Genomic DNA, 57,671 nt, shown 5'->3' with positions numbered 1-57,671 from the left:
GTACTTGTGATACCCACTCATGAGCACCCAATTTTAGCTTAAGCTGATCGCCTGCTTGCAACACACCAACGCCGCTTGGCGTGCCAGTCATAATCACATCACCTGCTTGCAAGCTAAAGGCGTGACTGATATTGACCAGTAATTCATAGACAGGGAATAGCATTGAGGCACTATCGCCATCTTGCGTTAATTTATCATTGATAGACAGCTGATACTGTACACTCTGCAGATTGCCAAACGCTTGCGGTTCGAGCCAATCAGCAAGGACGCAAGCTCCGTCAAAACACTTAGCACGCTCCCACGGATGACCTTTTTCTTTTAGCTTGCTTTGCAAATCACGCAAGGTCAGATCTAGCCCCAATGTCACGCCACCAATCGCTTGCTGAGCCTGCTCAATTGTCGCCATAGATAAGTCAGCTGATAACTGAATACATAGCTCGGCCTCGTAGTGAGTCTCGCCAAATAACTCTGGACTTGGACGAACCACATCACCACGGATAGAAACCACTGAAGACGCAGGTTTCATAAACAGTATCGGCGTGGTTGGTACTTCATTGCCCAACTCTGCAGCATGTGCCGCATAGTTGCGACCAACACAGACAACTTTACCAATAGAAGTACGCAATCTTTCATTATGATCGATAGCGCCCTGCTCGGCATTTACACCAGCTGCAATGGCGTTCGCTAATGACTCGTGTGGCGATTGGCTCATACTAAACTCTCCTTGTAAATGATGGCTATTTTATCAGCAGTCCATACTCTATTGTCTACAGTGACTTTGACGACTTTTAGTTGCTAACTGCTAACTGCTAACTGCTAACTGCTAACTGCTAACTATGGAATCGTATTGGTCACAACGTCTGGCGGTACATAACTGGCATGACGGTTCATACGCTTTTCGAACATTCTAAAGCTAAACAAGATAACCCACGACAGCAATAGATAGACGATACCAGCGGCAAAGAATAGCTCCATCAAGGTATAGGTACGCGCACTAATCGTACGAGCAACACCTGTGATATCCATCAATGCAATAGTCGACGCTAGCGCACTGCCCTTTAGCATAAAGATAACTTCGTTACTGTACGCTGGAATCACAATACCAAATGCGCGCGGCAGCGTAACCCGTGTTAGCTTTTGCCATTTTGACATGCCAAGCGCATCAGCAGCTTCAAGCTCTCCAATCGGAATCGTCTGAATCGCCCCGCGTATAATCTCGGCTAGATAAGCACTGGTATTCAGGGTAAAGGCGATGATGGCACACCAATATGCTTGGCTAAGTACCGGCTCCCATAAGAACGACTCGCGTACGGCCTCGAACTGACCCAGACCGTAATAAATTAGGAATATCTGTACCAGCAGCGGCGTACCACGGAAAAAGAAGATATACAGAAACGGTAGTATCTGTACCACCCAATTCTTAGACAGTCGTAACAACGCCAAAACCAAACCAAACAGCAATCCAATCACACCTGAAAACAAGACCAGCTGTACGGTCAATACCGCGCCGCCTAGTAAATCAGGGATATGGTCAAAGATGACCTGCCAATTCCAATCCATAGTATCTCTCCTCTACCCTATGGTCGATTGACTGTGAGTGGATTGACGGCTTATCTTTTTGGCATAGCGTGCCGCAGGATTGGCGCGCCACTCAAGCCACATCATAAAGCCAGTAATCAACATGGTCAGACCCAAATAAATAATCGCTGCTGCCATATAAAAGGTAAATGGCTGCTGTGTAGACTGTGCTGCACGCGATGACTGATACATGATGTCTTTGAGACCCACGACCGATACCAATGCGGTATCTTTGAGCAGTACCAGAAATAAATTACCCAAACCTGGTAAAGCAATCTGCCACACTTGCGGCAACGTGATGCGATAAAAAGTCTGAAAAGGACGCATACCAATCGCTTGCGCAGCCTCTCGCTGCCCTACTGGAATCTCTTGAATGGACATGCGAAAAATCTCAGTCGCATACGCACCAAAAGCAATAGACAGTGCCATGACACCACCCCAAAAAGCGCTAATTTCGACATAGTCGTTATAGCCTAACTTTTTGAGGATGCTCATCAATAAGATAGAGCCGCCATAATAAATAAAGAGCACCAATAGCAGCTCAGGAATACCGCGCATTGTCGCAGTATAGACAGTCGCAAGTTTACGCAGCAACCAGATATTGGACATCTTTGCGGTTGCGCCGAGCAAGCCTAAAGCCAGACCAATAATTAAACTGGTCACAGCTAGCTGTATGGTGACGGTAGCGCCGCTCAATAAAAGCGCGCCAAATCCTTGTAAGTCAAACACGATTATCCACTCAGTCTCTTTATATTAGCAATTAAGGCATGTCTTCAATTCAATCGATAGACATCTAAATGGTTTAAAAACGGCTAAATCTTGCCAAACGGCGTCAAATAGCTGACTAATATCTCGATATTATTTGCGCTATTTTCCTTGTTTGACTGCAATTTATCTCATTTTTATTACCATTTTTAAAATGAAGACACGCCCTAGCAAAATATGAGTTAAAAGAATCAGCATCAATAGCTGAACGCGGCGAAACACCGTATTTTATACCAAATCAATAGGGATGGTCGGCATCAAAAAATGACGTCAGAAGAATACGATTAACGCTGCGATAATTGACACAGTAGAAATGAGCGCTGATTTTATCATATTCACTCGCCGTGATGTTAATACTGACGCGTAAAAGCTGCGCCTAAACCGTACTTAAACAGACACTTGCCTCTAGATACATACAATCAGCCGACTAAATTTGAGCAAAATTGATAGGCGGCTATTATGTATATTCTTTGATATAACGACAAATAAAAAAGGACATCACCATGATGGCGATATCCTTTTATTGATCAAAACAATATTTTTTGACTGCTATATTTAACTACTGTTAGCTATTAACTAACGTTTATTGTCGCTGGTTGCTCGCTAATATCTGTATCTGTTTCCGCACCTGTATTTGCGCCTTCATCAACTGTACTCGTTGCAGACGCTGGTATCGCAAAGTACTTTTGATTGATCTTATCGTAAGTACCATTAGCTTTTATATTGGCAAGAGACTGATTGATCTTTGCTTGTAGCGGATCGCCTGCGCGTACTGCTATCGCAAAGTTATCATTGATATCAATTTCATCACCTTTTAGCGCATATTTGCTACCAGCATTTGAGCTCAGCCATTCTATAGCAGGCAACTTATCAGAAATCATCGCATCGACACGGTTTGAACCGAGATCCAAAAACGCATTGCTCAACGTATCATAAAGCTTCATATCGGCTTTTGGATACGTGTCTTCTAGCCACTGCGACGAGATAGTTGAACGCTGTGCAGCAATAGAATGCGAGTCGATATCGCTGTTGTTACTAGGGTCAAAGCTGCTGTCTTTTTTGGCCAAAAAGACCAAGGCATTGCTAAAGTACGGATCGGTAAAGCTTACCTGCTGCGAACGCTCTGGAGTAACGGACATCGCGGCCACGATTGCATCGTACTTACCTGCTTTTAGACCAGGGATAATACCGTCCCAGTCCTGCGCTATAATCTCACAGGTAACCTGCATATCCGCACAGAGTGCATTTGCTATCTCAACATCAAAACCACCAAGTGTCCCATCGGCATTGGTATAGTTAAAAGGAGCATAGGCCCCTTCTGTACCGATGCGTAATACATCACCTGTAGAAGCTGACGTTGCTTCGGTAGCCTCTGGATTGGTATCCGCGGCACTCTCTTGGCTATTGCTACAGCCAGCAACGGTAAAGGCCGTCGCTAGTGCAAACAATGACATAGACAGACGACTGGCTACAGTAACGTTAGATTTGCCAGTCGTGGCACAGATTGGGGCACAATGGTTGCTCATGATCATCCTTGGTTTTTTCTTGAGTAAACAACACGTCTTCAAACAACAGCGGTAAAACCGCTAAATATCGTATTAGTTAGCTGGTGCTTCTTCTTCAGCGACCACTACTTCTTCGACACTATCAGTTGTTGCTACCGCTTTTTGAGCTGCAGCCGTTGAGCTAGTACCAAAATAGCTACCCGTGATTTGATCATAGGTACCGTTGTCTTTTAGCTCAGCCAATGCTGCATTGAACTTAGCAACTAACGGATCGCCTTTACGGAAAGCAATACCCATTGCGTCATCATTGGTGCTGATTTCTTCACCTTTAACTTCGTAGCCTTTGCCTGCGTCTGTTTTTAACCAGTCGATACCTGTGACTTTATCAGACATCATACCGCGCACACGGCCTGAGGTCAGATCTAGATAAGCATTGTCTTGCGTATCATATAACTTGATATCAGCATCTGCATGCTCGTCTTGTAGGTATTGCGAGGCAACAGTTGAGCGCTGTGAGGCAATTGGTAGACCTGTTAGCGACTCAACGCTTAAGTCATCACCCTTTTTGCCGATCAAGATGATACCGCTATGGAAGTAAGGGTCGCTAAAATCAACCACTTCTTTACGCTCAGGCGTGATAGACATACCTGCGATAGCTGCATCAAATTTCTGTGCGTTAAGCCCTGGAATCAAACCATCCCAATCTTGAGAGATGACTTCACACTCAGCTTTCATCTGTGCACATAGTGCGTCAACCAGCTCAATCTCGTAACCAATCAGCTTGCCATCTGCATCGGTATAACTAAAAGGCTTATAGCTTGATTCTGTCGCAATTTTGATATTTAAAGGCGCTTCAGTAGCGGTATCAGTTTCAGCATTTTCTGCTGGTGCTGAGCTATTGTTACAACCTACCAGCATTAGCATTGCTGCGCTAAGCGGTGCTAGCCACAGTGCTTTTTTGCTCATTGATGATGTCATTGAAATTGTCATAAGTTTTATTCCTTAATATATTTACCAGCTGTATCGTCAATTACTGCTTGCTGATTTATGCTTATAAACACCGTTTATTTGAAATATGCTTGGTTTTAAGCATTACTCGCATCAAACGTTACTTGTTATAAGCATAAATCTTCAGTGAGTCATTATTGACCAAAGTTCATCTGCTCAAGACGTGCAAGCTCACCGTTACTACGGATTTCGCTCAATGCTTTGTCAAAATCTGCTTTGAGTGAGTCACCTTTACGTACAGCAATGGCAATATTGTCATCATTATCAATTTCATCACCAACGATACCGAAGCCCGCTGCGTTTTCTGCTAACCATGATTTGGCAGAAACTTTTTCAGCCAATATCGCATCGCTACGACCAGATTTTAGATCTAAATAGGCATTGTCATAGTTGTCATACAACTGAACTGTGTTGCCTTCTTTGCCTTCGTAGTTATCCTGTAGATAAGCACCTGGCGTAGTAGAACGTTGACCACCAAGCGTTGCATCTTTAATCGCCATAGGATCAAAACCACCATCCGTATTGGTTAGCCATACCATCGTATTGGCAAAGTACGGCTCGCTGAAATCTACCTTTTCTTGACGCTCAGCAGTGATAGACATACCTGCAATCACCGCATCATATTTTTGTGCCAATAGACCAGGGATGATACCGTCCCAGTCCTGTGCAACGATTTCACACTTGGCTTGCATTTGATCACACAAGGCATTGGCAACATCGATATCGAAACCTGCCAAGCTGCCGTCGGCGTTGGTGTAGTTGAATGGAGGGTAAGCGCCTTCGGTAGCGATACGAATGGTTTTACCAGTGGTTTCTGCTGCAGGGGCGTCAGCGTTGGTATCGGTAGTTTCATCGGCAGGTTGGCTACAAGCACTCAACATCAATGCAGCAGTAACGGTCATCGATGACCACAATAGGCGAGAATTCGACATCATACGTTCCTTAAATTCTGATGGGTTTTACATAAGTTTTTGACAGGATCTTCTGACTTAGGGTTCTGATATTTTGTTCTCTGACGTCCCTGCCAGACAAGCAATATAGATAGCAGAATAACAGACAGCCACGAGACGTGACGGCCTATAAACCTTTTGATAATACCTGAGTAAAATATCAAAAACAAACGTTTTGCATACTCATAGTTATCATTGGGCAATAAACAGTCAACAATGGTTACGTTACAGTGATTTTACGTTTGGCAGGGCAAATGGTGGCAAGCGTGTTGCCACCATCTGTATTAGACATGGTACTAGGCAAAAACTAATAACTAAGTAGGACGGTGAGATGCCATAAAGTCTTTAACGCGCTCAGAGGTAGGGTTATCAAAGACTTGCTCAGGTGTGCCAATTTCTTCGACCACACCTTGATGTAAAAAGACGACTTTGCTTGATACTTCACGGGCAAAGCGCATTTCGTGAGTAACGATAAGCATCGTACGTCCCTCTTCTGCTAGCTCGCGCATTACTGCAAGCACTTCGTTGACCAGTTCAGGATCTAGCGCAGAGGTTGGTTCGTCAAATAATAGGACTTGTGGCTGCATAGCAAGCGCACGGGCGATAGCAACACGCTGACGCTGACCACCAGATAAGTTGGCAGGATAAGCATCTTTCTTGTCGAGCAGGCCGACTTTATCAAGCAGTTTTTCCGCATCGCTAATCGCTTGGTCTTTTTTAATCTTTAAGACCTGCGTTGGCCCTTCGATGATGTTTTGTAGAATGGTTTTATGCGGCCATAGATTAAAGTTCTGAAAGACAAATCCCACACGAGCGCGCAAGCTTTCTAGCTGCTTTACGTCTGCTGCTTGTAGCTCACCTGATTTGGCAGGTTTTAGCATTAGCTCTTCATTACCGATCAAGATACGACCATGATTGGGGTTTTCAAGAAGATTAATACAACGCAGCAACGTCGACTTACCTGAGCCAGATGAGCCCAAAATAGAGATAACATCGCCATCATAGGCAGTCAGGGATACCCCTTTCAATACCTCTAATGAGCCGTAGCTTTTATGGATGTCTTGTAAGTCTAGGGCGATAGGCCGAGTCGGGTTTTTTGCAGTATCAAGCATGGTTCAGCAGACTTCCAATAAATATGAGTGAAAACACGAATAAAATAAGAGCTATATCTATATATAGTACAAGCATCTAGATGCATTATCGTAATATGCCTGATGAGGCAAAGAGAAAAATGCCATATTGTCTCTTATTACGCAGTAAAAAGGCAAATATTGTATTTAACCAACGGGTTAATCAGCTTCTAATAAACCGGAGTACAAAAAAGCCCAGACTGCATTTATCGCTCTGGGCTTTATTTTATCACTTTAGAATACGAGACGTTGTGTTATCTGATAACTGCCTATTTATAGTATGTGGTTAGTACATTTAATATGTCGCTAGTACATTCTATAGTATGCGATTAGTACGTCGATACATGTTCTGAGTCTTCAGTACCGTCTATCATATCCGCATCTTCTGCTGTCGCCACTGCCACATCATCGTTATTGGTAACGTCCATACCCTCATCATCGGCACTAGCCACGGCCACATCATCATTGTCGCTCGCTGTCGCACTTTCTTCTACAGAGGTTTGAGCATCTACAGTAGTATCAGCTTCAGTCTCCATCGGTGTGTCATCTTTTTTGCTACAAGCGCCTAATGCTAGAGCACCTGCTACCAAACCAACCGTTAACCAATTTTTATAAGTCGTATTTTTCGTAGCCATGTTCGTTCTCCATCACTCATCATAATAAGATTAAGTACTATCTACTGATAGCCTTGCTGTTTTAATGCTTACTATACTGAGGATATCTCGCAGCTACCTTAGTATTTACAGCGCAATTCTGTTAAAAACACGTAAAGATATAGTGTAGTACTGATAACGCGGTTATTCTAAATAAATACCGCTTAGCATGAGCAATATTACTTTGAATAAGCCCTTACAAGAGCGTTGCAAAGCGGATTCTGTTCACAAAATCATCTTTACTATCTTCCCAATCTGCTCTATGTTAAATAGCATAATGACCTACCGTTATCTAAGTAGGCATTCAAAACTTCTTTTTTTGCGACATTTTTCGCCTTTTTAGGTACTTTTACCTATATAAATTGGGCGCTTTTAGTTATAAAAAACCTGTATCACATAAGGAAAATAATTTATGAGTCAATCGAATACTACGGATATTACGACCTATATGCAGTCTGTCGGCAAGCAGGCACGAGCGGCTTCTCGCGCGCTGGCTGCTGCCAACACTGGCGATAAAAATTCAGCACTTTTGGCCATTCATGATGAGCTGGTCAATGCCAAACAAGACATCTTGGCTGCAAATAAAATCGATATGGACAACGGTCAAAAAAACAATCTTGATAGCGCACTCCTCGACCGCTTGGAGCTAAACGAAGCACGTTTTAACGGTATGCTACAAGGTCTTAAAGACGTCGCTGGCCTTCCTGACCCAATCGGTGAAGTCACTGACATGACCTATCAGCCATCAGGTATTCATTTGGGCAAAATGCGGGTGCCGCTTGGTGTGGTCGGTATGATTTATGAGTCGCGTCCTAACGTAACATTAGAGGCTGCATCACTGGCACTCAAATCAGGTAACGCCATTATCTTGCGCGGTGGTTCTGAAGCATTTGAGTCTAACCAAGCCATTGCCAAATGCATCATTAAAGGTCTTAGCCATACTGATCTATCGGAACATAGCGTGCAAGTGCTACAGACGACCGATCGTGCCGCCGTCGGTGAGCTGATTACTATGACTGAATATGTCGATGTCATCGTACCACGTGGCGGTAAAGGTCTGATTGCGCGTATCAGTAACGATGCAAAAGTCCCTGTGATCAAGCATTTAGACGGTAACTGCCATACCTTTATTGATAGTGACGCGGATCCTGAGATTGCGATTAAGGTCAGTGTCAATGCCAAAACGCATCGCTACGGCACTTGTAATACGATGGAAACGCTACTGGTCGATGAAGCAGTCGCTAATGAGCTATTACCTAAAATAGCAGAGGCCATCGTCGCGGCTGATGACGCAATGCAACTACGCCTTGATGACAAATCACAAGCTATCCTAAATGAAAACGCTAAGCTAGAAGGGCATCTATCCGCTGCCACGGCTGAAGATTGGGATACCGAATACCTTGCGCCTATCCTAGCGGTAAAAGTCGTCTCAGGTATTGACGAAGCCATTGAGCATATCAATACACACGGCAGCCATCATACCGATGTCATCATCACTGATAACTATACCAAGTCGCAACGCTTCATCCGTGAAGTAGATTCAGCGAGCGTGATGATTAATACCTCTAGCCGCTTTGCAGATGGCTTTGAATACGGGCTTGGTGCTGAGATTGGTATCTCGACTGATAAAATCCATGCACGCGGCCCTGTCGGACTCGAAGGCCTGACGTCGCAAAAATGGATCGTCTATGGTCATGGCGAAACTCGTGCTTAATCATACTAGCATCGACTATCGAAACGAGTAATCAGAAACGTCAGCAATTATGCTGGCGTTTCTTCGTTTGAAACATAAGTATTTTAGTTAAGGCATTTAAATTATAGGGAGCGGTACGACCATGCAAAGTGGCAAGATTAAGCACTGGAATGAAGATAAAGGCTATGGCTTTATCGATGTAGACAATCAAAGTGAAGATGTATTCTTTCATATTAGCAAAGCACGACTGGCGAAGCCTATAACAGTTGGTCAAAGTGTCTACTTTAACAGTGCCCGTAACGACAAAAATCAATTGAGAGCCACTGAAGTGACCTCGTTTTCATTGAGCCTTGACCAAGATACTGCATCAGATGTTCCAAGCTATACTCCTACTAATGCTAATAGAAATAGCAATCATAGTACTCGTAACTCAAATCGTAGCAGTCAAAACAGCAGACCCAATAAAAGAAGCTTAGGCTCTACACTATTTAGCCTTGTCGCTATCATTGCCGTCGCTTTCTATTTCTTTGGCGATTTAAATTCGACATTGTTTGCTGATAGCATCGAGTCGACAACGGTATCGCAGGACGTCACTAATAATACAAGCCAAGTCGCCCGTGCTGGTATAACGGGTGATGCACAGGTCGATAATACGATTGCACTTATTCAGCAAGGCGGCCCGTTTCCATATCCAAATAAAGATGGCACGACGTTTTATAATCGTGAAGGCAGACTACCCGCTCAGTCGCAAGGCTACTACCGCGAATATACCGTACCCACCCCTGGTGTCTCTCATCGCGGCGCACGACGTATCGTCACAGGTGGTAATCCGCCTACCGTCTATTACTTGACTGTCGACCATTATGATAGCTTCCAAAGACTACAGGTGCCTTAATATGAAAAAAGCTAATATGAATCGAGACAGTATGAACCAAGCAATCCACTACGTTAATCAAAGCCATGTTAATCAAGACCACATTAACCAAAACGGTACAGCACTTGGTACTAGCATTCCTGCGCAGGCTGTTACTATAGCCGTCGGTGACACGCTCGAAAAAACTGAGCTATTGACGAGTTTGGCCAAGGCCTGTGACTTCCCTAGTTATTTTTCACACAACTGGGACAGTGCATGGGATTGTCTAACAGACAGTGAAGCAATTCATTTAAGGCTGGATTTAACAGACGTCAAAAGGATAAACACTGAGGACTTCAATGTCTTTAAAAGCATCATTGAGGATGCCTTTAGAGAATTTGGCAAACCACAATTGTGGGTCATCGTGCCATCTGAGGATGAAGCTTATGCGTTAGAGATTTAGTCGTTGAAAGCCTATATTGCAAGCCCGACCGCCGATAGTCACCGATAATTATTCGTCATCATAGAAACCTGAATTCGAGATAAAGCCATATTTATCCCGAATTCAGGTTAATTTATTTTATAGAAAGGATTAACCTATGGAGATTACCTTAAACGGTTATTACACCCTGATATTGGCCACCTTAGTGCTGCTGCTTGGGCGGTTTTTGGTGCGGAGAGTCAAGTTTTTAGAAGACTTTAATATTCCAGAACCGGTTGCTGGTGGTTTGGTCGCGGCGATTGTTGTCTATGCTCTCAATATGGTTTGGGGATATAGTTTTAACTTTCATCAAGGGCTGCAGACCGCCACCATGTTGATGTTCTTTGCCTCCATCGGTCTGAGCGCTGATTTTAGTAGGCTAAAAGCAGGCGGCACACCATTATTGATTTTTACTATCGTTGTATCAGTGTTTATTGTATTGCAGGATGTCGTGGGTGTGGCCATGGCAAGTGCATTGGGACTTGATCCTTTGCTCGGTCTGGTGACAGGTTCTATCGCTCTAACAGGTGGTCATGGTACAGCAGGCGCTTGGGGCATTACGTTAGAACAAGACTATGGTGTGGTCGGTGCGACGACGCTTGGTATCGCGGTTGCTACTTATGGTTTGGTCGCGGGTGGTATCGTTGGCGGTCCTGTTGCTCGTCGCTTGATTAATCGACTTGGCCTAAAACCAACGCCAGCCAACCCTGATCCTAGCGATATCGAAAAAGTTGCTGGTGCACAATCGTTATATAGTACCAAACACGATGAGGAGTCTGCAGGTAGTAATAAGGATATCTTTGAAAGACCTGATAGCATGCGCTTTATCACCGCTTCTTCTACTATCGAAACCTTGGCACTATTCGCAGGTGCTTTGGCTTTTGCCGATGTGATGGCCATCGTTGCTGAAGGCACCTGGTTTGAGCTGCCGACGTTCGTATGGGCACTGGCAGGCGGTGTCATCATTCGCAATGTACTGACGATGGTCTTCAATTTTGATATGTTTGATCGCTCAATTGATGTACTTGGTAATGCTTCTTTAAGTCTATTTTTGGCAATGGCATTGTTGTCTTTAAAACTATGGCAATTGACCGATTTGGCAGGCCCTGTACTAATTATATTGGTTGTACAGACCATCATTATGATTATCTACGTTTACCTCATTACCTTTAAAATTATGGGTAAAGACTACGACGCGGCTGTATTATCAGCGGGGCATTGTGGTTTTGGTATGGGTGCAACACCGACTGCGATTGCGAACATGCAGGCAGTCACTGATCGCTATCTGCCTTCACCTAAAGCATTCCTAATCGTACCGATGGTAGGTGCGTTCTTTGTTGATATCGTTAATGCCACGATATTGCAGATATTTACGAAGTTGCCGTTTATGTAGGCTGATGCTGTTACAGATCAAAACTTAATAGCTATCTAGCAAATACTAGCCATCGAAAAGCCCGCCAAGACTCATCTTGGCGGGCTTTTTTAATTATCAAGCTATAATGGATTGTTCAATCAAACCCATTATTTATACTTTTTAATTTCACCACTTTTCACACGCGCTATGAAAGAATTAACTTCTCTTTTCACAATTGGCATCAAGAAGTATAGGCCGATGATGTTAAAGATAGCCATAGCGAACAGAGCCGCATCTAAGAAGTCGATAACGAAGCTAAACTGTACGATGGTACCGATAACAACGAAGATTAAGAAGATAAGTTTGTATATCATCTCGCCGCCTTTACCTTCACCAAAGAGGTAAGTCCAAGCTTTTAGACCATAATATGACCATGAAATCATCGTTGAGAAAGCAAACAACAATACCGCGACAGCTAGGAAATACTGGAAAATAGGCGCCGTTTCCATGAAGGTTGCACGGGTTAGATCCACACCAGTAAGCGCTTGAGTTTGTAAGTTTGCGGCAGTGTTCACCCCAGAGATAGTAATAACAAGCGCCATCATCGTACAGATAACAACCGTATCAATGAAAGGCTCTAATAGCGCTACTAGACCTTCAGTAGCAGGCCCTTTGGTTTTTACTGCTGAGTGAGCAATAGCGGCTGAACCAACACCCGCTTCGTTAGAGAAAATGGCACGTTTCAAACCTTGAATCAACGCACCAATAAAGCCACCAGCCACGCCAGCACCAGTGAAGGCACCCGAGAAAATCTCGCCAAATGCAGTGCCAATATGATTAAAGTTAGCAATCAGTACGATTACCGCCATAGTAATGTATAACAAAGCCATAAAAAGTACGACTTTTTCGGTAACGGTTGCGATGCGCGGCATACCACCAATGATAACCATACCGACTAAAAACGCTAAGCCAATACCAAAGAATACACTGTAATCCGTTGGAATGCTAAAAGTAGAGCTCATGACTGCAAAAGCTTGGTTACCCTGAAACATGTTACCAGCACCAAAGGTCGCCAATATACACATGAGTGCAAAACCAACAGCCAGGAACTTACCTAATCCGCCCATACCACGTTCAGCCATACCGCGGCTTAGGTAGTACATAGGGCCACCTGATACGACGCCAGATGGTAGTACCGTACGGTATTTGACACCTAGCGTACATTCTACAAACTTAGTCGCCATACCGAATAGGCCGACCATAATCATCCAAAAGGTAGCGCCAGGTCCACCAATAGCAAGCGCTGCACCAACGCCTGCGATGTTACCAAGACCAACGGTACCTGATAGAGCAGTAGCTAAGGCTTGAAAATGGCTGACCTCGCCTTCTTCTTTATTGGCGGGATTTGGATCGGTATATTTGCCTCTGACAATATCTAGAGACAGGCCTATTTGACAAAACTGAATAAATCCAAAGTAAAAAGTGAATACGAGTGCGGCAACTAATAACCAACCCACAATGAGGGGGAAGCTGACGTCTCCAAGAGGTACTGAAAAGAAAATAAGGTCGACGAACCAGCCAAATATATTGGCCATAAAGCCATCGAGACCTGCTCCAAATGCTGCTAAACCTGATTGTTCTGCTGCTTGCGCAAGAGTCGTGCTGAGTAATAGCATCGTTGCGACTAAAGATTATTTTTTCATGTAAATCCCTTTAGTGAAAATAACATTTATATAATTATTCAATCAATTACAGCGATACTAATACAAAGTGTAACTATTTATTATAATTTGTATTAGTATTATTACTAAATGTTCAATACTGACTATATACTAATAGTTTTGTATGAACAAAGAGATTTACATATTTTTCTTAATTAAACGTCAACTTAGCTCTTTAAAACTAATAGCGGAACTCAATCAAGCTCACTACACTTATCGAAAAATGTCGGTAGTAATTTTCAGGTTAAATAATGGACTTAAATATAATTAAAAGAGCTCAATGGCAATATCAACATAGGTTTGCGTTAAATGACATAATATTCATAGAGAGCAACAACAAAAAAACCGCTAAGCAAAAGCTTAGCGGTTTTTTTTATTACCTTTCTAAAGTTTACTGATTTTTAGCATAGACTGGTAATTCTGCACAAATCGCTTCTACTTTAGCGCGTACTTCAGTAGCAACCGCTTCATCGCCACGGCTGTCTAATACGTCGCAAATCCAACCTGCCAAATCACCCGCTTGCGCTTCGTTGAAACCGCGAGTGGTAATCGCTGGCGTACCGATACGGATACCAGACGTCACGAACGGCGATTTTGGATCGTTTGGTACAGCGTTTTTATTCACAGTGATATGCGCATCGCCAAGCCATTTGTCCGCTTCTTTACCGGTCATTTCTTGCTTGACTAGGCTGATAAGCATTAGATGGTTTTCAGTACCACCAGAGATAATTTCATAACCGCGCTCTTGGATAACTTTTGCCATTGCTTGGGCGTTTTTGACCACTTGCTGCTGATACGTTTTGAAGTTATCTTCTAACGCTTCTTTAAAGCAAACCGCTTTTGCCGCGATAACGTGCATCAACGGGCCGCCTTGGTTGCCGGGGAATACGGCAGAGTTAAGCTTTTTGGCAAGTACTTCATCACGAGCCAAGATCATACCTGAACGCGGGCCACGTAGGGTTTTGTGCGTCGTAGTTGTCACGACATCAGCGAACGGTACTGGACTCGGATAAACGCCACCAGCGATAAGACCAGCCACGTGTGCCATGTCTACGAGTAAATAAGCGCCGACTTCGTCCGCGATTTCACGGAAACGCGCCCAATCGACCACTTGTGAATACGCTGAAAAACCAGCAATAATCATCTTTGGCTTATGCTCTTTTGCCAAACGCTCAACTTCGTCATAATCGATAAGGCCAGTGCCTTCGACCAAACCGTACTGTACGGCGTTGTAGTTCAGGCCTGAGAAGTTGATATGGGCGCCATGAGTCAAGTGACCACCAGCGTCTAAGCTCATGCCTAGTACGGTGTCATTTGCTTCGAGTAAGGCTAAAAATACTGCAGAGTTTGCTTGGCTACCAGAATGTGGCTGGACGTTGACGTACTCAGCACCGAACAACTCTTTTGCGCGGTCAATGGCCAATTGCTCAACCACATCGACGTGCTCGCAACCACCGTAATAACGCTTACCAGGATAGCCTTCAGCGTATTTGTTGGTCAGGTCAGTGCCTTGTGCTTCCATCACTGCTTGCGAGCAATAGTTTTCTGAAGCGATAAGCTCGATGTGGTTTTCTTGACGAACGCTTTCAGCGGCCATGGCTTCAGCAAGTACTGGATCAAACTCTTTGATAGAAATATCTTTAAACATAGTGATGTCCTAGGTAGTGGCTATCGTTAATGGTAGTGTTTATGAAAAAGAAGCGAGTAGTAAAAGGAGGTAAAATAGGCAAGCAAAGGCAATTGGCCTTGTTATTAACTTGTCCATTATAGGCAATAAATTCGACATATAAATGCATCGATATCATCGCTAAAGATTAAGTGTAACATGAAAATTTGTACTGCGAGCGCAAAAAAACCTCACAGCAAGCTGAGCAATTTAAATGACGATATCACGCAGATAAATAGCCAATAAAATAAAGTATTTACTGGCGGCTCACCCATACGGTTAAAACAATATTTTTATTAATATCCTAACTTATATAGTAACGCGCGCTCATTTTAAAAATGAAGCTAAAAACGTTTCGCTAATCAGTAGCGTGCGCCCATACCAATCATAACGCGTTTGTCGTTGCCAGCCAGCATCGGTATGGCTGATAAAACGCTGACTGGGTAAAGTACGACGACGTTTAAATAACACATAGCCAATCGGTGTGCCCTTTAGCTGTTGCAGACGCCGCGCGTTGCCTTTGAGACTCGATAAAGGAAAGATACTTTGCGCTGCCACCCACGGCTGCTCATCATTACCATATAACTGTACTTCACGTATCCACGTCAGCATCGGACGATTTAGCGCTGAACCTTGCAGTCCTAATTGTCGTTTTTGTTGCAATGTTAGCGCTCGAAAGCCCTCAAAACTGCGTTCTACTCGTAATGGCTGCCCTGCTCTTTGTTCCAACATCACAGTCAGAGAGCCTTCGGCATTAAGCCAAGATACCAGCTCAGAGGGCGGGGTAAAAGTGGCAGGACTAGCAAAAAGATTACTGGGCATAGTTGACGGCTAATAGTGAGAATTTAAAAAGTAAACGGCTGCGAGTGTCTGTGAATAAAGCGACATTGATAAAAGCAGCTATTAATAATAGTCAATATTCGTAAAATCGAGCATTAACGATTGATATCAAAGTCTGGCATATTATCGGCGTTAAACGGTAATGCCTCAAATGCCTGCTGACGATATTGCGCCATATGCAAGCGATCTTTTGCACAAAAATCGCTAATCGCTGGCACAAAGCGCGCATCATAAATACGGTGGATAGAGTGAGTGGTCGTTGGAATAAAACCGCGAACCAGCTTATGCTCCCCTTGCGTGCCCGGATCAAAATACCTTAAGCCTTGCTCGATAGCAAACTCAAGCCCTTGATAATAACAAAGCTCAAAGTGCAAGCTATCATACTCACCGAGCGCGCCCCAATAGCGGCCGTACAAGGTAGCATTATCATCAACATTATCGCTGTCCGCTTTATCGTATAAGAATAAGCTACTTGCGATGATTTCACCATCGGCATCCATGGCTTGCGCCAACATGATGTGCTCAGGCATGCTGTCGGCTAGCGCCATAAAAAAATCAAGGGTCAAATATGGCTTTTGCCCACGTACCGCATAAGTCATCACATAACAATGATAGAACGCTTGCCAGTCTTCATCCGTGATGTCGTTACCACACTTACGCTGACAGCTAATGCCTTGCTCGCCGACCTTGCGACGCTCAGCCCGAATAGTCTTGCGTTTTTTGGCTTTCAAGGTCATTAAAAACGCATCGAAATCCGCAAATGGCTTACTGTCATTAAGTAAGTCTTTGTTTTGCCATAAGAACTGGCAACCTTGACGCTCAAATATCGGTAGCTCAATAGCAGCTGATTCTACGCCGCTTTCTTGAGCCGCTATCGCATGCTCTACATCAATTTCAGTTGGCATAGATGTGGTGGCGATAGAGGCAAGCTCTGGTGTCACAAACAGTCCATGCCAGCTTGAGGCGCCCACTTGTTGAGCGATATCATCGATACCTGCGATGGCTGTTTTAAGAACTTCCTCATTTAAAGTCTCACCTTTTGCCAACCAAACTCTTTGACCGGTAATCGGTGTATATGGTGCGCTAGTGACCAATCGCGGATAATAATCAACGCCATAGCGTGCATAAGCTTCAGCCCATGCATGATCAAATACAAACTCACCGCGATGATGACCTTTTATAAATACTGGCATGACGGCCACAGGCTGCAATGTATTTTCTGCCGCGCTATCTACTAAGGTATCGGTGCTATCTTCACTATCCGCACTATTAGCAGCATCGGCGACACGATGTACCAAAATAAATATCGGTAGCCACCCTGCCTGCTCACCAATTGCTCCGGTGTCAGTCAGCGCTTGCCAAAAAGCAAATGACATAAAAGGGGTATCTGGCGTCTGCCACTCTGTTTGGCTCTGCCAGCTGGTATCATTAATCAGCGCATACTCTAAACTCATATTCACCGTCACTATTATAATCGCGATATATTTATCGATAACCAATCTATTGATGACCTAGACTAGCAAATTTTTACGCCATTGCTGTCACAATTTGCAAAAACTTATCTGCATCCAATAAAAAACCACCAACGATAACGCGGGTGGTTTGTACGACTGTGCTCATGGGCAGTAAGATCAATATAAAACATCATGAAAAAACAGTAGTTGTATGGAAAAGATGATATCGAAGCCGATGACTGGTAGAATAAGGTTGTTATTAGCTTAGTATAATTCGAAACCATAGGATACGAGCTAAAACAGTATACTTAGTTCATGGTATACGATTGACATCCTATCGGATTTATAGTGGATTGATTATAATGTAGCGTCAGTGATTCACTTTTAGGCAGTTTTGCACCGACCGTTAACGTGTTGCCTTTAAATGCTTTTTTCATGAATATTATTAAAAGAAAATGCCTGACCTGTCTTAAAAATTTCTAAGAAGCTACATATGAAGTACTTGTTCTAACCATATCATGGATTATTGCATAGTATCATTGACGCATATTCAACACTATATTTGAGCTTTATTATTAACTACAGCCTAAAGGAAGATCTAACTAAAATGTCAAAAATTATTTATACAAAAACTGACGAAGCCCCAGCGCTGGCGACTCTGTCGTTCTTACCTATTGTCGAAGCATTCACCAAAACGGCAGGCGTTGAGGTTGAAACCAGCGACATCTCTGTTGCAGCGCGTATATTGGCCGAATTCCCTGAATACTTGACCGAGGAGCAACGTGTTCCTGACAACTTAGCTGAGCTAGGTCGTCTAACTCAAGATCCAAATACCAACATCATTAAACTGCCAAACATTAGTGCTTCTGTACAGCAGTTAAAAGCTGCTATCAAAGAGCTACAGAGCAAAGGCTATGCTATTCCTAACTTCCCAGAAGATCCACAAACTGACGAAGAAAAAGAGCTACGCAAGCGCTATGGCAAAAGCTTAGGCAGTTCAGTGAACCCAGTACTGCGTGAAGGTAACTCAGATCGCCGCGCGCCTAAAGCAGTTAAAAACTATGCACGCAAGCATCCACACTCTATGGGTGAGTGGAAGCAATGGTCAAGCACGCACGTATCACACATGCATGGCGGCGACTTCTACGATGGCGAGCAATCTATGACATTAGATAAAGCTCGTACAGTACGTATGGAGTTGTTACTTGATGACGGTACTCAAAAAGTATTAAAGCCTAAAATTGCTTTGCTTGATAAAGAAGTCATCGACCTGATGGTCATGAGCAAAAAAGCACTATTAGAGTTTTATGAGCGTGAAATGGAAGATTGCCGCGAAGCTGGTATCTTGTTCTCATTACACGTAAAAGCAACCATGATGAAGGTCTCGCATCCTATCGTCTTTGGTCATGCGGTTAGAATCTACTATAAAGAAGCCTTTGAAAAACATGGCGCATTCTTTGATGAGCTAGGTATCAACGTCAACAACGGTATGGCTGACTTGTACGACAAAATTGCCACTTTGCCAGCCTCTCAGCGTGAAGAGATTGAGCGCGACTTGCATGCGTGTCAAGAGCATCGCCCACGTCTGGCCATGGTTGACTCTTCAAAAGGTATCACCAACTTCCATTCTCCAAGTGATGTAATCGTTGATGCTTCTATGCCAGCGATGATTCGTTCAGGTGGTAAAATGTGGGGTGCTGATGGCAAAATGTATGACTGTAAAGCCGTCATGCCAGAGTCTACCTTTGCGCGTATTTACCAAGAAATGATCAACTTCTGCAAATGGCATGGTAACTTTGATCCAAAAACCATGGGTACCGTTCCTAACGTTGGCCTAATGGCTCAAAAAGCTGAAGAGTATGGCTCGCATGACAAGACTTTTGAGTCTAGCGATGCTGGTATTGCACGTATCGTCGATATTGATACTGATGAAGTGCTACTCGAAAAACGTGTTGAGAAAGGTGATATCTGGCGCATGTGTCAGGTTAAAGATGAGCCTATCCAAGACTGGGTAAAACTTGCCGTACGCCGTGCTCGTGAATCAGATACGCCTGTTATCTTCTGGTTAGACCCATACCGTCCACATGAGAACGAGCTAATCAAAAAAGTTAGAACGTATCTAAAAGATCATGATACTACTGGCTTACATATCGAGATTATGTCTCAGGTTCGTGCGATGCGTTATACCCTAGAGCGTGTTGCTCGTGGTTTAGATACTATCTCTGCGACCGGTAACATTTTACGTGATTACCTAACTGACTTGTTCCCTATCCTAGAGCTAGGCACCAGTGCCAAGATGCTATCAGTTGTACCACTAATGAAGGGTGGCGGTTTGTTTGAAACTGGCGCTGGTGGTTCTGCACCGAAGCACGTTGAGCAGCTGACAGAAGAGAACCATCTACGTTGGGATTCACTCGGTGAGTTCTTGGCATTGACGGTATCTTTGGAGCATCTAGCAAACAACGACAACAATGCTAAAGCTCAAATCTTGGCAGACACACTAGATACAGCAACAGAAAAACTGCTACTAAACGATAAGTCGCCATCACGTAAAACTGGCGAGCTTGACAACCGTGGTAGCCATTTCTATCTAGCAATGTACTGGGCAGAAGAGCTTGCAGCGCAAGATCAAGATAGCGAGCTAAAAGCGCAATTTACACCATTCGCGCAAAAGCTAAAAGAGAACGAAGAAGCCATCGTTAAAGAACTTAACCAAGCTCAAGGCAAGCCAGTAGACATCAAAGGCTACTACTATGCTGATGAAGAATTGGCTAAGAAAGCAATGCGTCCAAGCGCTTTGTTTAACGAGACATTGGCATCGCTATAATTTTAAGCAACTGCTCTTAAACAATTAAGCCTAATCTCTTTTGGTTTTTATACCTAGCAGCGATTAAGCAAGTTTAAGTCTTAGTAAAAAACACCTCAACCGTCTTAGAACGTTGGGGTGTTTTTTTATGTTTTCTAAAATCTTTATAAAGAGTGACATAAAAAAAGCCACCTATATAATCAGGCGGCTTTTGATACATAGTAATAAAATAGAATGCTGAGAGCTTAAGTAGTCTTAGGCTTCCATATGCTTAATAATCGCCTTACCAAACTCAGAAGTACTCAATAAGGTAGCATCTGGCATCAGACGCTCAAAATCATACGTGACTGTTTTATTGGCAATCGCTCCTTGGATACCGCTAATGACAAGGTCAGCTGCTTCCGTCCAGCCCATATCACGAAGCATCATCTCAGCAGACAATATCAGTGAACCTGGATTTACTTTATCCTGACCAGCGTACTTGGGCGCAGTACCGTGCGTCGCTTCATAAACAGCGATCGCGCCGCCTTTGTTTGCACCAGGCGCGATACCAATACCGCCTACTTCAGCCGCCAATGCATCAGAGATATAGTCACCATTCAGATTAAGCGTTGCTACTACAGAATAGTCTGCGGGACGCATCAAAATCTGCTGCAAAAACGCATCAGCGATGACGTCTTTAATAATAATATCATTACCTGTTTTTGGATTTTTCATAGTCATCCATGGACCGCCATCTAATAACTCTGCACCAAAACGCTCTGCCGCTAGCTCATAGCCCCAATCCTTGAATGCGCCTTCAGTGAACTTCATGATATTGCCTTTATGCACTAGAGTCACGTTTGGCAAATCATTATCGATGGCATGCTGAATCGCTTTGCGTACCAGACGTTGTGAGCCCTCTTTTGAGACAGGCTTGATACCGATGCCGCAGTCTTCAGGGAATCGAATACTGGTCACACCCATCTCATCTCTTAAGAAATTAATAACTTTTTTGGCATCATCGCTGCCCGCTTTCCACTCGATACCCGTGTAGATGTCTTCTGTGTTTTCACGAAAGATAACCATATTCGTCAGCTCTGGATGCTGCACTGGACTTGGTACGCCCTCAAACCAGCGTACGGGGCGTTGACAGACATACAGGTCGAGGTTTTGGCGTACCGCGACGTTTAACGAACTAAAGCCACCACCCACTGGCGTGGTCAATGGACCCTTGATACTAATGACGTAGTCTTTTAGAATCTCTAGCGTCTCGCTTGGCAAATAATCGCCGTCATATACTTTCGCTGCTTTTTCACCAAGATAAGTCTCCATCCAAATGATAGACTTCTTGCCGTGATACGCTTTATCAACCGCAGCATTGACTACTTTTATCATGACAGGCGTGATATCTACGCCGATCCCATCACCTTCCACAAACGGAATAATCGGATGGTTGGGAACATTTAATGTGAGATCTGCGTTTACGGTCACTTTTTCGCCGTCTCTTGGCACGATAACCTTATCATATGACATCGATGATATTCCTTGGTTGTATGTTGGACGTCGCAAGCGAACTAGGCACTTTGTTATGCTAACCGTTTTATTATAGTTATAACGCTCTGGGCGCTTATCGGCTAAGCAAAGCTTTGATGAGTACGACACTTGCGGCATTGATTTGAACAATGTTAAAAGTAGCTTTAAGCTAAAAAAATTAAAATAAAGACCCAAACAATGATTGTCGCTTGCAGATAGTAGATATTTCTCTATTAAAAATATAAATACCACTATTAGAATGCGGATTTAGAATAACAGCAAATTTATATAAGCGCTGTCCTACTTTTGTAGCAGGTCATGTAGCATACAGCACATTAAATATATCGCCTTTAGTCTTGCCGCTTAATACTAGCTCTGCATCACAAAACATACGCTACAATGATTCATTGTCCCTCAAAAACTAGGAAACACCGTTTTATGTCTACTTCTAGTCTCATCTTATTCAATAAGCCTTACGGCGTGCAAAGTCAGTTTAGAGATGACAGTAATAACGATCACACCACCCTATCGCAATACTTTACTGACAAGGCTTTGCGAGTTGCTGGTCGGTTAGATGCTACTTCAGAGGGCTTGCTGATTTTGACCGATGATGGTCGAGTTAATAAAGCAATTACTCATCCGCCAAAAGCCAATGCAGGGCGCAAACAAGGTAAAACTTATTTAGTGCAAGTAGAAGGAACCCCTACTGCTGAGCAACTCAATAAGCTCAAACGTGGCGTGGTTTTAAAAGATGGTAAAACGCTACCTGCTGAGGTCAAACACGTCAGTGAAAATGAGCTACCGATGGTACTCTGGCAGCGCAATCCGCCAATACGTGAGCGTAAAAGCGTACCGGACTCATGGCTAATGCTGACAATATATGAAGGTAAAAATCGCCAAGTTAGACGTATGACAGCGCATGTCGGTCTGCCTTGTCTGCGTTTGATACGTTGGTCAGTGGCAGGATTTGAGCTAGGTGAGTTAGCTGTTGGAGAGTTTGTACGCGTTCATCTAACTAGCGAACACTGTCGTCAGCTAGGTATTTCTAGCTAGTTTAGATAGTTTTAAGTTTATATATTGTTGATTAGTTCACACTGTTTGGCTATTTAGCTGTTTAGCCCCTAATATAAAGCTCTGACACTAATATATTACGACCTGTTAAACATAGTGTCTCGAATGGGTAAGGTTTATCTGCTAACATTCAGCACGTAATTGATTATGTATAATAAGTATTATCCATTTATCGTTTGGTTTTTTCACAATAGGGATATGTCATGATTGCTTCTCGTCGTTTTCTTTCGTTGGTCACTAGCATTTCTGCAGCGCTTGTATTGAGTGCCTGTCAGCCAACGACAGAGGACAACCAATCAAATCCTGCAGAAGAAACCTCACCGCCAGTAACTGATATACCACATGCTGAGCATGACGATATGGCAGACGATACTCTAACAAATGACAGCGATAACAGTGTCAGCGATGAGTCTCAAATGAGCGATATGCTCAGAGACTATACGAGATCGATGACTAGAATGCATGACGAGATGATGATTGGTATGGGGTATAACGATCCTGATACCGCTTTCGCTAAAGGTATGTTGGGACATCATCGCGGCGCGGTAGATATGGCAAAAATAGAGCTCAAGTATGGCATTGATGAAGCGATGCGCCAACTTGCTCAAGACGTCATCACGGCACAGCAAGCTGAAATCGATGTCTTAAACAAGTGGCTGGCTAGCCATCCTGATGCTGCCAAACCTAAGCCAAATACTGTGGCGATGCAGCAAGCATATGCTAAAAGCATGGAAAATATGCATGGCGAAATGACTTTGGGTGTGGCTGATCCCGTGCCTGATATGGCGTTTGCACGCGGCATGCTACCGCATCATATTGCCGCTGTTGATATGGCAAAAGTTCAGCTCGAATATGGGACAGATGAAGAGATGCGTCAGTTGGCTCAAGACATCATTGATACCCAGCAAACTGAAATCGATGTGATGAAAAACTGGATTGCTGCGCTTGAGGCTGCAAGTAGCGAAAAAGACGATAGCTCTGTAGATGAAAATATTGAGCCCGAATTTACCGATGATAAGAACCTAGATAGCCCAGATAATCTAGACAACAGAGCCAAAGAGCAGTAATTGTATATCTCGCTAACCCCTGATTTGTTAATCACTTAGGTTGCTTAGACATATCAACAATATTATAGATTATAAAAAACCCTCTTCTAAGCAGTATTGCTCGGAAGAGGGTTTTTTGTATGGAAAGGTATTTTATATAGCATCGAGGCTATCGTTTCATAACATTAAGCCATGTCTCCCAACCTGCCTCACCTTTTAATTGCTCATTATCATTCTCTAAAGTCTTATCTCCTTTTGCTAAGCGTAGGCTTACTTTATGAGGAGGTACTGCTCCAGTCATGCCAGTTGTCTCATCTCGCGGCTCAACTTTAGTTGTCGTTTCGGGTTGAACCTGAACACACATCAGCTCATCACGACGGAATAAATAGCATTCAACAGGATGCTCTGTATTAACCAAGGTGGTAAGTTGTTTCGTATCTGCTTTGATGCCGTCAATCGCGATAATAACGTCATGCGCTGAAATACCAGCTTTAGCCGCAATACTACCTCGCATCACACGATTGACCTTGAGCCCAGCTGGCGTCTCATTACATCGCATACCCCAAGGCACATGCTTGTCAGCGGTTTCTTTGGTATTCGCCTGTATTTTGACACCGTTTGCCACTAGCAACGCTTCAATTGGCAGCTCTTCTACCCCATTGACGTAACGACGTTCAAAGTCTTCCCATTCTGCTAGCGGCATAAACTGCTCAATAACAGAGGCCATGTCATCACTACTGATACCAATCCGCTTACTATCGTTCTGCTTGGCCTGAGTATAAAAAGCTTTGACCACATCAAACAAACGATAACGACCGTCGCTATTTTTGAGTAAGATTAGATCCAGACATAGAGCGACCAACGCGCCTTTATTATAGTAGCTGACACCCGCATTGCCTGTATTTTCATCAGTACGATACAGCTTAATCCAAGCATCAAAACTTGACTCTGCCACGCTTTGATTACCGCGCCCTGGGGTCTGATAGTAGCGATTGATTTGCTCAGCTAGTAGTCGCAGATAATTGGCTTTGTCAATCACGCCTGACGCTTGCAACATGAAGTCATCGATATAAGACGTAAACCCTTCGAATACCCAAAGTAATGGCGTAAATGCCTCACGACGCAAATCGACATCGATCATGACATTAGGGCGTACCGTCTTCACCCACCATGAATGAAAATATTCGTGACTACACAAGCCTAAAAACCGCTGATAATCTGCACTTGGTAGCTTTGGCTCATTGGCACTTGGCAAGTCATTTCGCGGGGTAATAAGGCTAGTAGAATTGATATGCTCAAGTCCACCATAGTCTTGACCGCTGGCAAAGGTCATAAAGGTATAATCGTCAAATGGCGCATCGCCTAACCAATCTACGTAGGTCTGACAAATCTGAGTAATATCCTGCTGCAACCGACCTAGGTTAGCATTCTGCTTACCTGACAGGTAAAAGCTATGATGTAGCGTCTGATGCTCATTATCATGAATAATAAAATCAAACTTTTCTTGTTCTGCGATTTCGAATGGATAATCAATCAACTCGTGATAATTGGCTGCCTGTAACTTGTAAATATGCTGACTGTTCGCTTGCTGACGGCCTTTTTGCTGCTGATCAACTTGCAGGTGCGTAGCCTCTAAACCACAGGCCATCAGTACTTTGCTACTTTCTTTGTCTGCAAAAAATATCTCAGGAACGATTAAGCTAACGTGGACAGGTGCTTGCTCTTGCCCTTCGACGGCGAGCGCAAGTGAAGTGAAATTACCATAAAGTCGTTGCTGATCGATGTAGGCCGTACGCACGGACAAATCATAGCAATAGACTTCGTACTCAACGACGACCGTCTGCCCTGCTTGCACCGCTGGCAGCTGCCATGTATTTTTGTCAATTTTTTGCGCGCGATAAGTTTCTGATTGCTTGTTACTATCCGCTGTTTGAGCCCCTACTATTTGATAATGTACCGCAGTGATGTTTCGGGCAAACTCGCGCATCAGATAACTGCCTGGTATCCACGCTGGTAACCAAAGCTGCGGAGCGTCGGATACCACTGTAAAGCTCAGGGATACATCGACCAAATGCTCGTAGAAACGGGCAAAATCAAATTGATAGCTTATATCAACTATCGTTTTAGCCTTAGTATCATCATGATTGGTTGAAACATTGCTCGCTGGTTGTTTAGTAGTGGTATTGGCAAATGCAGTCATCGTATCTCTCGTCCTTATTTTTATAATTATGCTAGAAGTCCTGCTCTAAAAAAGCAACTCCTAAACCATGAATAGCCAATAGCTATGCATTAGCTATAGAAAATAGCAGTTATTATTGTAAATTGTGGCATTAATTGGCATTTTTTATGTTTTTTGCCTTGAAAGTTATGTGGGCCATCTCAATTAAAGATGCTAACTGCTAAAGTTACTTTAATAAACTGATGATAATTGACTAATGACGTGGCCTTTTGGCTTGCAGATTGGCTTTTTTAGGTTTATTGCAACCGTATTTAATTTTTTACATAGATATATTTAGGATATTTTATGACTACTATCGCAAAAGACACTGCCGTCAAATTCAATTACACATTAAAAGACGACGAAGGCAATATCCTTGACCAGTCACCAGAAGGTCAGCCACTTGCTTATCTACATGGTCACAGCAACATTATCCCAGGCCTAGAAGCACAATTAGAAGGTAAGTCTGCTGGCGAAAAAGTTAATGCAGTCGTTGAACCTGCTGATGGCTACGGCGAATACCAAGAGCAAGCAGTACAGCACGTACCACGTGACAACTTCCAAGGCGTTGATGACATTCAGCCTGGTATGCAGTTCCAGTCAGAAGCTGGCGGCCAAGTAATGTTGGTTACTGTGACTGCTGTGAACGATCAAGAAGTGACTGTTGATGCAAACCATCCATTGGCTGGCAAACGTTTGACATTTGATGTTGAAATCCAAGAAGTACGTGCAGCAACTGAAGACGAATTAAACCATGGCCATGTACATGGTGCAGGTGGCGTTGAGCACTAATCTCTTCTAGAGTGTAGTGAATATAGTTAGATAATAAGTTATTAAATTTATCATCTAATCTAAAAGGCCAGTAGCCGATAAGGTTACTGGCCTTTTTTTATGCTTATCTCATGGCAAGTTTCGAATTAATATAAATATGATTAACTTGAATACTATCTATTTAAAGAATCCGCCATAAAATTATTAATATCCAGACGTAACAAAGCCGCATAACGACAAGCGTCATGCGGCTTTTATTACCAACCATCCATGTTAGCGTTACGTGATACCTAATCCCGGGGCATCTCATAACTGACAGGCATCCAGCCTTATCATCCTTAATCAGCAAACTACTTATCCCTAGTGCGACCTTTAAGATACCAATCCCTAGTATCAATGAACCGTTTCGTTCAATCGTGCCGTACAGTTATAGTCGCAGATTGACCCTTCGTTGGTAAGAGGTCTAAACGTCAATCTATGTAAGCATATGCTTACATAGATTACGTAACGCTATAATAACTTCACATTATAGCTTCTCTTCAGGGCTAAGCATTGTCTTAGGTTCTGCACTGAGCATAAGGTAAGCTGCCTCATTGATGAATGCTTCATCCTCTGGCAATTCTGGACGCTCAGCGGCTTTCATACGGCTACGTTCTTCAAATTTTGCGTCCATCGCTGCCTGATAAGTGTTCCAATTAGAGTACGGACGCTCACCAGTTGCGATAAGGCGCTTGTTTTCTGCTTCTAATGAGCGTTTTTCAATTAGCTGCATTTTAGCTCGGCGGCTATTGATATCTAAACGAACAGGTTTCTTTTCATCATCCATGTTACGAATATCATTTAGTGTCGATAGATAAGTAAACTGCGGGTCTTTTTGTTGGCGAATCTTAGACTGCTGATTGAGTGTCGCCAATGTATCACTGGTAAACTTCCCTTCAGGCTTATACGGCGCCGTTCTGATAGTGTCCCAAGGCAATGCTTTTTTCTGAGCGCGCTCGCCGAAGGTTGCATCATCATAGATATTGACTAGCTCAACGTCTGGTACAACACCTTTATTTTGCGTACTACCGCCAGTGACACGATAAAACTTACGCTGAGTTAAGGTGGCAGAGCCTAAAGCTAAGCTATCGAGCTGAATCTGCGCAGAGCCTTTACCAGTTGTCGTACTACCAACTACTAATCCGCGACCATAGTCTTGAATAGCAGCGGCAAAGATTTCACTGGCTGATGCCGATGCTAAGTTGGTAATGACCGACATTTTGCCATCATACAACTGCTCGCCACCATCGTTGTCACGATACACTTGAATGTTACCGCGATTATCACGAATCTGTACCAGTGGTCCACTCTTGATAAAGAAACCTAACATCTTGGCAACTTCATCTAATGAGCCGCCAGGGTTATTACGCAAATCAACCACTAGGCCATCGATATTTTGTTTATTCAACTCTTTTAACGCTTTTTCAGTATCGATACTGACGCTACGGTAGTCTTCACCATTACGACGCGCACGATAGTTTAAATAAAAGCTTGGTATCTCAAGTACGCCAATACGCTTTGGTGTCTTATCAATATTAGGACGCTGCACTTCTACCACTCGCTGAGTGACGCCTGACTCTTCTTGCTGAATAATGTCTCGTACCACCGTGACCGTACGGGCGCTAGCATCTGGGGTGTTAGGTTGACGTAGTTTCAGTGTGACCGATGTACCGCGTTTTCCGCGAATCAAGCTGACAATTTCACGTGTTGACCAACCAACCACGTCCGTCATGGTTTCGCCATCTTTTGCGATACCAACTATCAAATCATTGGGCTTGATTTGACCCGACTTGGCGGCTGGACCACCATCGACCAAAGTCACAATACGAGTATAATCTGGATTTTTGCGATCTGGACGAATAGAGACACCAATACCTTCTAACTGAAGACTAGACTGGATTTGCAGTTCAGTCGCTTGAATCGGTGCATAATAATTACTGTGTGGATCATAGGTTAGCATCGCCGTATTTAAGATGGTTTCCATGATTTCATCATCTTTGAGACGCTTAAACTGCTCTTGTTGACGCGACAAACGATTTTGTAAAATTTCATTTGGCGTACGCTCATCGTTACGTACCAAGTCTTGCCCACGAGTGATATCTGGATTGCTTAAAAATACTTTTTCTTTGGCTTTTTCGTCTTCTTGACCGAGGGTAATACTCATCAACTGGAACTTTAGCTGACGTTCCCAGTAATCGCGCTGCTCTTTTTTGGTTTTAAAATGGCCGAGTTTTTCTCGATCAAGAATGATTGTGTCGTTACCTGTCAAATCAATATCTGTTTTGAGCATCTTGGTGGCCATCGCAAAGTACTCATTTGAGCGTTTGCGGTAACGATCAAACACCTCTACCCCTGCAGATAGATCACCTTGTTTTAGGCGAGCACCAAAGTCTTCAGCGTGTTTTTTCTTCAGCTCATCGACATCAGATTGCAAAAATAACGTATGGTTTGGGTCAAGGCTATCAATATACATTGATAGGATTTCACTACCAGTCTTGCTATCTAAAGGCTGATTGAGATAATGACTGCGATCCAGCAAAGCAGCTACTTGACGGGTGGTGACCTTTTGCTCAGGGGTTTGAACGAAACTTCCCGTATTGGTCTCGGCGACTGCAGTACCGTAACTTTGAGTCAGAATAATACCGGCGATGCCCACTGACGCTGCACTGAGTAACCACTGTGCTGGTTGTTTTTTCATCATATGTACCTAGTTATTTAAAGTTAATAGTATTGGGTAATTCATCAGAATTAGAAATGCTCGAATCTGTTATGACCTATACATGCTGTGTTTTTTATTCTTATACTTTATGCATCATTAAATACTGATATATAGTCAAAAATCAATCAATATTATCATGCGCATAAATACTGAACTGTCTCAAACTGTATAAGCAATCTTACACGCTACGTCTATACATACCAAACTTTCTATCACTTTTATCATACATAGCAATTGAGGGCTATCAACATCGATTTGATGACTGAATTTGATGGCTATTAGCAAATTGATTTGACCCCAATAACCTGCCACATTATGCTCAATTAATAATAACTGTCATAATAAGATATCTGAACAATGACCGCTAAGCGATAAGACAGCCATAGATAGATAATCAGTCACCCTCATAATATAACCATATATAAAATAATAAGGATCACGCGATGTACGGCGTTTTAATGATAGATATCGATAGTACCGCTTTGACCGCTGAAGATGTCAGCTTGATTAAACAAGCACAGGTCGGTGGAGTAATATTGTTTGGTCGTAACGTCACAGATGCGGCCCAAGTCAGAGCACTATGCGATGATATACGTTATCACAATCAAGACATACTTATCGGTGTAGACCAAGAAGGTGGACGAGTCGCGAGGCTACGTGAAGGCTTCACGCCCCTACCTGCTATGGGACGATTGGGTGAGCTATTCAATCAAGACCCAAGTCAAGCACTTAGCTGCGCCTACGATTGCGGTTATCTAATGGCAGCTGAAGTATTAGCTGTAGGAATTGATTTGAGCTTTGCACCCGTACTGGATAGAGATGGTATTAGCCAAGTCATCGGTGATCGCAGCTTTCATCATGAGCCGCAAGCCATCACTGCGCTTGCAACACAGTTTATGCGTGGAATGAAAGCGGCTGGTATGGCAACCACTGGTAAACACTTCCCCGGTCATGGTGCCATCGCTCCTGACTCTCACGTATCAGAAGCCATTGATACGCGCAGCTTAGATGAAATCATTAATAGCGACATGCAACCTTTTGCTCAAACGCTACATAGTCTGGACGCTCTTATGCCAGCACATGTGATATTTTCGCAAGTAGACGACAAGCCAGCAGGTTTCTCCAAGATTTGGCTACAAGATATCATTCGAGATGAGCTTAAATTTGATGGGGTATTATTCTCTGATGATTTATCGATGGCAGGTGCAAAGGCGGCTGGTGATGTCAGTGCTCGCGTAAAAGCGGCCATTGATGCCGGTTGTGATATTGCCCTCGTGTGCAACGACCGTGTGGCTGCTCATGAGGCGGCTAAAGCTGCGCAAGATCTGCCTTACCCTAATCAGCAACGTATCAAAACCATGCGCGGCAACATCCCAACATGGCAAGGCGACCTTGAATCTACCTGCCAGCAGTTTGAATACTGGCAGCAAGCCAAGCAAAATGTTACTCAGACTTTCTTTGATGCGCAAGCTGATGGTCAGACTGCTAAGCAATCAACAGATCCTACTCTGTATAAATAATAGCTTACTTAACTATCATCGAGCAGCATACAAAAAAACCGCACCTTTATAAGATGCGGTTTTTATCATTTGGCTACTATAATCAAAATAAGAACAAATAGATTAATTGGTTGGGTCTACCGCAGTACCTTGAGTAGCATCATCACCATCTGGTAACAAGTCATCATTATTACTATCTAATGGGTTCATATCTGGGTCTAGCGAATCACTGTTTATCATCATGCCATCATTTGCGCTGACCACTTCGTCATTGACCATAAATTCAATACGGCGATTGCGGAAGCGACCTTGTTCGGTTGAATTATCTGCGATTGGTTCTGATTCGCCCATACCTTTGGTCGTTAATTTACTGGCATCAACCCCTTTAGACACTAGATACGCTTTCACTGACTCAGCACGCTCCTGAGACAGCTCCATATTATAGGTATCAGAGGCCTGACTGTCCGTATGACCGACGATCATCAGCTTCATATCAGGTACGTTATTGATGATTTCTGCAGCACGGTCTAGCAGCGCCTTATTGACTTCAGGTATAACCGCTTCATCTACTTGGAAGTTAATCACCTGAATACTCAAAGCGCGAGCAACATCACGTGGATCTGGGTTATCACCCAGATTGGTCATCGCGACATCTGCAGCAGCCAGACTGTCATCAATCTCGCCTTGCAAGTCTAATGGGCCTTCAGCTTGCACGGTCATGGCAGGAGCAGCTGCTTGTAGGTCAGCAACCAACTTGTCCAACGCGGCTTTATCAGGAGCATTGACAGTAATGTTATCGCCTTTGATAATCATGCTCGCGTTCGGTACATTTTTGATAATTGGTAATATCGTAGCCAGTTGAGCAGATGCTGGCATATCTACTGCAAAATTATCATCAACGTCAGCACGGCATTTATTGGCTTCATCACCAAATGCACCAGTCAAAGCGTTCATAACATTGGTTTGTAGTGTCTCATCACCCACGCTCATACGACAAGCATACAGCTCGCTATTTTCACCAGTTGCGATGCTCAGTGATGCAGGCTCAATTGCGCCTGCAACCGCTAATGCCTCATTACCTTGCGCCCCTTGCTGTACTGTAGCCGCTGGCGTTGCTACAGGCTCAGGGTTTTCTTGACAGCCTCTGAGTAGTGCCCAAGCCAGTGCACCCAAGATAATCAAACCAATAATAGGTAGCAGCGCTTTCATAAAGCTCTCTTTTGGCTCTTCTTCTTTTTCTAGTGGTGCTGTACTGGTGGTATCAGAAATTGGTGTGCTAGCCGTAGAGGTGGCAGCGACCGCACTAGCAGGCAAAACAGTACCCGCCCATGCAGGGATATGATGCTGATAACTGTTCAGGTTGTCATTCAAAAATTGCGGAACGGGCGTGGTACCAGCCAAGCTTTTTATTTCATGAAAAGCTAGTGGCGCTGCCATCGCAATCAAACCACGTGAAGCGGTTGCATCGACATTATGTTTGCCTGCTAATTCGCGAGAAATTTGGTCGCGGTGTGCCCCTTCTGTCCATACACGGTCATAAAAAGCATTGTCGTCACGGGCAATATTTTCATTAGCAAAGCGACTAAAAGTATCGTTGTCTGCAAGACGAGCAGCAAAAATGGCATAAAACTGTTCTAGTAGATTTTTCTTAGCTGGGCTACGGTCATCTTCTAATACGGCTGGGCTGACGGTGCGTGTCAAATGGCTAATAATATCCATAATATGGCTCTCCCCTTAATTTTTATTTATATGATTCGTTCGCTCAAAAAGCAGCTATATCATTCTTTCGTATTCAATCGTTATAGTATTAGGTAATCATGATAGCGATAAATCCATCAAACTACTTTATTTGGTTTTGATTATTATAAAATTCTTAAGCTGCTATTCACAGTCTGTGCGTTGTTGTGCAAATGATACAGTAAGTAATGTTTCGGTTGGCACACGTAACTGTAGCTAAATCACATGAAAAGATAGGCCATATAAAAAGACACGCCCTATGAAACAGCGTGCCTTATAAAAAACTACCTAACTTGAGCTGGTTCAGCAACGATAACCGTGTTTGCCATCTCATCCACTTCTGAAGGTGAAAAAGGGCCTGGCGGTCTGGTCGTTTGATTATTTGAAGGAAAGTTGTTGGGAATATTACTCGCGCCATTGGTAGGCAGATTGTTGGGCGCATTATTAAAACTGTTATTATTGTTAGGCAAAGGAGTTGGTATCACACGATCTCCAGTATCATCATCTGATGCTTGGTATTCGCCAGAGTTACTATTTACCCCATTATTATTGAGTTGATTATTAATCCCCGCCCCATCATCTACAAACTGGTTATTTGCGTTTGCCATGTTGTTCGTAGCATCACCAATATTACTATTATCAGGCAATGGCAGTGGTGCTGTACTCTCGACTACCATCGTTGGTGCTAAGTTGCGTACTTCTGTGACCAGTCTTTGTAGCAGCATATTGTCTGGCGCCTCTAGTGTGAGACGGTCATTTTGCACATGCAAACGTGCAAATGGTGTTGATCTAAGCATCGTCAAGACATTGGGCAGTGTCTCCGCAGGCATATTAGCGATTGTGGTTGCTACCCCATCCTGTATGTTCAACTCACAAATACTTGCCTGCTCACCAAAGCTTGTATTAAGCGCCTGTTGCAACGTGCTTTGCAGCGCAGCATCGCCAACGGTCGCACTACAAGTGTACAAGTTGCCGCCGTTATCAACACCGACAATAAGCTCAACAGGAGTCGTTGTTGGTACAGGAGGCACGGGTGCTGGCGGTGGTTCAACAGGTGCCGTGGCCACAGGCTCTACTGGTATTTCATTATTGGGTTTCACTAATAATGCCCATGCTGCTAGGGCAAGCGCAGCAAGGGCTACTATTAATAAAAACACACGTATTAGTAGATCGTTTCGTTGATTGCGAGTGCGTACTTGTGCATGCTTCAAGTTACTGTTTTCTGCCAGATGATAGGCTGCTGGATTGGCATGAATAGCATCACTACTGGCAATCGTATTGTCATCTAACGCTTCAGTGTTTGCGCGCTCAACAGTTGATATTTGCTCTATACTTTCTACATCAGTGTTCGTTATTGGTGCGACTATGCCAGTATCTAAAGTAGCGTCGTCAAGTTTATTCGATATATCGTCACTTACTGGCACATGTGCTGGTATATGGCCATCATCTGAATTGAAGCTTGTTTGTATTTGCTGACTAACGCCTTGAGTAGCAGTAATCACAGCTGCTGCCCAGATAGGTAAATATGGTCGTAAAGCAGCCTGTTTGTCTTGTAAAAATGCTGGCAAAAACTGCCCATTGGCCAATACTTTTAACTCACGATATGCCAACGGCGCGGCACTAATTAGTAGTTGCTCAGTTGTCTGCTCATCAATGTGATGGGTGGCTGACAACTCTTGGACGATAGTCTCTTGCAGGCTTTTATCTTGCCATATTTGTTCAAATAAGGGGCTTTCATTATTGCTGCTAGTAATTACTTGGTCAGTACGCAGCAATTGTGAGTAAACCTGTGGCACAGCTAAACGCGCGGCCAAAACAGCATAAAACTGCTCAAGTAGACTGACATAGGCGACATTATTGCTGTCATCATTACCCATTACAGCTGGGGTTACCGTTTTTTCTAGCTGGTCAATAATGTTCATATTTCACTGTCTCTATCAGCCTTATTTGTATGTGCAAGAACTAAGCACTTATTTTGTTTTTATGTACATCATTTGGAAATGTTACTTTTTTATCTAAGGCCGTACTCGTAACTAGTCTGAGCATTACCTTAGTTATTGGTGTCTTCATTACCATCGCTCTAAAAGTTTCACTTATGTTGCATGGTACACTGCTACATTATTCACTATAACCGCATAAAAAAGCATCGTTTTGTCACACAATAGGTATTCGCGTTATCGCAACTGCTGTTAGTATTGGTCTATTGCTAATGGTTAGTACCTAATACGGATCAGACGTCAAACTTACTTTTTAATCAGCCGTAACGCTTAGGCTTTGAATATTGTCATTTGTAGCTTGTCATTTGTAACATTGTCACATATCAGGCACGGCCTAAGGATTTTCCTTTGTTAAACCATACGACGCTTATTATCATTATTACCGTTATTGTCAGCTTATTGGCTTGGCAAAACAAGACGCTATTTAATCGATTGATTTTTTACCCGCCAGCAGTCAACAATGGGCAATGGGATCGTTTTGTCACGCATGGCTTTATTCATGCCGACAGTATGCATCTGCTATTCAACATGTTTACGTTGTACTTCTTTGGTCGAGCTATTGAAGGGCTATATCGTTCATTTTTGTTTGGCTATGGTTTTGTGGTTTTTTATATATTGGCTATTGTTGTAGCCATGATTCCAAGCTATCTTAAAAATAAAGACAATGCCAGTTACTTAAGTCTTGGGGCATCGGGCGGTGTATCGGCGGTCTTATTTGCCTTTATTTTGCTAGCACCGTGGGAGCGAATTTACTTATTTGCCATTATTCCCATTCCTGCGATACTGTTTGCCGTCGCTTATGTATTTTATAGTATTTATGCTGACAAACGTGGTGGCTCAAATATCAATCATATGGCACATATGTGGGGCGGCGCATTTGGCTTCATTGCCACGATTATTTTAGAACCTAAAGTACTACCCCATTTTATAAATGCTTTATTGTCGCCTGGTTTTTAAACTGTTTTCTCAAATAGAAATTCTTTGAATCAGGGCAATTAAGCAAATTGCTTACTTTTACGTTTGAGATTTAATAATTCATTATGATTATAGATATTATCGGTGATATTCATGGTTATGCAGACAAGCTCGTTGGTTTGTTAAACCAATTAGGCTACGAGCATAACGGTCAGCATTTTGTGCCGCCAGCTGGTCACAAGGCATTATTCATTGGCGATTTGATTGACCGTGGGTCACAGCAACTGGCCACATTAGAGATTGTCTTTGCGATGTTAGACGCAGACGTGGCTGATGCGGTGATGGGCAATCATGAATATAATGCCTTGGCTTATGCTACGCTCGATCCTGAGGATTCTAGCCTGTATCTGCGCTCACATAATGCGGTACATAAACGCCAACATGAAGCGTTCTTGGCGGAGATACCGTTCGGCTCAGAGCAGCACGAATACTGGTTACAGCGCTTATATGAGATACCTCTGTGGATTGAGACAGATTATGCCTGTTTCGTCCATGCTTGCTGGGATGTAGATAGTATGGCGGTGCTAAAGCCACTGCTGACGGATAATAACTGCCTAACCCCTGAAGGTCTAATCGTAACCGCTAAAGAAGATACCATCACCTTTGATGCTTTAGAACGAGTATTAAAAGGGATTGAGACAGGGTTGCCTGATGGTATCATCATGGTAGATAAAGAAGGTACTGAGCGCACGCGAGTACGAGTACGCTGGTGGCTAGATGAGCTAAATACACGCACACTTCGTGAAGTGTCTCGTGCTCCATCGTCCGCATTGGCACAAATACCGCCTGATGCGTTGGCTGAAAATATTGAATTTGCACTAAAAACTCATAAACCTGTATTTGTCGGGCACTATTGGCTCACTGGCACACCTGAGCCACTCAGTTCACAAGTTGCCTGTACTGACTACTCTGCTGCAGTGGATAGCGGCTATCTAACATGCTATCAACTGGATACCAAGCAACCATTACCATTGACAGCCAATCACTTTGTTCAGCATTATCACGATGAAAAACAAATATAAAATCGTGATATCAATGCAATTAGCGCCATACCAGTATTAAAAGTCAAACTTGGCTTTACGAGTGTAGCAAAATTTTTGTATGATGGTCTTTTTGAGGATATCCAATCATGAGCACCACGAATACTGCTGCTAACCAGAACGGTCCAATTACCTCTCCTGCTGGTCAGCCAAAAGTCGGCATTATCATGGGTTCGCAATCTGATTGGGCGACCATGAGTGCCGCGGCACAATTGCTAGCAGACTTTGATATTGCCTTTGAGTGTGAAGTGGTTTCTGCCCACCGTACACCTGATAGACTATTTGATTACGCCAAAAGTGCAAAAGACAACGGTCTACAAGTGATCATTGCTGGTGCAGGCGGTGCCGCTCATCTCCCAGGTATGTGTGCCAGTCAAACGCCGCTACCTGTCTTTGGTGTCCCTGTAAAGTCATCTATGTTGAGCGGTTGGGATAGTCTACTGTCTATCGTACAAATGCCAAAAGGCGTCGCTGTTGGTACTTTGGCGATTGGTACTGCTGGTGCTTATAATGCTGCTCTACTTGCAATTCAAGTATTGGCATTGCATGATGATACGATCGCTACCAAGCTTGATCAAATGCGCCAGTCTCAGACTGAGACTATTCTTGCTAGCCCAACACCAGGTATTATCAATCCTTAGGTAGATATAAGTCGATCGGCTTTTATAGCAGCGTCTTTTATATTTATAGCTTAACGATTGAAGCTATCACTGTATATTTTTAAGCAATTTCGAGTAGAGATAAGGTGCATACAGTGCACCTTTTCCTATTTTCACCCATTGAATTTTAGATTTTAATAGCCCAAACACCTTATTCACTTTTATTCAAAGAGCCTGCCATGACTACAGCAAACGCTTATCCTGTTACCCAAACCATTCGTACCATCGGTATTTTAGGCGGTGGTCAGCTTGGTATGATGCTTGCCGAAGCCGCCATGCCACTGGGTTACCAATGTGTATTCTTAGAAGACAATCCAGAATGCCCTGCCAGCTTATACGGTCGTGTCTTTCATAGCGATCAATTAGAAGACTTTATCGCAGCAGCGGATGTCTTTACGTTAGAGTTTGAAAACACGCCAACATCTACAGTCGAGCAGCTGGTTAGCTTGTCAAAGTCTGGCAGCAAGCAAGGCATGTTCCCACCGCTGATTGCGCTTGATATCGCTCAAGATCGTCTAAAAGAAAAACAGATGTTCAACACACTTGATATCGCAACCGTGCCATTTATGGAAGTAAATTCTGAAGCTGAGCTCAAGCACGCTTGTAAAGAGTTAGGACTGCCTATCGTTCTAAAAACCAGCCGAGGTGGTTACGATGGCAAAGGTCAGTTCGTTATCAAGCAAGACAGTGATATTAAAGCTGCTTGGCTAGATTTAAAGGACGCTGTCAGTGGTAAAGGCTCACTTACGCCAACACCTGCGCCGTTAATTGCTGAAGGTTTTATTAACTTTAGTCGTGAAGTCTCTATCATTGCAGCAAGAGCACAAAATGGTCAGGTACGCTGTTACGATTTGGTCGAAAACCATCATCACAACGGTATACTAGCCAAGACTCAAGCACCTGCTGTTGGCACGAGTCACCTGTTTCAACAAGCAACAGACGCTATCACCAAAATCATGAACCATTTGGATTATGTTGGCGTTATGGCGCTTGAATTATTCGTCACCAAAGATGCTCGCGGTCACAACGCGATACTGGCGAATGAGATCGCACCACGGGTACACAACTCTGGACACTGGAGTATCGAAGGCGCTATTACCAGTCAGTTTGAGAATCATATCCGTGCCGTGGTCAACTTGCCATTAGGCGATACAGATAACGTGCATCCTGCGATTATGGTAAATGTGCTGGGTCAATATCCTGATATTAGTGCAGTACTAAACATCGATGGCGCTCATTACCATAGCTATCATAAGGCTGAGCGTGACGATCGCAAGATTGCTCATATCACCTTAATGCCTAACGACGTGACTGATTTAGAGCCTGCTATGGCAAAATTGGTTGCTATCTTGCCAAACAAGGTTGGTCTAGATAAAGAATATGCAAGCGTGGATACTCAGCCTAGTAAAGCAGACGTCGATGCTAAGAATAATGCTAAGAACAGTACTCAGAACAGTGTTCAAAACGATGCCACAGTTGATAATCTAGACACTAAAGACAGTCAAGCAGACAGCCTGACTACTACTCCATTAAAATCTGAGAAGGCCAAGAAATAATGCAGATTTGGGTGGACGCAGACTCGGTACCATTGACTGCCAAAGATTTGATTATTAAAACGGCTGAACGTACCAAGACCATGGCCATATTTGTGGCCAATCAGCCGATTAAGCTACGCAAGTCGCCTCTACTTGTTATGACTGTCGTACCGTCAGGATTCGACAAAGCTGATGATTATATCGTTGAGCAGATACAGGCTGGTGACTTGGCTATCACTAGCGATATCCCCTTAGCCAATGATATTTTGGATAAAGGTGGTATGGTACTGACAACGCGCGGCGTGGTCTACGACAAAAACAACATCAAGCAAAAGCTCAATATGCGCGACTTTATGGATACCATGCGCGGTACTGGCGTCCTAGAATTGCAAGAAATGAGCGGTCAAAAACCTTACGGCGATCGGGATAAAAAAGCCTTTGCCGACGGTCTCAATCGCTTGGTTCGTTAATGCCTTTTATCGTTCTATCTGACGCCTACCCATCCTGTCTTCTATTAAGTAACATTATTTAGCCAACGTTTGCTTCCTTGCAAACTGTATACACTCTATAACCAAACACTATTCAATCAGCACGCTTTATAACGAAGCGTGCTACCTATCTTTGTTACTCTATATTCAGTTTTTAAGATAAATAAACTTACTGAATAATTCAAAAAATAGCATTTAAATAAGAATAGGAATGATTATGAAAATTTTAGTCGTTGGTGCAAGTGGTCGAGTGGGCGGTGATTTGGTTAAGCAGTTATTGGCTGATGATCATCAAGTTATTGGCACGACTCGTCAGAAAGAAAAGTTATTTGATAATGACAATTATACCCAGCTAGATTTAGACATTACAGCAAGTAAAGACTCTATTGATAAACAATTGGATCAGGATATTGAGGCTATTTACTTTGTTGCAGGATCTGGTGGTAAAAACGTCTTAGAAGTTGACTTGCATGGTGCTGTAAAAACGATGCAGGCTGCACAAGATAAAGGCATTAAACGTTATATTATGCTGAGCTCAGTCTTTTCATTAGAAACTGACAAATGGGATGAAAACCCAGGTATTTCGGACCTAAAAGAATACTACATCTCTAAACACTACGCAGATCACTGGTTAGTGAATAACAGCTCGCTGGATTACACTATTGTACAGCCAGGCGCACTAAAAGAACGCGCAGGTACTGGTAAAATTACTATTAATGATACCAGCTCTGGTGAGAATGCCATCGAAGATGTAGCGACAACATTGGCTGCTGTACTCACAGCGGATAACACCATAGGTAAGGTATTCAATCTACATAATGGTGATATCGATATCAATGAAGCAGTTGCTACGGTATAAATAAATTTAGTATTAGCAAAATTGGTTGTGGATGCTAGATTTTAGAAGCAGCCAATACAAAAGGTCGTTATCGATTCGCCAATATCTAATTGGTAAATCGGCAACGACCTTTTTATTATATATTTAGATTACAACTAATCGAAAAAAGCTCTTTCAATCATGCTTGCCCACTGGGAAAAGGGATGACTTCTTCTAAGCTGCTTGCACCTGTTAAAACCATTAGCAATCTATCCATACCAACTGCGATACCGCTACATGGCATCAAATCATTGGATGCGGCTAATAGATGCTCATCAATTGGCATTTGAGGTAGGTTATGACGCGCACGTAATTGATTGTCTTGTGCAAAACGGTCGCGCAGTGCTTGACCATCTGCTAATTCATCATAAGCATTGGCGATCTCAACGCCATTAATATACAGCTCAAAACGTTTTGCAATTTTATTACCGTCTTTATCCATAGCGGTTTTCGCTAACGCAGCGGTCGCAGGTGGATACTCTATAATCAATGTCGGCAAATCATGACCTAGGTTTGGCTCTACGACGTGACTGAATAACAAATCTAACCAGCTCTGGCGACGATTTTCTTCGCTATCATCAGTATTATTAAAATTAAATCCTGTCAAACCCATATCTTCTGCCACGGCTTGCAATGCAGTTAAACTCGCTGTCAATGGATGTATACCCACGAAGTCCATAAAGGCATCGACATAGCGATAATGACTCATCACAACAGAATGACCATAAAGCGCTTCTAACAACTCATTAAGTTCAGTTGCTATCTCGTCCAGACTATAATTCGGTTGATACCATTCAAGCATCGTAAATTCAATATTATGACGCGTACCTATTTCATTATCACGAAAGACAGGACAAATCTGATAAATAGGTACTTGCCAGCTGGCTAATAAACGCTTCATTGCAAACTCAGGCGAGGTATGCAGATAATAAGTGCGCGGACGGTCTTGATAGGTCACATGAGCTGCTACAGACTGCAAAAAAGTGTCTGTGTTGCCTGCTTGGGATAATAGCGGTGTTTGCACTTCCAGCACTTGTCGACTGGTAAAAAACTGACGAATATTGCTGACGAATTGCGCGCGCTGTTGTGCCATCGTAAGTGTCATGGTTGGCGCGTAGCTAGGCTGAGAAGTAATAGGCTGCGAAGAAATGTTATTTGCTTGAGTCATTGGGCTCTACTGCGACTGATGAATAATTGGTTGCTCAGTATCTTGTTTAATTAAAACTGCCACTCACGGCGCAAGTTATAATCACGTCTCAGACCGTCGAAGTCAGCACCACTTACTTGCCCATCAACTGCTTTATTTCGTAACGAGGTATCATCTTGCATGATGTCATAAAACTTTGGCAGTCTGTCTGGATATGATTTTAATTCAGACCATAAGAACATATTTAGCGGTAGCAGATTGGACATAGATTGAGCTGGAGGTATCGCTAATTTTTCACACAAGGCATCATAAATCATTTGTGTGCCACGTAGCTTACCTTCTAGTGTATAGCCAGCGATATGCGGTGTGGCAATAGCGAGTTTGGATAATAAGCTTACTGCGACTTCTGGCTCATGCTCAAACACATCTAGCACCACTTGTCGTCCAGTACACTCAATATCTGCTTCAAGCGCGCTTTCCTCAATCACAGGCCCGCGCGCACTATTAATCAATATCGTATCCGCAGGCATCATTGCCAATGCAGCTGCATTAATCAGATGACGTGTTGGGTAATCACTACCTTTAGGATTCGTCGCATTCTTCTCATTAGTCAAAGGCACATGCAGACTAACTACGTCACTTTGGCTAAGTACCTGCTCCAAGCTAGCATTGTTAGTTTTAGAGGCTGGCAACAGGGGATCATAACCTAGCACCTGCCAACCCAGATCATAGGCATATTGAGCAAGTGTACTGCCGATATTGCCAAGGCCAATGATACCTAAGGTTAATGACGCCGACTGCTGCCAATACTGCGGACACAAAGTAAAAACAGCCGTCAACACATACTGAGCCACAGAATGCTTGCTACAACCAGCCGCATTGGCAAAAGTGATATTGCGAGACGCTAGATAATCTTGATCTACATGGTCGGTACCAATAGTCGCAGACCCAACAAACTGCACGCTGTTATTGTCAGCCAATAGCGCTTCATTTACTTTCGTCACAGAGCGTATCAGCAGCACATCTGGCTGTACTTCGGTAAGTAGCGCTGCATCAATATCTCGACCAGCGACAGTAATAATCTCAACCGTATGCTCAGTCAGCTGACCAAGCATAGCATCATTAAAAAAATCATTCAGACTGGCGATGTTGCTATCCGCTAAAATAGTGATATTTTTAATTGTACTTAATTTATCGGTCTTATTATTCGTCGAATCTGCCATATTCTCATTTGTCATTATTCATCATCTCTATCGATAATTTTTTACATCGTATTTTCTAGGGCGTGTCTTCATTTCAAAAATGGAGATAAAAATAAGATAAATTGCCGTCAAACAAGAAAAATAGCGTAGATAATATCAGGATATTAAATAGCTATTTGACGATGTTTGGCAAAATTTAGCCATTTTTAGGCCATTTAGATGGCCATCGGGTGAATTGAAGACACGCCCTAATGACTCATTATTCTGGTTCGTGCACAGGATCTATCGCACGAGAGTCAGAAAGCATCACCTCTTGCTGAGCAAATATCTCATTCTTATGCTGCGATATCCACTCGCGCCATACTGCAAGCCCGATAGCCAATACGACAGGCCCAATAAACAAACCAACAAAACCAAACGCTGTTAGACCACCTAATACACCAATAAAAATAATGATAAAAGGGATTTTGGTCGCGCCGCTAATGACGATAGGACGAATCAAATTATCCACCCAGCTAATTACCAGTACACCCCATAGTGCCAATCCAATACCCTCTGCAGTATGTCCTTGGCTCAACAGCCAAATCGATACCCCGCCCCAAACGAATGGCGTGCCAAACGGAATCAAGGCAATAATAAAAGTAACAATGGTCAATAAAATAGGACTTGGTGCACCAGCGAAGTAATAGCCGATACCAGCCAATAATGCCTGAGCCAATGCCGTCAGCCCGATGCCGTATACCACAGCGCGCGTAGTTGTACCCACAGAATCGATGTAACCGTCGATACGATTGCCGATGATGTTACGCAGCGCTTGACGAATCTGGCGAACCAGACTGGTGCCATCTCGGTAAAAGAAGAAAAGCGTCATTAACGCCATACCGAGTTTGGCCAAACTACTGAACACCACATCAAATGCTATTTTGCCGTAATATAAATGCGACTGAACCCAAATGCGAAAAGCTTCTAGCGTCCCTTCTGGGTTTTTGTTAATACGCCACAGTACGTCTTTGACTTGCTGACCGATGATAGGTAAATCTTTGAGGGAGTCAGGCACATCTAAGTAACCTACCTTGATACGGTAAATCAAATTACTGATTAAACTTAAAGCTTCTTGCTGCAAGATAAACACACCGATAACCACTGGCACACCAATTATCAGTGAAATACTCACCGTCATAATAGCGGCGCTAAAGTCTGGGCTTAGCTTTACCTTTTCATGAAAGAAATTATAAATAGGAAAGGTCACATAGGCCAAAATCGCTGCCCACAGCGCTGGTACAATAAAAAACTGCACCACTTGAAAACACAATACGAACAGCACCACTAGCAACGTAATTGCCAATAAGCGCTGAATAATAAATTCTTTTGTCCAGTTTTCAATCATAGCGTATAAACCAAAAGCGGACAGCAAAAGATAATTTTGCTGGCGAGTTTATAAATGTGTGATGAATATTAGCTTTTAGACACTGTCTGTAAGCCATATCCATTAGCGAGAGTTGCGAGTCGTACAAAAAAGCATTGCGTCGGACTTATATTGCTACAGACTTATAAATTCACATGAAGATTAAGTAATATAACAGTTAAATAGTATGACTATGTCCAGTTCCATACTACAAATTCACAGCCATTCATTATCATAGACAACACAATAAAAATGCAGTTAGCACGCTTTATTATGCAATAAAGCGTGTGAATTATATAACGCGTTGTTGTAATCTTTACTTACAACTTTGTCTATGCAAGCTTACTAGATGACGACGATAATGACTAGCGCATAATGCTTGAATTTAGTGTGTAAAAATGATGTATCGAAAACTGCTTTTATGTACAGCTTTTAAACTGTTATCTTATAAGGGAATCCACTGGTGCGTTCTATTTGTCGCGACAATTGATGTTATACTAAAGCAATTATTTTAAGCTTTTCAGTGTAGTTAAGTTTATTTGCACATGTTTATTTACATCATCGTACAGACATCGAATCCTCTGAGCCAGATTTCAATACCCGCTTATACCGTCTTCTTTTAGACTATCATAAGTTCTCATTTTAGGGTGTCGCCATCACTTAGAGTGAGTTACTTGAGCAAAATCATAAGTCTTTTATAAAGGCTTATATAAGATTTAGACTCAGCATATCAGCTCAATATTTGAGCTTGGTATGCCAGAGCGCAGTTTTGAGTTAATTTCGGATTTACTTTGATTTTATTTGAAATCAATGCAGACACACCAAATTTTAATAATATATCGATAGGAACAATAACAATGTCAAAAGACACTGATAACCCCAACTCTAACACCTCAAACGAAGCCAGTAAGACCAATAAACCACAAGATACTGTCACTTTTGCCTTAGCTCAATCACATTTTTTGGTCGGCGATATCTCAACCAACGTCGAAAAAATGCGTACCCTAGCATTACAAGCACGCGAACAGGGTGCTGACGTAATCGTATTCCCAGAGTTAGCGCTACTAGGCTACCCTCCACAAGATTTATTGCTACGCCCAAGCTTATCAGGTCGCGTCAAAAGCGCTTTGTCTACTTTGAGTGATATTGATGATATCGTCATGATCGTCGGCTATCCGCATGTCGACCATCACGGTACTTTTAACTCTGCTGCCATCCTACATAATGGTCATCAAAAAGGCTTTTACCATAAGCAAATTTTGCCAAATTATGGCGTGTTTGATGAGCGTCGCTATTTTGATAAAGGTCGCAATCAAGTTTTATTTGACTATAAAGGCATTACCATTGGTCTGCTTATCTGTGAAGACTTGTGGGAAAAAGGTCCTATCTCTGAGCTTAAAAAACAGGGTGCTGATTTAATCGTAAGCTTAAACGCGTCACCTTTTGAGATTGAAAAGCAAGACAATCGCAAAACCATGCTAGCCAAGCGTAGCCGTGAAAACAAGCTACCTATCGTCTATGTCAACGCAGTGGGCGGGCAAGACGATCTAGTGTTTGATGGTGGCTCTATGGCTGTACAAGCTGACGGCAGCATTGCTCATGAAGCGCCGCGCTTTATGAACCAGTTGCTACTGGCTACGTTAGATGTAAAAACTGCGAAGTTCAACGAGCAGACCAAAGCGCCTCTAACCTTGAGCCGTGAATCTGAAATGTATCAGGCGTTAGTCGTCGGTCTACGCGACTATGTCAACCATTCAGGATTCTCTGGCATTATTGTCGGGTTGTCAGGTGGTATTGACTCAGCATTGACGCTCTGTATCGCTGTTGATGCTCTGGGCGCTGACAAGGTATATGCAGTCATGATGCCATACGAATACACTTCTCAAATCAGTCTAGAAGATGCTCAAGCCCAAGCACGTCGCTTAAATGTTTCTTACACCGTCTGCCCTATTTTTGACGCTGTCGAAGGCATCCGTCATACGCTAGCGCCGTTATTCAATAAGTCGCCAGCGGACACTACCGAAGAAAATATCCAAGCGCGCGCTCGCGGTGTTATTTTGATGGCCTTGTCCAATAAATTCGGTCATTTGGTTATCACGACTGGTAACAAGTCAGAATTGGCAGTAGGTTACTCGACACTATATGGCGACATGGCTGGTGGCTTTGACGTACTAAAAGACGTATATAAGTCTCAAGTTTATAAATTGGCGAGCTATCGTAACCGTTTAGAGGATACGCCGGTTATTCCTGAGCGCGTTATTACTCGTCCGCCATCAGCTGAATTACGTCCAGATCAAAAAGATCAAGACAGCTTGCCGGACTACGATGTGTTAGATGGTATTTTGACGTCATATATCGATGAAGATATGGGCTATCAAGAAATTATTGATAAAGGCTTCGATGCTGAGATGGTCGCCAAAGTCATCAAAATGGTAGACAACAGCGAATACAAACGCTTGCAATCTCCTATCGGTACTAAGATTAGCCACAAAGCTTTTGGACGTGAACGCCGTTATCCATTGGTCAATAAGTGGTCAATTAAAGGTTAATTACTACATACCTCTCAACTCTTACTATCTATAAGTTGAGAGGTACTAGTTAGCCAGTTTTAAAAGATATCGAATTTTTTACTATTAGCTGGGTGCTTTCCCAGCTTTTTTGGTTTTTATCCACCAGAAATTTTATACCTAACCCGATTCTTTTCCACACAGTTTTATCAACTATTTTGCCTTAATTATCTTTATTTCTTTTTCGAGTACGTCATGAGTTTGCTAACCGCTAGTGTTTTTCTTCTTTTACTGCTTGCCTTAAGCACCTTTGTCTCTGCTGCTGAGATTGCCATCGCCGCAGGACGCAAAATCAAGCTCCAAATTATGGCAAAAGAAGGCGATGTTCGCGCACTTGACGTCCTTAATATGCAGGAGCATCCTGGAAGTTTTATTACCGTCGTACAAATAGTACTAAATGCGGTCGCTATTTCAGCTGGTGCCGTGGGTGAGTCGGCCATTAGTCCTTATCTCGAGCAGTTATTAAATAGTGAAACGATAGCATCGGTTATATCATTTGTACTTATCACGAGTTTGTTTTCACTCCTTGCCGACCTAATGCCTAGGCGTTTGGCCATGTCAAATGCTGAGACGATAGCGGTACGGCTCGTACGCCCGATGATGTTGTTAATATTTATACTAAAGCCCATTATATGGGTGTTCGATGGCGCCGCAAATATCCTGTTTAAGCTTTTTGGTATTTCAACCATACGTCAAGATGATATGACACCAGAAGATATTTATGCAGTGATGGATGCAGGTGCTGAAGCAGGTGTATTAAAGAAGCAAGAGCATCACTTGATAGAAAACATCTTTGATATGCAGGAGCGTACCGTCACCTCAGTAATGAACCCTCGCGAAAATATCGTTTATTTTGATACCAAGACAAGTACCGAAGAAGTCGTGAATATCATGATTGAGCAGCCACACAATAAGTTCTTGGTCTGCCATGATGACGATTTAGAACATATCGTTGGTTATGTGGAATCTCGTAGCTTTTTAGCTTTGGTCTTGAACCAACAAGAAGTTAGCTTAACGAACAAAGCTCTATTGAAACCAGCACTTTTCGTACCTGATACGCTGTCTTTGTTTGAAGTATTAGAGATGTTTAAATCTACTGGCGCTGATTTTGCAGTCATCGTGAATGAATATGCCCTAGTCGTTGGAGTTATCACCTTAAAAGACGTGATGAGCATTGTGATGGGTGAGTTGGTAACGCTCGAGGAACAGCCTATTGTCCAGCGTACTGACAACTCCTGGTTAATCGATGGTATGACTCCTATCGAAGATGTGATTCGTGCATTAGATATCGTCGACTTACCATGCAGTCAAAATTACGAAACTATCAGTGGATTTATGATGTATATGCTTCGAAAAATCCCTAAAAAGACCGACACGATTGAGTATGCCAATTATCGATTTGAGATTATTGCGACTGATAATCTTAAAATCACACAGATGCTAGTCACCAAATTAGAAGATGTCATTTAATTTACTGGCCAGTTAAAGAATGCTTAACTAGCCTATTCATATCGTTTTAAGCACGTTGACCAAAGATAGCGGTGCCGACACGTACCATCGTTGTGCCGTTTTCTATCGCTTCTGCCATATCGCCACTCATACCCATACTAAGCGTATCCCAATTATTCAATTCTGGACAATCGGCTTTGACCTCTTCAAACAACTGCTTAGTTCGAGCAAAGGCTTCCGTATTCTCTTTAGCAGGAATAATCATCAAACCTCGCAGTTGTAAGCGCTCGTACCCTTTGATCGCTGTTATCAGTTCTGGCAACTGAGCTGGCAAACATCCGGATTTGCTATCTTCGTTATCGATATTTAATTGGATCAGCACATTCAATGGTGGCAGGTCAGCTGGTCGCTGGTCATTCAATCGTTTGGCGATGATATCGCGCTCAACCGTTTGCACCCAATCAAAGTGCTCTGCAATGTCACGTGTTTTATTACGTTGAATACTACCGATATAATGCCAAACGATGCTCTTGCCTACAGGTTGAGCTTTAAGATTAGTAATTTTTTCGATGGCTTCTTGTAGATAGTTTTCACCAAAATCACGCTGTCCCTGCTTTGCTAAAGTTGCGATCATGTCAGCAGGTTTCGTTTTCGAAACAGCTAACAGCATAATATTGTCAGCCTGTCTGTCAGCGTGATTACATGCTTGCTTCATCTGTTTACTAACTTGCTGCCAATTATCGATCAGTGTCATTTCATCAATATTGCCATTCATTTCCTTCATATTTTGCCCTTATTGCTTGATTAATTTTTTGAAATTTTTTTCTGCAATTTTTATTATAAAAAACATAACTATCCGATTCTTAAAAGTAAATTAGAAATAACTTCTATGAAAATTATTTCAAAACGATACAGTTCTGGTTTTTCTTAATTTAGTAGATGGTTAAATACTCACAGTCTTGTTATGATATTGTTACATGCTTTAACATATGCTGCTGAATATGCTAGTGATGGTAAAGACCTGTACTGGTGAGCTTCGTATCATCTCTCATTATACTAAGGCTATCGATAAATAGTTTACCACGTACTTTTATAGTGTTTTGTCTTACCTAGACTAAGTGATAGGAATATTAAATTATGGCCGAAAAAAACAATCTTAATATCGAAGACTTACTGCGCTTTACCGTTAAGCATAAGGCGTCAGATTTACATATTTCAGCGGGTATGCCGGCAATGATACGTGTTGATGGTGAAATGACCCGTATCAATATGCCAGAGATGACCCATCAGGTCGTGCATCAGCTTATTTATGACATCATGAATGATAAGCAACGTGCTGACTTTGAGGAGTTTTTTGAAACGGATTTTTCTTTTGAAATTCCTAATCTAGCACGTTTTCGTGTCAACGCTTTTAATCAAAACCGCGGTGCAGGCGCTGTATTTCGTACCATTCCTTCTAAAGTATTAACGATGGAAGACTTAGGTATGGGCGATGTCTTTAGACGCGTTTCAGACTTTAAGCGTGGTGTGGTTTTGGTCACGGGCCCAACCGGCTCAGGTAAATCGACAACACTTGCGGCGATGATTGACTATATTAACGAAAGCCGTAAAGAGCATATTTTAACTATCGAAGACCCGATTGAATTTGTGCATCAATCTAAGAAAAGCTTGATCAACCAGCGTGAAGTACACCGTGATACTTTGGGTTTTGAGCCAGCATTGCGCTCTGCCCTACGTGAGGATCCTGATGTTATTTTGGTCGGTGAGCTGCGTGACCTTGAGACCATCCGCTTAGCACTTACAGCGGCAGAGACCGGTCACTTAGTGTTCGGTACCTTGCATACCAGCTCAGCGGCTAAGACAATTGACCGTGTTATTGATGTATTCCCTGCTGCTGAAAAAGACATGATCCGCGCTATGTTGTCAGAATCATTGCAAGCTGTTATTTCACAGACATTGCTACGTCGTCAAGCAGGTGGACGTATAGCCGCCCATGAAATCATGATAGGTACCCCTGCTATCCGTAACTTGATACGTGAGAACAAAATCGCTCAAATGTACTCTGCCATCCAAACAGGTGCAGGCGATGGCATGATCACCCTTGATCAGACGTTAAAGAACTTGGTAAGTAAGGGAACCATTAGTAAAGATGTTGCACGTCCTTATGCCAAGCAACCCGAGGCATTTTTATAGTATTGATAGATAGTACTAACAGATACCACTAAAAATAATAAACAACTTATGGTCTCTGTAATTACTCTCTTACTTTTTACTCACGTATTTAAAATATGATTTTAACTGACTTACATCTGTTACAGGTGCGATATGGACATTGATAAACTATTACAATTAATGATCAGCAAAAATGGCTCTGACCTTTTTATTACTGCTGACGTAGCACCTTCCATAAAAGTGAATGGAAAAATTTTACCTGTCGGTAGAACACCTTTGAGTGCTGAGCAAACCATGAGATTGGTCAAAGGTGTAATGACGCCAAGCCAGCAAAAAGAGTTTGAAGAAACAAACGAGTGTCAATTTGCCATCTCTGATGAAGCGCAGCAAGCACGCTTTCGAGTCAGTGCATTTATACAGCGTGATATGGCAGGAATGATTTTACGGAAAATTGAAAACAACATTCCAACGGTCGAAGAGTTACGTTTACCGCCAGCGCTAAAAGAATTGGCCATGAAAAAACGCGGTATTATTCTATTAGTTGGCGCAACGGGTACAGGTAAATCTACTACCCTTGCAGCAATGATAGGACATCGCAATCAAAACTCTCATGGTCATATTATTACGATAGAAGACCCTATTGAGTTTGTCCATAAACATCGCGGCTGTATTATTACCCAACGTGAAGTTGGTATTGACACCCATTCATTTGAAGCAGGCCTAAAAAATACGTTACGCCAAGCACCCGATGTCATCTTAATCGGTGAAATTCGTAACCGTGAAGTCATGAGTTATGCTATTCAGTACGCAGAAACAGGCCATCTAGTGTTTGCAACGTTGCACGCAAACAACGCTAACCAAGCAATCGATCGTATCATTCACTTCTTTGAAACCAATCGCCATAACCAGTTGTTTATGGATTTGTCGTTGAACTTGCAAGCTATTATCGCGCAGCAACTTATCCCCACACCCGATGGTAAAAGTCGACGTGCTGCTATTGAAATTTTGCTAAATTCGCAGCTGATCAGTGACTATATCCGTAAAGGGGAAGTTCATGAAATCAAAGATGTGATGACACGCTCACGAGACAGTGGCATGCAAACCTTTGATCAAGCACTTTTTGATTTGTACGAACAAGGAGAGATAACGTATAAAGAAGCGATTCTACATGCCGACTCCCCTAACGATCTACGCCTAAAAATTAAGCTCAGTAGCAAAAACGGTAAGGCTAATTTAGATGAAGGTGCTGATAGTTTATCGTTAGATGTGAGCTAAATTATTGCGCTTTCTACGCATAATAGACATATAAAAAGAAACCCTCGTTATAAATAACGAGGGTTTTTTATTGTTCGATATCGTAGTACTGATAGAAATAAGCGTTTCTACTTATACGCTAGATAATTACTTCGCGCTATCTCTACAGGCTTGATCCGCACAAATGCCATATAGCACGAGAGAATGCCCAGACAGTTTAAAGCCATGTTTTTCTGCCACTTTTAGTTGTTCTTCTTCGATGACTTCATTATGAAACTCTATAATCTTGCCACACACATCACAAACTAGATGATCATGATGCTCTTCTTGGGTAATCTCAAATACAGATAGATTGTTTTCGAAGTTATGACGCTCAACAATACCTGCTTGCTCAAACTGTGTTAGGACACGATATACAGTAGCAAGACCTACATCTTCACCTTGCTCGATAAGTGCCTTATACACTTCTTCTGCACTCATGTGATGCAGCTCTGCGCTTTCTAATAGCTCTAAAATTTTGATACGAGGTAACGTGACCTTGAGTCCTGCTCTACGTAAATCTTGATTAGTAAAAGAAGCCATAATATCCCTTTTGACTGTGACAGTCTTAACAAATAGAAAATATGAGATAAATAATCAACAAAGATTATTTTTATTTAATATAAAGTAAATGATTAATAATAAACTGATGAAACTTATGCAGACATCTCTCTTATTATTTTCTAAATATCGAGATGCAAGCCTATGAATTTAAAATATAATTAATCTAACTATTCAGATTGTGTTTGGTAAATAATGTCGTAAGTGGTAGGCAATTGCAAGTAAATGACGTATCATTTGTCCAAGATTGTCGGTCAGACTGGTACGACTTAACGCTGACCACACCTAATTCATTTCTTATGAGTCATCTTACCATGATAAAGACATTAAATTTCCGTCCGTTAAGCCACACAAGCGCATTACGTAAGATCGTTATCACCAGTATGCTTAGCGCTACTATTGCTATGTCTGGCTGCTCATTATTGAGTGTTTATAAGATTGATTTGCCACAAGGCACAGCGATTACGCAAACCCAAGCTCAAAAGCTAAAAGTGGGTATGAATCAAAACCAAGTTCTTTATACTCTTGGTAGCCCTGCGATTCGAGATACGCTTGAGCCTAAACGCTGGGATTATATCTATGACTACAAAGCAGGCACTGAAGGTAGCCGCAAAGGCATCGCAGATGTCAAAAACGCTAGCCAGCATTTAGTTGTTTATTTTGATGATAATGGTTTGGTCACGCGCATCGAAGGTATTGAGAGTCTGCCAGCATCATAGTTAGCGAAACCTATTGGCTTATATAATTAACGGTTAGCTACGAGATTTATTTTTGCGCTGAGACATAGGATCAGCGCTTAAACTGCGATATACCTCGATACGGTCAAAAGGCTGTAGCAAATAGCTTAATGGCTGTTTCTGTGCATAAATACCCACATGCCAACGTTTCGCAGTTGGCGTGGTGATATCTATTACTTGCTCACACCACTCTGCCAGTTCTGCAAATTTCTCAAGCCACCCTGCTTGCGCCAATGCTGCATACAAACTAGTACCTTGTCCAACCTGCAAAGCTAGATAATGCTGGCGCTGCTCATCTTGAGCATACGCCAGATATACGGTCATTAAGTTAGCTTGTGTAGACTGTGGCACACTGCTGTCACGACCTCTGACCGTTAGCTCAACCACTGCATCACCCAACCTATCAATGCTAGCAGCAATGCTAATGGTACGACTAAACGTATAGCCACTCGCCACAAGTTATAAACTGCTTCATTGCTAAAATTCAGTGACTTACGTAAATGGCTGATTTTCATCTGCCAACCCGCAAATACTGATAATAATAGTACAGCAATGCTACTAATAATAACCAAGATACCAACTAACCATGCTGTCGGAATCGCAACCACTAGTAATAACGCTACAGCAAAAGTGATTATCAAACTAACTAATAATCCAAATTTATGCGTTAACTGTTGCGTGCTGTAATGTAGCAAGTAACTGGCTACAAATAACACCCCACCCCAATATAACAGCTGTCCAATTGGCGGTAGCGACATACCACTAGTAAATAAAGCCACTACTCCTATCAGCAGTTGCAATACCCAAATCGGTAACACTAACTTGGTTGCACGGTACTCACGAGTAGCCACTCTGTTTTTTGGTTGCTGATTGTTGGCTTCTACCGCTGTGACTGTCTGCTTACTCACCAAGTTCTGACCGAACCAGTATAGTCCTGTACCCGCACCGACACTCACTAATGCTAGCGCGACTGCGCGTGCCCATTCCGTCAAACTGACATCCGTCATGGCAAAACCAGCACTTGGCACACCGTTTGCGAACCCTAGCAACAACCCTATTACCATCAACCCCAAACCAATAGGTAAAGGTGCAACACCCAGCAAGCTTAAGAGTAACGCAATGACCATCAGGCCTGCAGCAACTGCGAAGCTAGGCACATCGGGTACGCTATTTAGCTCAGTTAATGCAGACAATATACCCGTACTTGCGCCAGATATAACCAACGCTGCAATCAGAATAGAGACTAATGCCGCTAACCAACCAAAGCTGCGCCATATTGGACTGACATCTGCTTCACGAGTGAGCTTTTGCATACCCGCTAGAGGTCCTTCGACACTGCGATAGGCCAACGCTATTTCAGCGTAGACAACTGGCAGTGCAACCAATACCATGGCTAATAACCATAGTAACCAAAAATCAATCTCACCAATTGACGCAGGTGCAAACCAACGAAATAGCAATAGCGGTAGTAGCGCCGCGATAAAATAAGAAGCATAACGGATCATCATAATTTCAATCCAAACGATCTAATACCATTCACAAAAACTAGAGTAGCAAATAAAACAAGTGCAAGTACCACGCATGGTAGACCGAACATGTTTGACAAGGCTAATCGTATTTTGAAAATTGGTATAAAGTGAATAACGATAACTTATAATTATACAGAGCAACGACTGGCCTCTGTAAATGAATTCATCTAAATACTGTCTTAATATAAGGGACAAACAGTTATAAAAAAACCCCGAAATCGGGGTTTAGTCATTCAGATATAATCAATATGCGATTCAGTACTCAGTGGCTTCATTCAATAGCCTTCTATGCAAAGCAAAGCGTGTATCAGATATTGAATCAGTGCGAATCAATTAGTGAATAGCACTTACATAGTCTGACAAGATACGAATGTCACGATCTGATAGTTTCGATGCAACCGTTTGCATCATACCCATCTCGCCTTCTTTGGCTGCATCATTGACTCGTTTTTGATCATCGCTATCGATATCATCAACACGTCCAGCGGCACGGAACAGTTTTAGCTGAGTAGCAATATACTGAGCATGCTGTCCGCCTAGCTTTGGAAATGCAGCCCAAGTATTACCTGCAGCATCTGGACCATGACAGCCGGCACAGCCAATGACACCGCGCGACTTATCACCGCCCAAGAATAGCTTAGTCGCTTCTTGGTTGGTTGCAGGATTGCCGTAGCCAACGCCCCAAGGCGCTTGACTGGCATAGTAACCTGCTACGTTTGCTAGGTCTTGTTGAGACAGGTTAGCAACTTGTGACTGCATAATACCGTTTTTGCGATAACCTGCTTTAAAGTTGACTAGCTGTTTATATAGGTACTTTACGTTTTGGCCGCCAAGGTTTGGCTGTGCAGGAACAATGCTGACGCCATTAAGACCATGACAAGCAGCACAAACGGTTTCTGCAACTTTTTGACCTGCATTGACGTCATATTCAGGAACAATAATAGCAGCTTGTACGCTGAAACTTGCAACGCATAAGCTGGCAGCAGCGATTAACTTTTTCATTGATACAAATCCTACTAGCTCGGCGTAAGCATTATTTAGAGTGATTGCACTGGTAAGATACCTGATATAGCCGCCTCTTTAATCATGAGAATGGCGTATATTTTGAGGTCTTGGACACAAGCAGTCTGAAAGTACTTACTAACATCAGGGTTTATTTTCGATTATTATAGCAAGACTTTGTATCATTTGCCTACTTAATCATAGTATCCATCAGTTTTCTGGCAACACAATATACAATATGCTGCAAAAACAAAAAGCGCAGAGAGGTTATTAACCCAGCGCTTTATTTTATATGTTTAAATTATATTTATAAGTCGATTATTTGCTCATATATTCGATAAGTTTACGATAATCGTCATCACTACATTTGTCGCAAAGACCACCTGCTGGCATCTGTGGCATACCACCTTTGACGGACTTGATAAGCGTCGGCATACTTTTTTGTTTAATCAGCTGTTGCCATTTGGCACTATCACCTTTTTTAATGGCATTTAACGCCCCACTATCGTGACAGGCTGCACATGAGTTATTATAGGTAGTGGCGATATCCGCCGCACCTGCGCTGCTAATCATAATGCCACTTAATAATAGTGCAGCACTGCTAGCCGTTATAGCGCGATAACTCGTGCTAAGAAGTTTACTGATTGAAAACATAGAGCACCTCCTCGTGATATTTCACGTGTCTCATCAATCGTTCTATTAAACATCCTTCGTTAAACATTGTAACAATATATGTCATATAAACATAGATAATTTGGATATGGCTTTGTTAAAGCTGAGAACTTGTCTTAATGACAGGTCAACTTTAATGTTATCCTACTATTTATATGATGCTAATCGCAGTTATTTCAATAAGTAAGACGCGGAATAGTATAGAATAGCCAGTAATATTAAATAGCTACTTTTATGATTCACACATAATTGCATCGATGAAAAATAGCCTTTTACCTTGATTTACCTATCGCTTGACCAATTACTTGACCGCACCGATGACTTGAATCATCCGCTGACTAAAATTTTATAATCGCATCCAATTTTTTAAGATTAATGAGCCATTTATGAGTACCCCGTTTAACGATGTCGCCGCTGAACATGCTTTGTTCAATACCAAATCTCGTCAGAAAATTCAACAAACTGAGTTTATGATGTCAGCACCTACCTTTCGTCTCTGTCCGCCTGACATGGGATTGGAAGTCGCTTTTGCAGGTCGCTCAAATGCTGGCAAATCATCAGCCATCAACGCCTTAACCAATCAGCGTCAATTGGCTCGCTCGTCTAAGACACCTGGACGCACGCAGATGATTAACTTTTTTAGTATCGGTGATACTGACAGACGTTTGGTCGATTTGCCTGGTTACGGCTATGCAGCTGTTCCGCTAGAGATGAAAAAAGAATGGCAAGTTGAGCTAGAAGAATACTTGGTATCACGTTCAAGCCTTGCAGGTCTGGTATTGATGACAGATATTCGTCATCCGCTTAAGTTTTTTGATGAGCAAATGCTGCACTGGGCAAATGATGGTGAGCTACCAGTACATATTCTGCTGACCAAAGCAGATAAACTGAAGTACGGCGCTTCTAAAAATGCCCTCCTTGAGACTCGTAAAAGACTGAAAAAACTGGGCTTAAACTGTACCATTCAGTTGTTTTCGGCGCTCAGAAAGGAAGGTCTCGATGAATTGGCTGGGATAATGGGCAACTGGTATGAGTATCAGCTTGATGCAGACAAAATCATTGAGTCTTCTTTTGCATTGCTAGAAGGTGCTGAATTAGAAGACGCTATTGAAAAAGAAAGCGGTGAAAAAGAGAGCGTTGATAAAGAAAACAAATAAATATCGTTGTCTTTAATAAAAAGGGTTTATCGCTATTACGATAAACCCTTTTTTATTGCCTGTTTATTCACTCATTATTATTATCGTTATGTTATAAAAACAATAAGAATTATAAAAGTAGCTCTACCCGCATAG

General features: G+C 42.7%; 48 protein-coding genes (2 of these 48 running past the window's edge). 21 read left to right on the top strand and 27 right to left on the bottom strand.

What is annotated here, in order from left to right; all coding sequences use genetic code 11:
* The 8 genes from CXF69_RS11090 to CXF69_RS11055 all read right to left on the bottom strand — a co-directional run.
* Nucleotides 1–625: the 5' portion of a fumarylacetoacetate hydrolase family protein gene (locus tag CXF69_RS11090; RefSeq protein ID WP_416375006.1), read on the bottom strand. The gene continues 5 nt to the left of window position 1, outside the view; only the first 625 of its 630 coding nucleotides appear in the window; its start codon is at nucleotides 623–625; its stop codon lies beyond the left edge, outside the window.
* Between the two features lie 209 nt (nucleotides 626–834).
* A complete protein-coding gene (locus tag CXF69_RS11085; protein ID WP_101205569.1) occupies nucleotides 835–1,560 on the bottom strand; it encodes an ABC transporter permease in 726 nt (241 codons plus the stop codon).
* A 12-nt stretch (nucleotides 1,561–1,572) separates the two neighbouring features.
* Complete coding sequence (locus CXF69_RS11080; RefSeq protein WP_102078311.1) at nucleotides 1,573–2,307, bottom strand: ABC transporter permease; 735 nt, start codon at nucleotides 2,305–2,307, stop codon at nucleotides 1,573–1,575.
* Nucleotides 2,308–2,915: 608 nt separating this feature from the next.
* Nucleotides 2,916–3,869, bottom strand: a complete 954-nt coding sequence (locus CXF69_RS11075) for an ABC transporter substrate-binding protein (RefSeq protein WP_102078312.1) — start codon at nucleotides 3,867–3,869, stop codon at nucleotides 2,916–2,918.
* Nucleotides 3,870–3,941: 72 nt separating this feature from the next.
* Nucleotides 3,942–4,838, bottom strand: coding sequence for a transporter substrate-binding domain-containing protein (locus CXF69_RS11070; RefSeq protein WP_102078313.1), 897 nt, complete (start codon nucleotides 4,836–4,838; stop codon nucleotides 3,942–3,944).
* Nucleotides 4,839–4,990: 152 nt separating this feature from the next.
* Complete coding sequence (locus CXF69_RS11065) at nucleotides 4,991–5,791, bottom strand: transporter substrate-binding domain-containing protein (protein WP_180952627.1); 801 nt, start codon at nucleotides 5,789–5,791, stop codon at nucleotides 4,991–4,993.
* 329 nt (nucleotides 5,792–6,120) lie between these two features.
* The gene (locus CXF69_RS11060) at nucleotides 6,121–6,918 is read right to left on the bottom strand and encodes an ABC transporter ATP-binding protein (protein ID WP_057758311.1); all 798 of its coding nucleotides are present in this window, start codon (nucleotides 6,916–6,918) and stop codon (nucleotides 6,121–6,123) included.
* 347 nt (nucleotides 6,919–7,265) lie between these two features.
* Nucleotides 7,266–7,571 carry a hypothetical protein gene (locus CXF69_RS11055; protein ID WP_102078315.1) on the bottom strand — a complete coding sequence of 102 codons (306 nt, stop codon included), beginning with the start codon at nucleotides 7,569–7,571 and terminating at the stop codon, nucleotides 7,266–7,268.
* Between the two features lie 430 nt (nucleotides 7,572–8,001).
* On the opposite strand from CXF69_RS11055, the gene CXF69_RS11050 reads away from it, so the two are divergent.
* From CXF69_RS11050 to gltS, 4 genes are all read left to right on the top strand, one after another.
* Complete coding sequence (locus tag CXF69_RS11050) at nucleotides 8,002–9,303, top strand: glutamate-5-semialdehyde dehydrogenase (protein ID WP_102078316.1); 1,302 nt, start codon at nucleotides 8,002–8,004, stop codon at nucleotides 9,301–9,303.
* A gap of 121 nt (nucleotides 9,304–9,424) precedes the next feature.
* Nucleotides 9,425–10,177, top strand: coding sequence for a ribonuclease domain-containing protein (locus CXF69_RS11045; RefSeq protein ID WP_102078317.1), 753 nt, complete (start codon nucleotides 9,425–9,427; stop codon nucleotides 10,175–10,177).
* 1 nt (nucleotide 10,178) lies between these two features.
* Nucleotides 10,179–10,598, top strand: coding sequence for a barstar family protein (locus tag CXF69_RS11040; RefSeq protein WP_228706779.1), 420 nt, complete (start codon nucleotides 10,179–10,181; stop codon nucleotides 10,596–10,598).
* A gap of 136 nt (nucleotides 10,599–10,734) precedes the next feature.
* Complete coding sequence (gltS, locus tag CXF69_RS11035) at nucleotides 10,735–12,009, top strand: sodium/glutamate symporter (protein WP_102078318.1); 1,275 nt, start codon at nucleotides 10,735–10,737, stop codon at nucleotides 12,007–12,009.
* A 128-nt stretch (nucleotides 12,010–12,137) separates the two neighbouring features.
* Here the strand turns inward: gltS and CXF69_RS11030 are convergent, their stop codons facing one another.
* The 4 genes from CXF69_RS11030 to CXF69_RS11015 form a co-directional block, all read right to left on the bottom strand.
* A complete protein-coding gene (locus CXF69_RS11030) occupies nucleotides 12,138–13,646 on the bottom strand; it encodes an alanine/glycine:cation symporter family protein (protein WP_102078319.1) in 1,509 nt (502 codons plus the stop codon).
* A gap of 436 nt (nucleotides 13,647–14,082) precedes the next feature.
* Nucleotides 14,083–15,339 carry a serine hydroxymethyltransferase gene (glyA, locus tag CXF69_RS11025; protein WP_102078108.1) on the bottom strand — a complete coding sequence of 419 codons (1,257 nt, stop codon included), beginning with the start codon at nucleotides 15,337–15,339 and terminating at the stop codon, nucleotides 14,083–14,085.
* Nucleotides 15,340–15,684: 345 nt separating this feature from the next.
* On the bottom strand, nucleotides 15,685–16,179 hold the full coding sequence (locus CXF69_RS11020; protein WP_102078107.1) for a chorismate--pyruvate lyase family protein: 495 nt from the start codon (nucleotides 16,177–16,179) through the stop codon (nucleotides 15,685–15,687).
* Nucleotides 16,180–16,292: 113 nt separating this feature from the next.
* On the bottom strand, nucleotides 16,293–17,651 hold the full coding sequence (locus CXF69_RS11015) for a GNAT family N-acetyltransferase (RefSeq protein WP_102078106.1): 1,359 nt from the start codon (nucleotides 17,649–17,651) through the stop codon (nucleotides 16,293–16,295).
* A gap of 607 nt (nucleotides 17,652–18,258) precedes the next feature.
* Between CXF69_RS11015 and CXF69_RS11010 the strand changes: the two genes are divergently transcribed.
* Nucleotides 18,259–20,478 (top strand): NADP-dependent isocitrate dehydrogenase, encoded by a 2,220-nt coding sequence (locus CXF69_RS11010; protein ID WP_102078105.1) that lies wholly within the window; start codon nucleotides 18,259–18,261, stop codon nucleotides 20,476–20,478.
* 234 nt (nucleotides 20,479–20,712) lie between these two features.
* Here CXF69_RS11010 and icd read toward each other — a convergent pair whose 3' ends face one another.
* Complete coding sequence (gene icd, locus CXF69_RS11005; protein WP_102078104.1) at nucleotides 20,713–21,972, bottom strand: NADP-dependent isocitrate dehydrogenase; 1,260 nt, start codon at nucleotides 21,970–21,972, stop codon at nucleotides 20,713–20,715.
* 438 nt (nucleotides 21,973–22,410) lie between these two features.
* Here icd and CXF69_RS11000 point away from each other — a divergent pair, with 438 nt between their 5' ends.
* Entirely contained in the window at nucleotides 22,411–23,025 is a 615-nt protein-coding gene (locus CXF69_RS11000) for a pseudouridine synthase (RefSeq protein WP_101205551.1), read from the top strand.
* 221 nt (nucleotides 23,026–23,246) lie between these two features.
* A complete protein-coding gene (locus tag CXF69_RS10995; RefSeq protein WP_102078103.1) occupies nucleotides 23,247–24,110 on the top strand; it encodes a CopM family metallochaperone in 864 nt (287 codons plus the stop codon).
* A gap of 148 nt (nucleotides 24,111–24,258) precedes the next feature.
* On the opposite strand, the gene CXF69_RS10990 is transcribed toward CXF69_RS10995, so the two are convergent.
* On the bottom strand, nucleotides 24,259–26,289 hold the full coding sequence (locus CXF69_RS10990; protein ID WP_102078102.1) for a M61 family metallopeptidase: 2,031 nt from the start codon (nucleotides 26,287–26,289) through the stop codon (nucleotides 24,259–24,261).
* Nucleotides 26,290–26,613: 324 nt separating this feature from the next.
* On the opposite strand from CXF69_RS10990, the gene CXF69_RS10985 reads away from it, so the two are divergent.
* On the top strand, nucleotides 26,614–27,099 hold the full coding sequence (locus tag CXF69_RS10985; protein WP_057758283.1) for an FKBP-type peptidyl-prolyl cis-trans isomerase: 486 nt from the start codon (nucleotides 26,614–26,616) through the stop codon (nucleotides 27,097–27,099).
* Between the two features lie 505 nt (nucleotides 27,100–27,604).
* On the opposite strand, the gene CXF69_RS10980 is transcribed toward CXF69_RS10985, so the two are convergent.
* Complete coding sequence (locus tag CXF69_RS10980; RefSeq protein ID WP_102078101.1) at nucleotides 27,605–29,815, bottom strand: carboxy terminal-processing peptidase; 2,211 nt, start codon at nucleotides 29,813–29,815, stop codon at nucleotides 27,605–27,607.
* A gap of 464 nt (nucleotides 29,816–30,279) precedes the next feature.
* On the opposite strand from CXF69_RS10980, the gene nagZ reads away from it, so the two are divergent.
* On the top strand, nucleotides 30,280–31,356 hold the full coding sequence (nagZ, locus tag CXF69_RS10975) for a beta-N-acetylhexosaminidase (protein WP_102078100.1): 1,077 nt from the start codon (nucleotides 30,280–30,282) through the stop codon (nucleotides 31,354–31,356).
* Between the two features lie 102 nt (nucleotides 31,357–31,458).
* Here the strand turns inward: nagZ and CXF69_RS10970 are convergent, their stop codons facing one another.
* Together CXF69_RS10970 and CXF69_RS10965 are read right to left on the bottom strand one after the other, a co-directional pair.
* A complete protein-coding gene (locus CXF69_RS10970) occupies nucleotides 31,459–33,054 on the bottom strand; it encodes an OmpA family protein (RefSeq protein WP_102078099.1) in 1,596 nt (531 codons plus the stop codon).
* 302 nt (nucleotides 33,055–33,356) lie between these two features.
* Nucleotides 33,357–34,994, bottom strand: coding sequence for a hypothetical protein (locus tag CXF69_RS10965; protein ID WP_102078098.1), 1,638 nt, complete (start codon nucleotides 34,992–34,994; stop codon nucleotides 33,357–33,359).
* 423 nt (nucleotides 34,995–35,417) lie between these two features.
* Here CXF69_RS10965 and CXF69_RS10960 point away from each other — a divergent pair, with 423 nt between their 5' ends.
* The 6 genes from CXF69_RS10960 (at nucleotide 35,418) to CXF69_RS10935 (ending at nucleotide 40,625) form a co-directional block, all read left to right on the top strand.
* A complete protein-coding gene (locus CXF69_RS10960) occupies nucleotides 35,418–36,026 on the top strand; it encodes a rhomboid family intramembrane serine protease (RefSeq protein WP_102078097.1) in 609 nt (202 codons plus the stop codon).
* Between the two features lie 83 nt (nucleotides 36,027–36,109).
* Entirely contained in the window at nucleotides 36,110–37,066 is a 957-nt protein-coding gene (locus CXF69_RS10955) for a metallophosphoesterase (RefSeq protein WP_102078096.1), read from the top strand.
* A 107-nt stretch (nucleotides 37,067–37,173) separates the two neighbouring features.
* Nucleotides 37,174–37,725, top strand: coding sequence for a 5-(carboxyamino)imidazole ribonucleotide mutase (purE, locus tag CXF69_RS10950; RefSeq protein ID WP_102078095.1), 552 nt, complete (start codon nucleotides 37,174–37,176; stop codon nucleotides 37,723–37,725).
* A 197-nt stretch (nucleotides 37,726–37,922) separates the two neighbouring features.
* Nucleotides 37,923–39,299, top strand: a complete 1,377-nt coding sequence (locus CXF69_RS10945; protein ID WP_102078094.1) for a 5-(carboxyamino)imidazole ribonucleotide synthase — start codon at nucleotides 37,923–37,925, stop codon at nucleotides 39,297–39,299.
* Nucleotides 39,299–39,748, top strand: coding sequence for a YaiI/YqxD family protein (locus CXF69_RS10940; RefSeq protein ID WP_102078093.1), 450 nt, complete (start codon nucleotides 39,299–39,301; stop codon nucleotides 39,746–39,748). Before CXF69_RS10945 ends, CXF69_RS10940 begins: the two co-directional genes overlap by 1 nt.
* A 235-nt stretch (nucleotides 39,749–39,983) precedes the next feature.
* Nucleotides 39,984–40,625, top strand: a complete 642-nt coding sequence (locus CXF69_RS10935) for an NAD(P)H-binding protein (protein WP_102078092.1) — start codon at nucleotides 39,984–39,986, stop codon at nucleotides 40,623–40,625.
* A 157-nt stretch (nucleotides 40,626–40,782) separates the two neighbouring features.
* Here the strand turns inward: CXF69_RS10935 and epmA are convergent, their stop codons facing one another.
* From epmA to CXF69_RS10920, 3 genes are all read right to left on the bottom strand, one after another.
* Nucleotides 40,783–41,811 carry an EF-P lysine aminoacylase EpmA gene (epmA, locus tag CXF69_RS10930; protein ID WP_102078091.1) on the bottom strand — a complete coding sequence of 343 codons (1,029 nt, stop codon included), beginning with the start codon at nucleotides 41,809–41,811 and terminating at the stop codon, nucleotides 40,783–40,785.
* Nucleotides 41,812–41,861: 50 nt separating this feature from the next.
* Nucleotides 41,862–42,971 carry a 4-phosphoerythronate dehydrogenase gene (locus CXF69_RS10925; RefSeq protein WP_102078118.1) on the bottom strand — a complete coding sequence of 370 codons (1,110 nt, stop codon included), beginning with the start codon at nucleotides 42,969–42,971 and terminating at the stop codon, nucleotides 41,862–41,864.
* 280 nt (nucleotides 42,972–43,251) lie between these two features.
* Entirely contained in the window at nucleotides 43,252–44,379 is a 1,128-nt protein-coding gene (locus tag CXF69_RS10920) for an AI-2E family transporter (RefSeq protein ID WP_102078090.1), read from the bottom strand.
* A gap of 875 nt (nucleotides 44,380–45,254) precedes the next feature.
* On the opposite strand from CXF69_RS10920, the gene CXF69_RS10915 reads away from it, so the two are divergent.
* Together CXF69_RS10915 and CXF69_RS10910 are read left to right on the top strand one after the other, a co-directional pair.
* A complete protein-coding gene (locus tag CXF69_RS10915; protein WP_102078089.1) occupies nucleotides 45,255–46,946 on the top strand; it encodes an NAD+ synthase in 1,692 nt (563 codons plus the stop codon).
* Nucleotides 46,947–47,159: 213 nt separating this feature from the next.
* Entirely contained in the window at nucleotides 47,160–48,434 is a 1,275-nt protein-coding gene (locus tag CXF69_RS10910; protein ID WP_102078088.1) for a polyamine export protein PaeA, read from the top strand.
* 46 nt (nucleotides 48,435–48,480) lie between these two features.
* On the opposite strand, the gene CXF69_RS10905 is transcribed toward CXF69_RS10910, so the two are convergent.
* Nucleotides 48,481–49,197 carry a YggS family pyridoxal phosphate-dependent enzyme gene (locus tag CXF69_RS10905; protein ID WP_219621250.1) on the bottom strand — a complete coding sequence of 239 codons (717 nt, stop codon included), beginning with the start codon at nucleotides 49,195–49,197 and terminating at the stop codon, nucleotides 48,481–48,483.
* Between the two features lie 353 nt (nucleotides 49,198–49,550).
* On the opposite strand from CXF69_RS10905, the gene CXF69_RS10900 reads away from it, so the two are divergent.
* Nucleotides 49,551–50,606, top strand: coding sequence for a type IV pilus twitching motility protein PilT (locus CXF69_RS10900; protein WP_057758253.1), 1,056 nt, complete (start codon nucleotides 49,551–49,553; stop codon nucleotides 50,604–50,606).
* 132 nt (nucleotides 50,607–50,738) lie between these two features.
* Complete coding sequence (locus tag CXF69_RS10895) at nucleotides 50,739–51,860, top strand: PilT/PilU family type 4a pilus ATPase (RefSeq protein ID WP_102078087.1); 1,122 nt, start codon at nucleotides 50,739–50,741, stop codon at nucleotides 51,858–51,860.
* A gap of 126 nt (nucleotides 51,861–51,986) precedes the next feature.
* Here the strand turns inward: CXF69_RS10895 and fur are convergent, their stop codons facing one another.
* A complete protein-coding gene (gene fur, locus CXF69_RS10890; RefSeq protein ID WP_057758249.1) occupies nucleotides 51,987–52,421 on the bottom strand; it encodes a ferric iron uptake transcriptional regulator in 435 nt (144 codons plus the stop codon).
* 317 nt (nucleotides 52,422–52,738) lie between these two features.
* Between fur and CXF69_RS10885 the strand changes: the two genes are divergently transcribed.
* A complete protein-coding gene (locus CXF69_RS10885; RefSeq protein ID WP_102078086.1) occupies nucleotides 52,739–53,158 on the top strand; it encodes an outer membrane protein assembly factor BamE in 420 nt (139 codons plus the stop codon).
* A 33-nt stretch (nucleotides 53,159–53,191) separates the two neighbouring features.
* On the opposite strand, the gene CXF69_RS10880 is transcribed toward CXF69_RS10885, so the two are convergent.
* From CXF69_RS10880 to CXF69_RS10865, 4 genes are all read right to left on the bottom strand, one after another.
* Nucleotides 53,192–53,563, bottom strand: coding sequence for an RnfH family protein (locus CXF69_RS10880; RefSeq protein ID WP_228706778.1), 372 nt, complete (start codon nucleotides 53,561–53,563; stop codon nucleotides 53,192–53,194).
* Nucleotides 53,551–54,684, bottom strand: a complete 1,134-nt coding sequence (locus CXF69_RS10875; protein ID WP_102078085.1) for a hypothetical protein — start codon at nucleotides 54,682–54,684, stop codon at nucleotides 53,551–53,553. The genes CXF69_RS10880 and CXF69_RS10875 overlap by 13 nt, the downstream gene beginning before the upstream one ends.
* Before the next feature lie 354 nt (nucleotides 54,685–55,038).
* Complete coding sequence (locus CXF69_RS10870) at nucleotides 55,039–55,707, bottom strand: c-type cytochrome (RefSeq protein WP_101205531.1); 669 nt, start codon at nucleotides 55,705–55,707, stop codon at nucleotides 55,039–55,041.
* Between the two features lie 318 nt (nucleotides 55,708–56,025).
* The gene (locus CXF69_RS10865) at nucleotides 56,026–56,361 is read right to left on the bottom strand and encodes a c-type cytochrome (protein WP_057758239.1); all 336 of its coding nucleotides are present in this window, start codon (nucleotides 56,359–56,361) and stop codon (nucleotides 56,026–56,028) included.
* A gap of 404 nt (nucleotides 56,362–56,765) precedes the next feature.
* Between CXF69_RS10865 and yihA the strand changes: the two genes are divergently transcribed.
* Nucleotides 56,766–57,536, top strand: coding sequence for a ribosome biogenesis GTP-binding protein YihA/YsxC (gene yihA, locus CXF69_RS10860; RefSeq protein ID WP_102078084.1), 771 nt, complete (start codon nucleotides 56,766–56,768; stop codon nucleotides 57,534–57,536).
* Between the two features lie 123 nt (nucleotides 57,537–57,659).
* Here the strand turns inward: yihA and CXF69_RS10855 are convergent, their stop codons facing one another.
* A protein-coding gene (locus CXF69_RS10855; protein ID WP_102078083.1) for an HAD family hydrolase crosses the window boundary here: on the bottom strand, nucleotides 57,660–57,671 show its 3' portion. Its footprint extends 696 nt past the window's final position; the window shows 12 of its 708 coding nt (coding positions 697–708); the start codon falls outside the window, past its right edge — the gene reads right to left on this strand; it ends in the stop codon at nucleotides 57,660–57,662.

Origin of the sequence: Psychrobacter sp. Choline-02u-9 (genome assembly GCF_002836505.1) — a bacterium.
In the GTDB taxonomy this organism is placed as follows: Bacteria; Pseudomonadota; Gammaproteobacteria; order Pseudomonadales; family Moraxellaceae; genus Psychrobacter.
Note: the sequence above shows the minus strand (reverse complement) of the source record. Positions and strands in the feature narration are given on the sequence as shown.

Bases quoted from the DNA above. Each gene is read 5' to 3' on its own strand.
- gltS (WP_102078318.1), top strand. From the start codon at position 10,735: ATGGAGATTACCTTAAACGGTTATTACACCCTGATATTGGCCACCTTA.
- epmA (WP_102078091.1), bottom strand. From the start codon at position 41,811: ATGACTCAAGCAAATAACATTTCTTCGCAGCCTATTACTTCTCAGCCT.
- CXF69_RS10945 (WP_102078094.1), top strand. From the start codon at position 37,923: ATGACTACAGCAAACGCTTATCCTGTTACCCAAACCATTCGTACCATC.
- CXF69_RS10970 (WP_102078099.1), bottom strand. From the start codon at position 33,054: ATGGATATTATTAGCCATTTGACACGCACCGTCAGCCCAGCCGTATTA.
- yihA (WP_102078084.1), top strand. From the start codon at position 56,766: ATGAGTACCCCGTTTAACGATGTCGCCGCTGAACATGCTTTGTTCAAT.
- CXF69_RS10905 (WP_219621250.1), bottom strand. From the start codon at position 49,197: ATGAAGGAAATGAATGGCAATATTGATGAAATGACACTGATCGATAAT.
- CXF69_RS10935 (WP_102078092.1), top strand. From the start codon at position 39,984: ATGAAAATTTTAGTCGTTGGTGCAAGTGGTCGAGTGGGCGGTGATTTG.
- CXF69_RS10920 (WP_102078090.1), bottom strand. From the start codon at position 44,379: ATGATTGAAAACTGGACAAAAGAATTTATTATTCAGCGCTTATTGGCA.
- CXF69_RS10915 (WP_102078089.1), top strand. From the start codon at position 45,255: ATGTCAAAAGACACTGATAACCCCAACTCTAACACCTCAAACGAAGCC.
- glyA (WP_102078108.1), bottom strand. From the start codon at position 15,339: ATGTTTAAAGATATTTCTATCAAAGAGTTTGATCCAGTACTTGCTGAA.
- CXF69_RS11015 (WP_102078106.1), bottom strand. From the start codon at position 17,651: ATGAGTTTAGAGTATGCGCTGATTAATGATACCAGCTGGCAGAGCCAA.
- CXF69_RS10900 (WP_057758253.1), top strand. From the start codon at position 49,551: ATGGCCGAAAAAAACAATCTTAATATCGAAGACTTACTGCGCTTTACC.
- CXF69_RS11045 (WP_102078317.1), top strand. From the start codon at position 9,425: ATGCAAAGTGGCAAGATTAAGCACTGGAATGAAGATAAAGGCTATGGC.
- CXF69_RS10985 (WP_057758283.1), top strand. From the start codon at position 26,614: ATGACTACTATCGCAAAAGACACTGCCGTCAAATTCAATTACACATTA.
- CXF69_RS10995 (WP_102078103.1), top strand. From the start codon at position 23,247: ATGATTGCTTCTCGTCGTTTTCTTTCGTTGGTCACTAGCATTTCTGCA.
- CXF69_RS10965 (WP_102078098.1), bottom strand. From the start codon at position 34,994: ATGAACATTATTGACCAGCTAGAAAAAACGGTAACCCCAGCTGTAATG.
- CXF69_RS10870 (WP_101205531.1), bottom strand. From the start codon at position 55,707: ATGAAAAAGTTAATCGCTGCTGCCAGCTTATGCGTTGCAAGTTTCAGC.
- CXF69_RS11040 (WP_228706779.1), top strand. From the start codon at position 10,179: ATGAAAAAAGCTAATATGAATCGAGACAGTATGAACCAAGCAATCCAC.
- icd (WP_102078104.1), bottom strand. From the start codon at position 21,972: ATGTCATATGATAAGGTTATCGTGCCAAGAGACGGCGAAAAAGTGACC.
- CXF69_RS10895 (WP_102078087.1), top strand. From the start codon at position 50,739: ATGGACATTGATAAACTATTACAATTAATGATCAGCAAAAATGGCTCT.
- CXF69_RS10875 (WP_102078085.1), bottom strand. From the start codon at position 54,684: ATGATGATCCGTTATGCTTCTTATTTTATCGCGGCGCTACTACCGCTA.
- nagZ (WP_102078100.1), top strand. From the start codon at position 30,280: ATGTACGGCGTTTTAATGATAGATATCGATAGTACCGCTTTGACCGCT.
- CXF69_RS11065 (WP_180952627.1), bottom strand. From the start codon at position 5,791: ATGATGTCGAATTCTCGCCTATTGTGGTCATCGATGACCGTTACTGCT.
- CXF69_RS10980 (WP_102078101.1), bottom strand. From the start codon at position 29,815: ATGAAAAAACAACCAGCACAGTGGTTACTCAGTGCAGCGTCAGTGGGC.
- CXF69_RS11060 (WP_057758311.1), bottom strand. From the start codon at position 6,918: ATGCTTGATACTGCAAAAAACCCGACTCGGCCTATCGCCCTAGACTTA.
- CXF69_RS11020 (WP_102078107.1), bottom strand. From the start codon at position 16,179: ATGCCCAGTAATCTTTTTGCTAGTCCTGCCACTTTTACCCCGCCCTCT.
- purE (WP_102078095.1), top strand. From the start codon at position 37,174: ATGAGCACCACGAATACTGCTGCTAACCAGAACGGTCCAATTACCTCT.
- CXF69_RS10910 (WP_102078088.1), top strand. From the start codon at position 47,160: ATGAGTTTGCTAACCGCTAGTGTTTTTCTTCTTTTACTGCTTGCCTTA.
- CXF69_RS11085 (WP_101205569.1), bottom strand. From the start codon at position 1,560: ATGGATTGGAATTGGCAGGTCATCTTTGACCATATCCCTGATTTACTA.
- CXF69_RS11030 (WP_102078319.1), bottom strand. From the start codon at position 13,646: ATGCTATTACTCAGCACGACTCTTGCGCAAGCAGCAGAACAATCAGGT.
- CXF69_RS10885 (WP_102078086.1), top strand. From the start codon at position 52,739: ATGAGTCATCTTACCATGATAAAGACATTAAATTTCCGTCCGTTAAGC.
- CXF69_RS11070 (WP_102078313.1), bottom strand. From the start codon at position 4,838: ATGACAATTTCAATGACATCATCAATGAGCAAAAAAGCACTGTGGCTA.
- CXF69_RS10990 (WP_102078102.1), bottom strand. From the start codon at position 26,289: ATGACTGCATTTGCCAATACCACTACTAAACAACCAGCGAGCAATGTT.
- CXF69_RS10955 (WP_102078096.1), top strand. From the start codon at position 36,110: ATGATTATAGATATTATCGGTGATATTCATGGTTATGCAGACAAGCTC.
- CXF69_RS11010 (WP_102078105.1), top strand. From the start codon at position 18,259: ATGTCAAAAATTATTTATACAAAAACTGACGAAGCCCCAGCGCTGGCG.
- CXF69_RS10940 (WP_102078093.1), top strand. From the start codon at position 39,299: ATGCAGATTTGGGTGGACGCAGACTCGGTACCATTGACTGCCAAAGAT.
- CXF69_RS10865 (WP_057758239.1), bottom strand. From the start codon at position 56,361: ATGTTTTCAATCAGTAAACTTCTTAGCACGAGTTATCGCGCTATAACG.
- CXF69_RS11075 (WP_102078312.1), bottom strand. From the start codon at position 3,869: ATGAGCAACCATTGTGCCCCAATCTGTGCCACGACTGGCAAATCTAAC.
- CXF69_RS11055 (WP_102078315.1), bottom strand. From the start codon at position 7,571: ATGGCTACGAAAAATACGACTTATAAAAATTGGTTAACGGTTGGTTTG.
- CXF69_RS11050 (WP_102078316.1), top strand. From the start codon at position 8,002: ATGAGTCAATCGAATACTACGGATATTACGACCTATATGCAGTCTGTC.
- CXF69_RS11000 (WP_101205551.1), top strand. From the start codon at position 22,411: ATGTCTACTTCTAGTCTCATCTTATTCAATAAGCCTTACGGCGTGCAA.
- fur (WP_057758249.1), bottom strand. From the start codon at position 52,421: ATGGCTTCTTTTACTAATCAAGATTTACGTAGAGCAGGACTCAAGGTC.